Consider the following 44,624-nt stretch of genomic DNA (forward strand, 5'->3'; position numbering starts at 1 on the left):
GGCGCCCCGCAACCCGAACAGGAAGAAGTGCTGCGCCGCCTGCTGGCCGCGCAGCAATTGCCCGACACGCTGGCCGCCCACATCATCGACATCATTGCCCTGGCGCAGCCGCCCGCCCTGGCGGCCGACGCGCCGTCCGGCACCAAGGGCCAGCCCGCCGCCACCCCCGACTCGCGCGCGCCGCTGCCGCGCGGCGTGGATGAAATTGCCGCCCAACTTGGGCTGGAACCCGCCGTGCGCAATGAAATGCGCCGCACGATGACGGTGCTGCCGGTGGCCACCAGCGTCAACGTCAACACCGCGCCCGCCGAGGTCATAGCCGCCCTGGTGCCCGGCCTGTCGCTGAGCCAGGCACGCGCCATGACGGGCGAACGCGATCGTGGCAACTGGTTCAACAACGCCGGCGACTTCAGCAACCGCCTCGCCGGCACTGGCGTCGAGGCGACCGCCCCCACCGTCACCACCGCCAGCGGCTGGTTCATGGCCAGCGGCACCGTCGTCTACGAACGCGCGCGAGTCGCCATGCAAGCCCTAGTGCGCAGCGCACCGCCCGCCGCGCCCGACACGATATGGACAAGAGAAATCCCTTGAAGAACGCCTTGCGCATCGCGCTTGCCCCCTTGGACGAATTCACAGCCGATTCGCCGTTGCCCTATGCCTGGTTCGACCGGCGCGGACGTTGCGTCCAGCAGGGCGAACTGAGCGTGCGCGCCCTGGGCAACGCCTACCCCCACGCCGCCTGCGAAGCGGTGCTGCACCCCGCCGACGTCATCGCCACCACGGTACGCATTCCAGCCGTGCCCCGCGCGCGCTTTGCCGCTGCCGTGCACAGCGCCTTGGAACCCCTGGTGCTAAGCGATCTGGAAGCGCTGGCGATCGGGTTCAGCGCGCGCGCCGCCGATGGCAGCGTGGCGCTGGCGTGGTCGCCCCGCGAACCGGTGCGGCGCGCCTGGGGACTGCTGAATGCCCACGGCCTGCGCGCCCATGCGCTGATCGCGCCGCAGACTCTGGCCCCCACGTCGTCCGAACCCCTGCGCGACCCCGCCGACCCGCGTTGGCAGGCTCCGTCGCCCAACTGGTCGCTGGCCATGCCGCAGTTGGCGCCGGCCCAGGTGTCGCGCTGGCGTCCGGTGTGGCGCTGGGGCGCGGCGGCGGCTGTCGTCTGGATTGCGGGATTGAACATACACGCCTCGCAGCTCAACGCCGAGGCGCAAGCCTTGACAGCAGGCATGCGCCAACAGGTGCTGGCCGCGTTTCCCGACCTGCCCGTCGTGTTGGACCCGCCGCGCCAGGCCCAGCAAGGGCTGGATGCGCTACAGGCCAATCGCGGCGCGGCCAACGCAGCGGACTTTCTTCCCTTGGCGCGCGCCACCGCGCAACTGCTGCCGTTCGCGGCTGACAAGGTGTCGCGACTGACTTACGCGGATCAGGCCCTGACCTTACAACTGGCCGAGTCTGGCGAACAAGCGCAACGCGTGGCCGAAACCCCCGCGCTGATCCAGCAAGCCGCCGCCTTGGGCCTGAAGCTGGAACGCGGCGATACAGACAACACTTGGCGCATCGTGCGCAAACAACCATGACCGCCCCGATTGAAAGCCGCCAGACGAATTTGCAAAAGAACCCGCAAGCGAATCCGCACACAAGTCCGCAGACGACTCCGCAAACCAATCTGCAAACCAATCTGCAAACCCGCCTGCAAGCCGGCTGGCAAACCGCCCACGCCCGTCTGCGCAAAGCCGTCGACCCCACCCTCGCCCGCGCCCGACTACGCTTTCAGGCGCTGGCGCCGCGCGAACGCCGCCTGGTCACGGGAGCCGGCGCGCTGCTCGGCCTGGCGGTGATCTTTGTCACGCTGATCGAACCGCCCCTGAACACGATGCGCAAGCTGCAAGCAGAGCTGCCCCTTTTGCGCGGTCAGGCTGCCGCCGTTGCCGACCTGACCACCCAGGCCCGCGCGTTGCGCCAACGATCCGCCGCGCCCGTGGCGTCCCTGCCCACGCAGGCGGAAGTGGGCGCCAGCCTGGAACGCGCCGGGCTGCCGGCGGCGATGTGGACCCTGGGCACGCCCGAGTCCGGCAAGGGTTTGCAATTGACCTTGAACCAGGCGCCGTCATCCGCCCTGCTGCCTTGGCTGGATGGCGCCGGACAAGACTGGGGACTGAGCACGCAGCAAGTGGAATTGACGCGGGCCACCAATCCCAATGGCCGGCCCCTGCCAGGGCTCGTCAACGGCCACGTCACGCTGACGCTGCCCGAACCGTCGGGAGCCCGCTGATGGCGTGGGTACGTTTGAACAAGCGGTCGGCCGCGCTCTGGTTGGCGAGTTGCGCCTGTGCGGTGGCGGCGGGCGCCAGCGTGCTGCCCGCGCGCTGGTTGCTGGCCATGCAGTCGGATGCTTCCCTTGTGTCACTGGCGGACGCCGGCGGCACGGTATGGCACGGCAGCGCCTGGGTGGCCTTGGGCCCGCAAGGCTCGCGGCGCGTATTGCCGCAGCCCGTGCAATGGCAATGGCGTTGGGACGCGATGGCGCTTGAGGTCACGCATCCCTGGCTGCAAGGCCCCTTGCGCGCGCGCCTGGGTTGGAACGGCATATCCTTACCGGCGCAATCGCTGCGCGTGCCGGCCACCGTGTTGCCCGCGCTGGGCGCGCCCTGGAACACGCTGGCGCCCGAAGGGATGCTGGAGATCAAGTGGCAGGCCTTGAGCCTGGGCGGCAGTTTGCCGGCCGGCCAGATCGCGGATGTGCGCTGGCGTAACGCGGGCACGGCGCTGACGTCGATTGCGCCGGTCGGCACGTATCTGCTGCAGGTACAGGGCCAAGGCAAGGCGGACGCCACGCTGACGCTCAGCACGGAAAGCGGGCTGCTGGCCGTCACGGGCCAGGGCACCGCCGGCCCACGCGGCGCGCGCTTCGAAGGCCAGGCCACCTTTGCGGAAGCTGCCACGCCCGCGCAGCGGGCCGCGCTAGACGGCTTGATGTCCACGCTGGGCCGCCGCTCGGGTGACAAGGTGGTGTTCCGCGCCGGCAAGTAGGCGGGCCTGTCGCCAGGCCGCGCCTGCGTGCCTGCGTGCCTGCCCGCAGTGCTAGGCGTCGCGCGTAACCCGCACGATTTCCTCGGGCGAGGTCTGCCCGCCTTCCACCCAGCGCTGGCCATCCTGCCGCATCGTGCGCATGCCGGCGGCCATGGCGGCCACGCGCAATTCGCGTTCGTCGCGGCCTTCATGGATCAGGCGGCGCGCGTCGTCGTCCACGGTAAACAGTTCATGGATACCCGACCGTCCGCTGTAGCCGGTGTGATTGCAGGCCGGGCACCCCACGGGATGGAACACGCGCATGCCATCCTGCATCGACGGCTTCTTGCATTCCGGGCACAGCTTGCGCACCAGCCGCTGCGCCAGCACGCCCAATAGCGACGAGGCCAACAGAAAGGGCTCCACGCCCATGTCCGTCAGCCGCGTCACGGCGGACACGGCGTCGTTGGTGTGCAGCGTGGCCAGCACCAAGTGGCCGGTCAGCGAGGCCTGCACCGCGATCTGCGCGGTTTCCAGGTCGCGGATTTCCCCGATCATGATGACGTCCGGGTCCTGTCGCAAGATGGCGCGCAGCGCCAGCGCGAAGCTCATGTCGATCTTCGCGTTGACTTGCGTCTGGCTGATGCCGGACAGGTCGTATTCGATGGGGTCTTCCACCGTCAGGATGTTGCTGGTGGCCGCGTCCAGGCGGCTTAGCGCGGCATACAGCGTGGTGGTCTTGCCGCTGCCGGTGGGCCCCGTCACCAGCACAATGCCGTGCGGCTGGCGGATCAGGCGATCCAGTTGCGTCAGCACCTCGGGGCACATGCCCAGGCGCTCCAATTGCAGCCGACCCGCTTCCTTGTCCAACAAGCGCAGCACGGCGCGTTCGCCATGGCCCGTGGGCAAGGTCGACACGCGCACGTCAATGGGCCGGCCGCCCACGCGCAGCGCAATGCGGCCATCTTGCGGCAGGCGCTTTTCGGCGATGTCCAGATGCGCCATGATCTTGATCCGCGAAATCAATGCCGCGTGCAAGGCCTTGCGCGGCGACACCACATCGCGCAGCGTGCCGTCGACGCGGTAGCGCACCACCGAATGCGTTTCGAAGGGCTCGATGTGGATGTCGCTGGCGCCGTCGCGCGCGGCCTGCGCGAACAGCGCGTTGATCATGCGGATCACGGGCGCATCGTCCTGCGCTTCCAGCAGGTCCGCCACCTCGGGCATGTCTTGCAGCAGGCGGTCCAGGTCAATCTCGTTTTCCGCCACGCCCATCACGGACGCGGCATCTTCGGAATGGCTGTATGCCGCCGTCAACAAGGTTTCCAGCGCCTCGTCGTCCACCTGCGCCAGCGCCACGTCGCCATGGCAGCGCCGAATTTCCCGCACCGCCCAATCGGGCGTGCGCGGGCTGACCGTCAACTGCACCTGGCCCGCGCGCAACGACAGCACGGCACGCTGCGCGCGCGCCCAGGCGTAGGGCAAGGGGTGCGCGCTCATAGCAGCGACTCGGGGTCCACCGCCACGCTGTGCATCAAGGTGCTGGACACGTGGATCGGCATGGCGGCAGTGCGCGCCGGCGGGCTGCCCGGGTACTGACGCACCGTGAACGACTGCACCGTGGCGGGCGGCGGCTGGCGCAGGGTGGCGGCCTGCTGGTCCGGGCGCAGGTCGTAGGCGTTGTTAGACACCGATGGCGCGGAACCGGGCAGCGGCAGCATCGGCGCCTGCATGTCGGGCAGCGCCCAGTGGTGACCCGGCTGCGCCGCGCCTTGCGCCCGGCGCATGTAGTCGTAGCGGTCCATGGTGACGCTGGCGCTGCGGTTGGCGTCGCGCACCACATAGGGCCGCAGGAACACCATCAGGTTGGTCTTGGTGCGCTTGCGGGTGTCGTAGCGGAACAGCGACCCGATCACCGGCAGCGAACCCAGGCCGGGTACGCTGTTGGTGGTCAAGGTGACGTTGTCTTCCAGCAGGCCGCCCAGCACGATGATCTGGCCGTCATCGATCAACACGCTGGTGTCGATGGCGCGCTTGTTGGTCACGATGCCGCTGGTGGAATTGGAACGGCTTTCGTCGATGCTGCTGACTTCCTGGTAGATGTCGAGCTTGACCGCGCCGCCTTCCGAAATTTGCGGGCGGATGTTCAGCTTCAGGCCCACGTCCTCGCGTTCAATCGTCTGGAACGGATTCGAGCTGCCGTTGCTGCCCGACGTGACGTATTGGCCCGTCACGAAAGGCACGGTCTTGCCCACCAGAATGCTGGCCGACTGGTTGTCCAGCGTCAGCAGGTTCGGCGTGGACAGGATGTTGGCTTCGCCCGTGTTTTCCATGGCGCGGGCCAACACGCCCAGGTTGATGACCTGGTTGCCCAGCACGTCCACGGTGCCCTTGACCACGCCCAGGCTCAGGCCGCCGCCGATGGCGTCGATGGACGTCGGGCCGTTGCCCGTGATGCCGCTGCCGCCCAGGTTGGTGCCGCCGATGAAGCTGGTGCCGTTGCTGTTGATGTTGCCCGCGCCCGTCATCCACTGGATGCCGAATTCCGCAGCCTTTTCTTCGCTGACTTCAACGATCAGGCTTTCCACCAGCACCTGCGCGCGGCGCTGGTCCAACTGGTCGATCACTTCACGCAGGCTGCGGTACAGCGGTTCGGGCGCGGAAATGATCAACGAGTTGGTGGCCGGATCGGCTTGAATGGTGGCGCCGCCGGCCGAATACGACACGGGTTGCGAGCTGTTGTCTTCCCGCGTGATGCGTTCTTGTTCGCCCGACAAACCACTCTTGGACGAACCCGACAAGCTGGCCATGCCCTGCCCCGTTTGCACGTTGCCGGCCGAGGTGTTCTGGCTGCGCGCACCCGTCTGCTGGCCGCCCGTGGCGCTGCTGGCGCCGCCCGACGCGCCGGGCGCGGAATTGGCCTGCCCGGTCAACAGGCCGCCCAACACTTCGGCTATGCGCGAGGCCTGCGCATTGCGCATGTAGACCACGTGCAAGTTGCCGGCGCGGTTCTGCTGCGCGTCCAGCTTCATGATCAGGTCGCGCGCCAGGCGCGTGCGCGCCGGGCTGCCCGAACGCACCAGCACGCTGTTGCTGCGGGGGTCGGCCACCACCGCGATGCGCTGCGTCGGGTCACTGCTTTGCGTGTCCAGCAACTGCGAGGCCAGGATGGCGATGTCGGTCGCGATGCCCGACTGCACCGGCACCACGTCGGTGTCGATGGAGCTGGGCACGTCGATACGGGCGATGACCTGCGCAATGCGTTCCAGGTTATCGGCGTAGTCCGTGACCACCAGCGTGTTGTTGCCGGGGTACGCGTTGATGGGGTTGTTGGGCGGCACCATCGGGCGCAGCACGGGCACCAGGTTCGCGGCGTTCTCGTACTTCAGCGGGAACACGCGCGTCAGCATCTCGCCGCTGCTGCGACCGCCTTTCGCGAAGTCCGCCACGGGTACCGGCCCGCGCGCGGCGTTGCCGGCGGCGGCGCTGGCCGGCACATTGGTCGACGCAGACCCGGCAGCCGGCCGCGTATTACCCACCACGGCGCTGCCTTGCAGCTTGGCGTCGGCTTCGGGCACCACGCGCGTCACGCCGTCCACGTCCACGATGGCAAAGCCTTGCAAGCGCAGCGCCCCCGTCAGCATGGCCAGCGCCTGCCCGCTATCCACGGGCCGGTCGGACACCAGCGTCAGTTTGCCCTTGACGCGCGGGTCCACCAGAAAGTTGCGCTGCGTGAACAACGACAGCGCGCGCAACACGGCGGGGATGTCGGTGTCGACAAAGTTCAAGCTGACACGGTTGTCCGTTTGTTGAGCGTGGGCCGTGCTGATCGCCGGTCCGATTTGGCTTGCGATGAGCAAGGCGGCAAGGCTGAATTGCGCGATGTGACGCATGACGAGAGTGGTGCCTTCAGACGTGAATGCAGAAGTGAAAAAACGTGAAATCGCGTCGGAGTATACGGGGTGACAGTGCAACACTACGGTCATATTTGACATGCAACATACAGCCTGCAAACCCTTTAAATTCGGGGCTCTTGCGCGTTTTTCATTTGCGCGTGGCCCCCTGCTTTCACCATGCCTTCCTTTCGATACGAAGCCACCGACGCGCTGGGCAAAATCGTGCGTGGCACGATCGACGCCGACACCGAGCGCGGCGCCCGCAACCAGTTGCGTGGCCGTGGCCTGCTGCCCTTGTCGACGGCATCGGCCGCGCGCACCGAAGGCCTGGGCGCCAGCCTGCGCACCCGCCTGTCGGATGCCGACCTGGCCTGGCTGACGCGCCAACTGGCCAGCCTGCTGGCGGCGCGCTTGCCGCTGGATGCCGCGCTTTCCGCCACGCTTGAACAAGCGGAGAAAAAACACATTGCGGCAACGCTCGGCGCCGTGCGCGACGACGTGCGCGCGGGCCACCGCCTGTCCACCGCGCTGGCCGCCCGGCCACGCGACTTTCCCGAGATCTATCGCGCCCTGATCGGCGCGGGTGAAGAGTCCGGCGACCTGGCGCAAGTGATGGAAAAGCTGGCGGACTACATCGAAGAACGCAACACCTTGCGCAGCAAGGTGATGACGGCCTTCATCTACCCAGCGGTGGTTGCCAGCGTGTCGGTCATCATCGTGATCTTCCTGCTGGGCTATGTGGTGCCGCAGGTGGTGTCGGCGTTCAGCCAGGCCAAGCAGCAATTGCCGATGCTGACCCGCGTGATGCTGGCCTTGTCGGACTATGTGCGCGAATGGGGCATGGTGACGGGCGTGGCCGTGGCCTTGGCCATTGTGCTGTGGCGCTACACGCTGCGCGCGCCCGCCGCGCGCCGTGCGTGGCATGCCCGCGTGTTGCGCCTGCCGCTGATGGGCCGCTTCGTGCTGGGGGTGAACGCCGCGCGCTTTGCCTCCACGCTGGCCATTCTGTGCGGCAGCGGCGTGGCGCTGCTGACCGCGCTGGACGCCGCGCGCCGCACCTTGGGCAACGACGTGCTGCGCCAGGCAGTGGACGAAGCCTCGGCGCGCGTGCGCGAAGGCGCGGCGCTATCGGCGTCGTTGGGCGCACAGAAGGTCTTTCCGTCGCTGTTGGTGCACCTGATCGCCAGCGGTGAAAAAACCGGACGGCTGCCCGAATTGCTGGACCGAGGCGCGCAGAACCTGTCGCGCGATCTGGAACGCCGCGCCATGGCGATGACGGCGCTGCTGGAACCGGCGCTGATCCTGCTGATGGGCGGGTTTGTGCTGCTGATCGTGCTGGCGGTGATGATGCCGATTCTGGAGATGAATCAACTCATCCGCTAGAAAGACAAAGGCGCCCGCCCCGGTGATGGGGCGAGCGCCTTGTACGTTCAAGCGATGGCGCTCAACAGGCGGCGCGGATCACAGCGCTTCTTCGTCGGATTCGCCGGTGCGGATGCGGATGGCTTGTTCGACCGGGGACACGAAGATCTTGCCGTCGCCGATCTTGCCGGTGCGCGCGGCCTTGACCACGGCTTCGATGGCGGCTTCGACCTGGCTGTCGGGCAGCACGACTTCAACGCGAATCTTGGGCAGGAAGTCCACCACGTATTCCGCGCCCCGATAGAGTTCGGTGTGGCCTTTCTGGCGGCCGAAACCCTTGACCTCGGTCACGGTCAGGCCGCTGACGCCGACTTCGGCCAGCGCTTCGCGGACTTCGTCAAGCTTGAAGGGTTTGATGATGGCGGTGACTTGTTTCACGTTGGTCGTCCTGGGTTTTTGATGTGTTGCGGCGCCCTGCCCGCGCTGGCGCGGCCGGCAAAGCGCAATGGATAAGAGAATACCACCGGGGCCCGCGCCGCAAGCGAGGCGATTGCGGCATTGCGGGACAACCCCGATCAGCCCGGCGGCGCGGCGTCGGGAATGCGCTCGGCGTCGCGCATCCACACCACCGATTCCGAATCGCTGGGCGCGCGCCAGTCGCCGCGCGGCGACAGCGAACCGCCCGAGCCCACCTTGGGCGAGTTCGGCACGCAAGTGCGCTTGAACTGGGTCGTGCGGAAGAACCGGTCCAGGAATATCTTCAGGTTGCGCTTGATGGCGGCCAGGTCGTACTGGTTGCGCACCACGTGCCCGGCGTCGGGCCAGGCGCCGGCCTCGCGGTCGCGCCAGGCGGTAAACGCCAGGAACGCCACCTTGGTCGGGGCAAAGCCGTAGCGCAGCGTGTAGTACAGGTTGAAGTCCTGAAGTTCGTAGGGGCCGATGGAATCTTCGCTTTTCTGGACGGGCTTTTCGTCGCTGCCCGGCACCAATTCCGGGCTGACGTCCGTGCCCAGCACGTCCAGCAGCACCGCCGCGCCGTCCTCGCCCAGCCGGCCGGATTCGGCCACCCAGCGCACCAGGTGCGTGATCAGGGTCTTGGGCACGCTGGCGTTCACGCTGTAGTGCGACATGTGGTCGCCCACGCCATACGTGCACCATCCCAGTGCAAGTTCGCTGAGGTCGCCCGTGCCGATGACGATGGCGTTGCTGAAGTTGGCGATGCGGAACAGGTGGTTGGTGCGTTCGCCGGCCTGCACGTTTTCGAACGTGATGTCATAGACCGGCTTGCCATCCGCATAGGGGTGGCCCAGGTCTTTCAGCATCTGCAAGCAACTGGGGCGGATGTCGACTTCGGACGCCGTGCAGCCCACCACCGACATCAGCCGGCGCGCCTGTTGCAGCGTACGAGAACTGGTGGCGAAGCCGGGCATGGTCACGGCCAGGATGTTGGACCGGGGCAGCCCCAGCGTATCCATGGCCTGCGCGCAGACCAGCAGCGCGTGGGTGGAATCCAGCCCGCCGGAAATGCCGATGACCACTTTCGACATCTTGCTGGCCGACAGGCGCTGGGCCAGGGCCTGCACCTGGATGCTGTAGACCTCTTTGCAGCGGGCGTCGCGCCGTTGCGGGTCGGCCGGCACATAGGGAAACCGCGCTACCCGCCGCTCAAGCGCCAGCTCGGCATCGTCCAGTGGCGGGTTCACCGGCACCGCCACGGGGCGGAACTTGCGCACTTCGTCCTGATGACGGCGGACGGATTGGCCGAAGGTGGTCTGGCGCATGCGCTCGCGCGACAAACGTTCCAGGTCCACGTCCGAGAACAACAGGTGCGAATGGTTCAAGAAGCGCTCGGACTCGCCGAGCAGTTCGCCGTTTTCATAGATAAGCGCCTGGCCGTCCCACGCCAGGTCGGTGGACGATTCGCCCCGGCCGGCCGACGTGTACATATAGGCGGACAGGCAGCGCGCCGATTGCTGCGCCACAAGCTGGTGTCGGTATTCCGACTTGCCCACGACGATGTTCGACGCGGACAAATTCACCAGCACGGTGGCGCCGGCCAGCGCCGCGAACGACGACGGCGGGATCGGCACCCAGACGTCTTCGCAGATTTCCACATGGAACTGGAACAGCGGCAGCTTTTCCATCTGGAACAGCAGTTCGGCGCCAAAGGGCACGGTCTGGTCCAGCAGGCGGATGTCGGTGACAGGCGCGCAATCGGCGGCGCTGAATTGGCGCGCTTCGTAGAACTCGCCGTAGTTGGGCAGGTAGCTCTTGGGCACCACGCCCAGCACGCGCCCGCCGGCGGCGACCACGGCGCAGTTGAACAATTGGTGCGACACGCGCAGCGGCGCGCCCACGATGACGGCGATATCCAGTTCGGCCGTGGCCGCCACCACCCGCGCCAGCGCTTCCTCGCATTCGTCCAGCAAGGCTTTCTGGTGGAAGAGATCGTCGCAGGTGTAGGCCGACAGGCCCAGTTCGGGAAACGCCACCAGCACGGCGCCGCCCTGGGCGGCCTGCTGGGCCAGTTCAATGGTTTGCGTGGCGTTGAAGGCCGGATCGGCGATGCGGCATTCGGGTACGCCGACCGCCACCCGGGCGAAGCCGTGGGAATACAGGTTGAAGAACGGGTTCGACATCGGGGGTTCGCCTGGGGTCAATGAAGACTAAGTTCCAACCGGCGGATTATCTCACGGCGCCTGGCGCGCTTTCGTCTAGGTCGGCATCTTGCCATCGGTCAGGCCGCGCTCGGACACGGCGCCCGAGCCATCCGGCAACGCCGGCGCCGAGCGATCGCGATCCCGGTCCGCCGCCAACGCGGCCTGGATGGCGCTTTCGCGCAGATGGCTGCCCATGGCGCCGATGTCGGCCCCGGACGGCTGCTGGTACAGGCGCAGCCCAAGCTCGGGCAGGATGGCCAGCAGATGGTCGAAGATGTCGCCCTGGATACGTTCATATTCCACCCAGGCAGTCACGGCCGTAAAGCAATAGACCTCGACCGGAATGCCGTCGGACGAAGGCTCCATCATGCGCACCATCATCGCCATGTCCTGGCGCACTTCCGGATTCTGCTTCAGAAAGGCCAGGCCGTAGGCGCGGAAGGTGCCGATGTTGGTCAGCCGGCGGCGGTTGGCGGGCACGCTGGCCAATTCCCCCATGGTCTGGTTGGCTTGGGCGATGTCCTGCGTCTTGGCCTGCAGGTAGTCGTGCAGCAGGCGAAAGCGCATCAGGCGCTGGGATTCTTCGTCGGTCAGGAAGCGCACGCTGGTTGCATCGATGCGCAGCGTGCGCTTGATGCGCCGGCCGCCGGATTCGAACATATGGCGGTAGTTGCGATAGCTTTCCGAGAACAGCTTGTAGGTCGGCACCGTGGTGACGGTGTTGTCCCAGTTCTGCACCTTGACGGGGTGCAGGGCGATGTCCTTCACGAATCCATCGGCGTTGGATTGCGGCATTTCGATCCAATCGCCAATGCGCAGCATGTCGTTGCTGGTCAATTGCGTGCTGGCCACCAGCGACAGCAGCGTGTCCTTGAACACCAGCAACAGCACCGCCGACAGCGCGCCCAGGCCGGAAATCATCCACAACGGCGAACGGTCGATCAGGATGGACAGCACCAACACGGTGCACACCGCCGCCAGAATCAGCTTGCCGATCTGGATGTAGCCCTTGATGGAGCGCGTTTGCGCCCGCGTGGTGGCGGAATAGGTGTCCTGCCAGGCGCTCAGCACGCCGGAGAACGCCACGAACACGCAGATCCAGGCGCCCGCATGGGCCAGCCGCCCGACGATGCTCACTGCTTTTTCCGCGTGCGGCACCAGGCCGATGCCCATCGACACCACGGCGAACGGCACCGCGTACCACAGGTTCTGGTACGCCCGGCGGCGTTGCAGCGCCTGGTCCCAGTCACCCCGCCCGCTCAGCACCAGCACGCGGTGCGCCAGCAGCAGCACCACGCGCGCCACCACCCACTGCACGAACAGCGCGGTCAGGACCAGCACGCCCACCCCCACCAGCGTCTGCGCCCAGGTCTCGTGCGGCATGTGCGCATCGAGTTGGGTGACCAGTTCTTCCCATTCCACGGGCATATCTCTTTGACTCGCTCTAAGTTCTTGAAACGACGACTTGAAACCAAGGCTGGATTATCCGACATGTCGGGCGTTGGCGCGCTGTCGCGCCCGTGAAATCGGGGCCGGGCCGGCCGCCGCGTGCGCCGCCCGGCCGGCAGGCCCTATAATTCCGCCCATCATGGCAAACACTCCCTCCCCCGATCAAAACCAGTTCGCCAACAAGGCGCAGGCCTGGTCCGCCCGGTTCTCGGAACCGGTATCCGAACTCGTCAAACGCTATACGGCGTCCGTGGATTTCGACAAGCGCCTGGCGCGCCACGACATCCAGGGCTCGCTCGCGCACGCTGACATGCTGGCCGCCCAAGGCATCATCGGCGCGCAAGACCTGGCCGACATCCAGCGTGGCATGACCCAGATCCTGTCTGAAATCGACGCCGGCAGCTTCCAATGGCTGCTGGATCTGGAAGACGTGCACCTGAACATCGAAAAGCGCCTGGTGGAACTGGTGGGCGACGCGGGCAAGCGCCTGCACACCGGCCGTTCGCGTAACGACCAGGTGGCCACCGACATCCGTCTGTGGCTGCGCGACGAAATCGACAACCTGCAAGACCTGCTGCGCCAATTGCGCCACGCCCTGGCCGCCGTCGCCCTGGAAAACGCCGGCACCATCATGCCGGGCTTCACCCATCTGCAAGTTGCCCAACCCGTCACTTTCGGCCACCACCTGCTGGCCTACGCCGAAATGTTCGGCCGCGACGCCGAGCGCCTGGCCGACTGCCGCCGCCGCGTGAACCGCCTGCCGCTGGGCGCCGCCGCGCTGGCCGGCACCTCGTTCCCCATCGACCGCGAGCGCGTCGCCAAGACGCTGGGCTTTGACGGCGTGTGCCGCAATTCGCTGGACGCCGTGTCCGACCGCGACTTCGCCATCGAATTCTGCGCCGCCGGCGCGCTGATCATGACGCACGTGTCGCGCCTGTCCGAAGAGCTGGTGCTGTGGATGAGCCCGCGCGTGGGCTTCATCGACCTGGCCGACCGCTTCTGCACCGGCAGCTCGATCATGCCGCAAAAGAAAAACCCCGACGTGCCCGAGCTTGCCCGCGGCAAGACCGGCCGCGTCAACGGCAACCTGGTCGCCCTGCTGACCCTGATGAAAGGCCAACCCCTGGCCTACAACAAGGACAACCAGGAAGACAAGGAAGGCCTGTTCGACACCGTGGACACCGTGCGCGACACGCTGACCATCTTTGCGGACATGGCTGCCGGCATCAAGGTCAAGGCCGACAACATGCGCGCCGCCGCCCTGCAAGGCTTCGCCACCGCCACCGACCTGGCCGACTACCTGGTCAAGCGCGGCGTGCCCTTCCGCGACGCCCACGAAGTGGTGGCCCACGCCGTGCGCGACTGCGAACAACGCGGCTGCGACCTGGCTGACCTGTCCACCGACGAACTCAAGGCCTACCACGCCCAGATCGGCGACGACGTCCACCAGGTGCTGACGCTGGAAGGCTCGGTTGCCGCCCGCAAGCACGTCGGCGGCACCGCCCCCGAACGCGTAGCCGAAGAAGCCCAGCGCGTACTGGCGGAAACGGCCGAAGGCTGATTCCGGCTCAGGCTGGCTTGGTGAACCAAGTAAAACAAGGCCCCCGACAGGGGGCCTTGTTGCGTCGGATGCAATGAACCCATAGAGGGTCTGGTACGGAATATCCGGGGGTAGTTGCTAGGCGATCGATACGTCCAAACGGCGGCCAAGCTTCTCTAGTGCCGCCTCCACCTGCTCGATCCGTGACGAATGACGCAAGTTCAACAGACGATCGACCTGCGGCATATGAACCCCCAGGCGACGGGCCATCTCTGCTTTACGCACACCTTGCCGGATCATCTCGTTGGACAGGAACACTTTGCTCGTCACGACGGCAGGCAACGTCACGGAGTACCGTGTTGCCCGGTCAAGACTGGGCAGCGGGATGGGTCGGCGCTCGTCGAAGTAAATTTCCAGCGCGGCCTCAAGCGCCTCCAAGGCGTTACCGGCAGCGTCTTGCTCGTCATCCCCAACACTTGCCGCCTCCGGGAAGTCCGGGAACAACACCAACAACGTACCGTTAGTGTCGGGAGTGAGGGTATAGGGATAAGTCAGCACAATGGCCTCCTGATTGTCGAGAATCCCGGTAAAGGGTAGTGCGCCACCTTAGAGGACCTTCTCAAAAATCTCGCCACCGCCAGTTGAAAATCAGACCGGGCGACGGCAGCCCTCACGTCTCCGACGCAATTCCTTAGCCCAAAAAAAACAGGGGCAGCTTTCGCTCCCCCTGCATGAAAGGCCCTACGAGACCCCCCCCGTCCGCGCGTGCGAAAACGGGTTGGCGCTCGCGCCGCCGGCGCGGCTGATTGCCGAGACTGGATTACACGGGAATCGTCGTTGGGCGCGTATCACTGGAATTGGGTATTTTCGATGGCCCCTTTCAGCCTCGCATGGGTCACGCATGACTCGCCACATCTGGAAACACTCGTCTACAGGCCAGGGCGGGCGCTCCGATATCATCGCAACACCTTGCGACCCGCCCCCCATTTCATGCCGCTATCGCCTGCCCTACGCCGTGTTCGCCCGCCGCGCCACCTGCGTGTTTGCCCGATCATTCTGAGCGCGTTCGGCCTGCTGCTTGCCGTGGGCAGTAGCTCCGACGCCCTGGCGCAAACCGCCCGCAAGCCTTCGCCCTACGAGAACGCCCGCCCCTTGCGCCCGGACGAACGCGCGACGCAATCGCAGGAAGGCGCGAAGCGTAGTGGCCCGGCGTATCTGAGTCAGATCCACACGCAGGCCGAATTCCAGCAACTGGCTCGCGTCTACAACGCCGGCACGCCGCTTGAGATTCCGCATGTGCTGTTCGTGATTGATCGCCAACGCGGCGACCGCATCTATTACGTCGACACGCCGCGCTATTCCCTGCACGAGAACTTTGCGCGCGCACACCGGCTGCTGCCGGGCACGGACCGGGCCACGCTGATCGCGCAGTACAAGGATCCCAAGCGGCGGCTCTTGTTCGGCACCCTGAGCTGGCAGCGCGACCTGCCCGGCTACACCTACGAATTCTGGGAAGGCGACCAAGTCACGCCCGCGCTGCTGCGCCTGACCGACGACAAGCTACGCGCCACGTTCTACGAACCGGTGCGCTTCAAGGCGAACTCCACGGCGCAAGAGCAGACGGCGCAAACCGCCGGGCTGGCCTTGGTGACGCAAGAGGCGTTGCTGCGCGAACAGACGTTCTTGCCGCTGAACACCGGCCGTGCGCAGGGCCGCTTGCGTATCGTGAAGTCGGTGGATGACACGCCGGATCTGGCGCTCACCGATATCGTGGTGCTGGACGAAGTGCCCGTCGCCATCTCGCCGGTCGCGGGCCTGGTCACGCAGCGGCCATCCACCTTGTTGTCGCATGTGAACCTGCTGGCCAAGGGCTGGCGCATTCCCAACGCTTACGTGCGCGATGCCGTCGCGGCGTTGCGCAAGTATGACGGCCAGTGGGTGGAACTGACGGTCGCGAGTAATGGCTATCAGGTGCAGCCCATTGCCAAGCCGGAGGCCAAACCCGAGGAGAACCCCGAAGGCAAGCCCAACGACCCGCCCAAAGCCGCCGCCCTGCCGCTGCCCAAGCCCGACCTGTCGGTTCGGACGCTGATGCCGCTGACGGGCATGGCCACGCGCGACAGCCGGTACTGCGGGGTCAAGGCAGCCAACTTGGGCGCGCTTAAATCGGCGCTGCCGCCGCTGGCCAGCGTGCCGGACGGCTTCTGCATTCCGTTTGCCCAGTACGCGGCATTCATGAAGCAGTTGGGCATCCCGCAACGTATCGCCGCGCTGGAACAACGGCCCGACTTCGCCCGTGACGCCAAGGTGCGCCGCGCCGAACTGGCCGCCTTGCGCCAGGACATCATCAACGCCCCGCCCGACGCCGCGCTGGCCACCGCCTGGCGCGAACGCTGGCAACAGCAGTTGAAGGGACGCGGCGTGTTCGTGCGCAGTTCATCGAATTCCGAAGACCTGCCCGGCTTCAGTGGCGCGGGGCTGTACACCACCGTGCCCAACGTGACGCAGGCCAATGCCTTGGCGCAAGCCGTGCAGACGGTGTGGGCATCGGTCTATAACTTCGAAGCCTACGAGGCCCGGCGCGCGGCCGGCATCGGCCAGGATGCCGTGGTGATGGCGGTGTTGGTGCAGCAGGCGGCGGCGTCGGACAGTTCAGGCGTGATGATCACGCGCGATCCGTTTGATGCGTCGCGCCGCTACGTCACGTACCTTTCCGCCAAGCGCGGGCTGGGCATCAAGGTAGTGGAAGGCAAGCGCCAGGCAGAGCAACTGATGTATTCGACGTGGTCCAAGGCGGTGCAGGTGCTGAGTCGTTCCGCCGAGGACACGCAGTTGGTGGCGGACGCCGCGGGTGGCGTGCGCGAAGTGCCGATCGAAGGATCACGACAAGTGCTGAACGATGCGCTGGTGGCGCGGCTGGCCGCCGTGGGCAACCAGATCAAGCTGCGGTTGGGCAACGTGGATCAGGATATCGAATGGGCCGTGCAGGGCGACAACATCATCGTCTTGCAGGCCCGGCCGTATATCGACGGCAGCCGGTAGCAGCACTTGCCGCCACCGGCTGATCATCGATCAGCATTGATCAAGGCGCGACGAATCAAATGTGCAGCGCGTGGCCCAGCGCCTTGAGCGCCGCTTCCTGCACCGCTTCGCCCAAGGTCGGATGCGCATGAATGGTGCCAGCCACGTCTTCCAGCGTGGCGCCCATTTCCAGCGATTGGCCAAACGCCGTCGATAGCTCCGACACCCCGCGCCCCACCGCCTGCCAGCCCACGATCAGGTGGTTGTCGCGCCGGGCCACCACGCGGACAAAGCCGTCGGTGGATTCCAGCGTCATGGCGCGGCCGTTCGCTGCAAACGGGAAGGACGCCGCCAGGCAATCCAGCCCCGCAGCCTCCGCGTCCGCCGGCGACAAGCCCGCCACCACCACTTCGGGGTCGGTAAAGCACACGGCGGGAATGGCCGCGGGCTGGAAGTGACGGCGTTTGCCCGCCACCAGTTCCGCCACCATCTCGCCTTGCGCCATGGCGCGGTGCGCCAGCATCGGTTCACCGGCAATGTCGCCAATGGCCCAGACGTCGCGCATCGACGTGCGGCATTGGTCGTCGATACGCAGCGCATTGCCCTTGCGATCCAGTTGCAGGCTTTCCAGCCCCCAGCCCTGCGTGCGCGGACGGCGGCCCACGGCGATCAGCACGCGGTCGGCCGGCAACAGGGTTTCGGCGCCGGATGCGTCCTGGATACGCACCGCGTTGCCCGCCGCGTTCAAGCCCAGCACTTTGCGGTTCAGGTGCAGGGCCACGCCCATCTTCGCCAGCGCGGCGGCCACGGGCTTGGTCAGTTCGGCGTCGTAGGTTGGCAGGATGCGGTCCTGCGCTTCCACCACGGCGACTTCCGCGCCCAGCTTGCGGTACACGGTGCCCAGTTCCAGCCCGATGTAGCCGCCGCCCACCACCACCAACTGCTTGGGGATGGACGTAGGCGACAAGGCCTCGGTGGATGACTCCACGATGCCGCCGAACGGCATCGACACCAGCGGCGTGGGTTCGGACCCGGCCGCCAGCAACAGGTGTTCGCATTGAATGCGCATGGTGCCGCCATCGGCGGTGGTGACCTCGGCGGTCTTGCCATCCAGCAGATGCGCCCAGCCCTGCACCACTTGCACGCCGTTCTTCTTCAACAACGCGCCGACGCCGCCCGTCAGCTTGCCGACGATGCCGTCTTTCCACGACACGGTCCGCGCGATGTCGATGGCCGGGGCGGACACTGAAATACCAATGCCGGACTGACCCGGTGATTCCCCCGCATAGTGCCGCGCCTTGTCGAATTCCTCGGCCGCGTGGATCAGGGCCTTGGACGGAATGCAGCCGATGTTCAGGCAGGTGCCGCCCAGTTGCGCGCCTTCAACCAGCAGGGTCGGCACGCCCAATTGCCCGGCGCGGATGGCGGCCACGTAGCCGCCGGGGCCGCCGCCGATCACCAGCAAGGTTGTTGTCTTTGTGATCTGGCTCATGCTTACTCCACGAAAAGCAGCGCGGGTTGTTCCAGCAGCGCGCGCACCGCCTGGATGAAGCGCGCCGCGTCCATGCCGTCCACCACGCGGTGGTCAAACGACGACGACAGGTTCATCAGCTTGCGCGCCACCACGGCGCCGTTGCGGAAAGCGGGCCGCTCAACGATGCGGTTCACGCCCACGATGCCCACCTCGGGGTGATTGATCACCGGCGTGGTAACGATGCCGCCCAAGGGCCCCAGGCTGGTGATGGTGATGGTGGAGCCGGACAGCTCGTCGCGCCCGGCCGTGCCACTGCGCACCGCTTGCGCCAGGCGCCCGATCTCGGCCGCCATGGACCAGAGATCGCGCGCTTCGGCGTGGCGCATGACGGGCACCATCAGGCCGCCCTCGCTTTGCGTGGCGATGCCGATGTGTACGGCGCCAAAGCGCGTCACCACGCCGCCTTCGTCGTCATAACGCGCATTGATCTGCGGAAAGTCCCGCAGCGCCACCACCATGGCGCGCGCCAAGAGCGGCAGCAAGGTCAGCTTGCCGCGCGACTCACCCCATTTCTGGTTCAGTTGCACGCGCAGGTCTTCCAGTTCGGTCACGTCGATTTCCTCGACGTAGCTGAAGTGCGGAATGCGGCGCTTGGACTCGGCCATCTTCTGCGCGATCTTGCGGCGCAACCCGATGACGGGCACCACGTCCTGATCGTGACGTTCCACATACGCCGACCCGCCGCGCGCGGCCTGGCCCGCGCCTTGCGATTGCAGATAGGCGTCCAGGTCTTCGTGCATGACGCGGCCGGCCGGACCGCTGCCGGCTACAAAGCGCAGTTCGATGCCCAGATCCCAGGCGCGTTTGCGCACGGCGGGCGAGGCCAAGGGCTTGTCGCCCGGTTGGCGTGGCACGGCGGGGGTGGTGGAGGACGCGGATGAGGACCGCGCGGGTTGTTGCCTCGGTGGTTGATCGGCCTGTTGATTGCTTTTTTGCTGGGTCGGTGCGGAGGCCGACGCAGCCGTCGGCGACATCGACGCCGCGATCTGGCCGGCGATGCCGCCCGCCTTCGCGCCCGCTTCGCCTTGCGCGGAGGCAGACGTCGACGCCGACGCGTCGCCGCCTGCCGGCTTGCCCGCTTCGGATGCGGCTTTCTGCGGTGCGGCGCTACCCGCGCGCACATTGCCCTCACCCTCCACTTCCAGGCGGATCAATTCCCCGCCCACGGCCATGACCTGGCCCACGTCGCCGCCCAGCGCAATCACCTTGCCGACCACCGGCGACGGAATTTCCACCGTGGCCTTGTCGGTCATCACATCGGCCAGCGGCTGGTCTTCCGCAACCGTGTCGCCGACCTTGACATGCCAGCCCACCAGTTCAACCTCGGCAATGCCTTCGCCGATGTCGGGCATCTTGATGATATGGATCCCCATGTCACACCTCCATCGCGCGTTTGAACGCTTCGCCAACCCGGCGCGGGCCGGGGAAGTACGCCCATTCCTGCGCGTGCGGGTAGGGAGTGTCCCAACCGGTCACGCGCTCGACAGGCGCCTCCAGGTGATGGAAGCAATGCTCTTGCACCAACGCAATCAGTTCCGCGCCATACCCGCAAGTGCGCGTGGCTTCGTGCACCACCACGCAGCGGCCAGTCTTCTTCACGGAATTCACGATGGTTTCCAGATCCAGCGGCCACAGGCTGCGCAGGTCAATCACTTCGGCGTCAATGCCGGTCTCTTCGGCGGCCGTCAAGGACACATACACGGTCGTGCCGTAGGTCAGCACCGTCAGCGCATTGCCCGGCCGCACGATGGCGGCGGAGTCCAGCGGCACGGTGTAATAGCCGGTGGGCACCACGCTGCCGGGGCGGCCGGTCCACGGCGTGACGGGGCGATCATGGTGGCCGTCAAACGGGCCGTTATACAGCCGCTTGGGCTCCAGGAAGATCACCGGATCATCGTTTTCGATGGACGCAATCAAGAGCCCCTTGGCGTCGTAGGGGTTGGACGGCATCACCGTGCGCAACCCGCAGACCTGCGTGAACATGGCTTCGGGGCTTTGGCTGTGCGTCTGCCCGCCGTAGATGCCGCCGCCGCAAGGCATGCGGATCGTCATCGGGGCAATGAATTCGCCCACCGAGCGATAGCGCAGGCGCGCGGCCTCGGACACGATCTGGTCCGACGCGGGATAGAAATAATCCGCGAACTGAATTTCGCAAACGGGCCGCAGGCCATAGGCGCCCATACCCACCGCCACGCCCACGATGCCGCCTTCGGAGATCGGCGTGTCGAACACGCGCGAGCTGCCGTACTTGGTTTGCAGGCCTTCCGTGCACCGGAACACGCCGCCGAAATAGCCGACGTCCTGTCCGAACACCACCACATTGTTGTCACGCTCCAGCATCACATCCATGGCCGAGCGCAAAGCCTGGATCATGGTCATCGGCGCGGTGGCCGGACCAGCGTTGTTATCAATTGCCATGGTCAGACTCCGAGCTGCTGGCGCTGCCGGCGCAGATGCTCCGGCATGTCCTTGTAGACGTCTTCAAAGATGCTGGCGGCGCTGGGAACGTGGCCGTCCACCAGGGTGCCGTAGCTTTCCGCTTCCTTCTGGGCGGCGACGATCTCGGCGTCGAGTTCGGCGCGCACGGCGTCGTGCTCGGCGTCGGACCAGATGCTTAGGCCGATCAGGTGCTTCTTGAAGCGCTCGATCGGGTCGCCCAGCGGAAAGTGCGCCCAGTCATCGCCAGGCCGGTATTTGGAAGGGTCGTCGGACGTGGAGTGCGGACCTGCTCGGTACGTGACCCATTCGATCAGGGTCGGACCCAGGTTGCGGCGGGCGCGCTCGGCGGCCCAGAGCGAGGCGGAATATACCGCCAGGAAATCGTTGCCATCCACGCGCAGCGACGCAATGCCGCAGCCCACGCCACGGCCCGCGAAGGTAGCGCCTTCGCCGCCGGCAATCGCCTGGAAGGTGGAGATGGCCCACTGGTTGTTGACCACGTTCAGGATGACCGGCGCGCGGTAGACGTGCGCGAAGGTCAGCGCGGTGTGGAAGTCGGCCTCGGCGGTGGCGCCGTCGCCGATCCAGGCCGATGCGATGCGGGTGTCGCCCTTGATGGCCGAGGCCATCGCCCAGCCCACCGCCTGGATGAACTGCGTGGCCAGGTTGCCCGAAATCGTGAAGAAGCCGTTGGGGCGGTCGGAATACATGACCGGCAACTGGCGGCCCTTGAGCGGGTCGCGCTCGTTGGACATAAGCTGGCACATCATCGTCACCAGCGACACATCGCGCGACAGCAGAAGGCTTTGCTGGCGATAGGTCGGGAAACACATGTCGCCCTGTTCCAGCGCCAGCGCGTGGGCGGAGCCGATGGCTTCCTCGCCCAGGCTTTGCATGTAGAACGAGATCTTTTTCTTGCGCTGCGCGGTCAACATGCGCCCGTCGAAAATGCGCGTCTTCAGCATGGCACGCATGCCGGCGCGCAGCAGATCGTTGCTGATCTCGGGCGCCCATGGCCCCACCGCGCGGCCGTCATCGTCGATCACCCGGACCAGGCTGTACGCCAAGGCGCCGGTATCAACCGCGGCAACATCAATGGGGGGTTTGGGCACCTCGCCGGGCGGCGATAGATGCAGATAGGAAAAGTCGGTCTTGCAACCCGGACGCCCCGTGGGCTCGGGGACGTGCAACTTCAACGGCCCATACTGGCTCATATATTGTCTCCACGCTTGATCGTGTCACGCGTTTTCTTCCTACCAAGACATTGCCAAGGGCGTGTGACCCGGGGCGCTGCCATCGTCGGCCCGCGCATAGGGATAAACATGCGTGGCCGTCGACGAGATTAGCACAGGGGACAGGGGCGTTGAGAGGGCCAAAGCAGCATGCCGGCCCGCGTTGCACTAGGGGTTTTCCACGGTTTACCAGCGATAGCTCAGGGTGGCATACAGCGTGCGCGGCTCACCATAACGGCACCCCGTCGCGCCGGCGCACGCCAGATAACCCCGGTTGAAAAGGTTGCGTGCGTTCACCGTCAGCGACAAGCCCGACATGGCTGGATCCAGGGCGCCGAAGTCATAAGCAGTCATCGCGTCGACCAGGAATTGCCCGGGCACGTTGGCGGGATAGCCGGGCAGGTTCGTCGAACTGGCGTAGCGCACGCCCGCACCGACAGTCAGGCCGGCTACACCGACGGCGCTCAGGTTGTAGTCGGCCCAGACAGAAGCGCTGTGCAGCGGCACCAGCGCAATACGCTTATCCACAAGCGAGGGCAAGGTGCTGCGCGTGGTGCGCGCATCGGTGTAGGCGTAGCTGGCGGTGAGGTTCATGGCGCCCAGGCGCGCCTTGGCTTCCAGTTCCAGGCCGCGTGATCGGGCACGACCGCTTTGCACGGAGTACGTGGCGTCGGTCGGATCGCTGGTCAGTGCGTTCGTCTGCGTCAGGTCGTAGACGGCGGCGCTATAGAGCATGTTGCCGCCAAGCGGTTCATAGCGCAGGCCCAGTTCAAATTGCGTGCCTTTGGTGGGTTTGAAGGCGTTGCCCGCCCGGTCCACCCCCACGGTGGGCGCGAACGACTGGCTGGCGCTTGCATAGGGCGCCAAGCCGTTGTCGGCCAGGTAGACCAGGCCGACGCGCCCCGTCGTCGCGGTATCGCGCAAGCGCGTGGTGGCGCCGGTGGTGTAGCTCTTCTGGTCGGTATCGGCCCAATCCTGGCGGCCGCCCAGCACAAGCACCCATTTGTCCTGGATCTTGATCTGGTCCTGCAGGTACAGCCCCAGCGAACTGCTGCGCGTATTGATCCCGTAATCGGCAGCGGTATTCACGATGGGAACCGCGCCGTAGACGGGGTTGTAGATGTTCGCCAACGGCGCCACCGTGCCCGAATGACGGTGCGAATCGTAGCCGCTGCGGTAGTAGTCCAGCCCAGCCAGCACCGTGTGCTGGAAGGCGCCCCCGTCCAGCTTCAGTTCCAGCGATGTATCGGTGGCAACGCCGTAGGAATGTTCGTCGCGGCTGACGACGCCACGGCGCAAGGTCTGGCCGTTGGCCTGCAAGGCGCCGAAGCTCAGGTAGTCCCACTGGCCATCCGCGGTGAAATAGCGGGCGCTTTGGCGCAACTTCACGCGGTCGTTGAAGGCGTGTTCGAACTGGTAGCCGACCGTGTAGGTGTCGGTGTCGTAGCGGTCGAAATCGGGCTCGCCGATGAACAGGTCGCGCGGCACCTGGCCGTTCAAGGTATTGGCCGCGGGCATCGGCGCGGAAAAGCGCGTGCGAATGCGCTGATAGCTGGCCAGTAGAGTCAGCGACGTGGCCGCCGACGGTTGCCACGTCAGGGCGGGCGCCAGATACGTCCGGTCGTCCGGCACATGGTCAACCCAGTTGTCGGCATTGCGGACAAGGCCGGTCAGGCGGTAGGTCCATGCACCATCTTGAGACAGCTCGCCGGCGAAATCGCCCGACACCTGGCGGCGGCCATAGCTGCCGCCCTCCACGTTCAGTTCGCGCAGCGTGTCGGCCGTTGGCCGCTTGCTGACGGTATTGACCACGCCACCCGGGCTCAACTGCCCATACAGCACCGATGAGGCGCCGCGCAGCACTTCAACACGCTCAAGCCCATAGGGCTCCTGGCCGCCATCGTAGACACTGGATTGCAGCTTCAAGCCGTCGCGCAGTTGGCCCGAGTTGCCGGCGGCCACATTGAAGCCGCGCAGCATCAGGTCGTCCACCATGCGGCTGAACGCGGGCGATTGCGCCGACACGCCAGGCGTGTAGCCCAAGGCGTCCGCCACTGAACCCGCCTTGATGATACGGATCTGATCACTGGTGACGACCGACACCGATTGCGGTGTTTCGATCAGCGCGGTGTCGGTCTTGGTGCCGGACATGGCGCGCTGCGCCACGTAGCCGTCGACGTGCGCGGTGGGAGACTCCAGCGACCCGGTGACGCGGACGGGCTCAAGCACGGTGGTGCCTTCCACCACGCGGCGGGCGCTCAAGGTGCCGTTGGCCGTTACGGCCAACTCCAATCCACTGCCGGCAAGCGCGCGCCGCACGGCGTCTTCGGCCGTGTAATCCCCCACGATAGCCGGCGCATTGCGGCCCGCGCCCAAGGCCCCCCCCCCCCCCCCCCCCCGGCCGGTCTGGCGCGCAATGCGGGTCAGCGTGTCGCCCAGCGCGGCCGCCGGCAAATCAAAATGCTGGACGGCCCCGGCCGACACGGCAGCCGGCGTTGTCTGGGCAAACGCCGAAGGAAGGCTCAGGGCAATGAACAGCGCGGCAGCCAGCGGCCGCAGCGGGGGACGATGAAACATGGATTCTCCTGCAACAGTGTGGTGTTCAGGAGGGATGTCCCACGACGGGGGCAAAAGTGATCATTTATTTTCAGGAAGCGCGAGACACCAGGTCGATGCTGACGAACCAGCCGCCCAGCGAACTGACATCGATCGGCAAGGTCTGGCGCAGCGACTCCAGCGCGCGGCTGGTGTCGTCCAGCGGAAACGCGCCCAATACACGCAGCCGCGCGGCCGCTGGCGTAATCCGGATGATGCCGCGCCGGTACGGCCGCAGCGCATCGACCACTTCGCCCAAGGACTGATCATGAACGACCAGCATGCCCGCGTGCCAGGCGGCGGCGTCCCGCAGTGCGGGGTCCGGGGAACCCCGGCCATGCGAATCAAACCGCAGGCCCTCCCCCGCTTGCAGAATCCGGCGCTGGCCCGCCGCGCGCACCTCGACACTGTGTTCGACCACGCTGGCGATGCATGCCTCGTGCTCGCGCGCCACGCTGAAGACGGTGCCCAGCGCCTGCACTTCGCCATCGGGGGTGGCGACGATGAATGGACGCGCCGCATCCGGCGCCACCCGCGCATAGACCGCGCCAGCCCGCAAGCGCACCCGACGCACGCCCGCGCTGAAATCCACGTCCACGGCCGAACGCGCGTTCAATGTCAGCTCACTGCCATCCGGCAAGGTATAGGTACGGCGTTCGCGGGTGCCCGTGCGCAAGTCGGCGGTCAGCGTGCGCAGGGGAATCTGGCGGTCCACCAGCGCCGCCATGCCGCCCGCGGCCAGCGCCACGCCCAACGCATTGCGCAACGCCCGGCGCCGGGCGGGCGCGGTCAGCAAGGCCGCGCCGGCAGCATGGCGCTGCTCAACGTCGGTCAACGCGGCAAAGGGGTCCTTGACGGCGGCGTTGACGGTTTCCCAGGCCGCCTCGTGCCGGGGGTCGGACTTTTTCCATTGTTCGAAACGCGCCCGGTCTGCGGTGGGCACGCTACCGGAAGACAGCAGCACCATCCAGTCCACGGCCGATTGCAGGGCGGCGGGCAACACCGGCATGGGGGCCGTCATGCCGACAAGCGCGCGGTCACGCACAGCGTGATGGCCTGCTTCATATAGCGGCGCACCGTAATCACCGATGTGCCGATGCGCGCGGCAATCTCGCTGTAGCTGAGCTCATCAAGCTGGCTATACAAAAAGGCCTGACGCGCTTTGGGCGGCAGGCGTTGCAAGGCGCGGTCAATGTGCATCAACGCGTCGATCACCAGGGCGCGGGACTCTTCGCTGGGTGCGCTGGCTTGCGGCAAGGCGGCCAGGCTATCGAGATACGCGCGTTCCAGTTCGCGGCGGCGCCAAAAGCTGAACAACGTGCGCTGCGCCAGCGTGGTCAGGAAGGCGCGCGGTTCGCGGATGGCCTCGGTGTGCCGGCCAGCCAGGACTCGCACGAACGTATCGTGCGCCAGATCGGCGGCATCATGACGGCACCCCAACCTGCGCCGCAGCCACTCCTGCAACCAGGAGTGATGCGCTTGATACAACTCGGCAGTGGAATGCTCCGAGGGCTGCGCGGATGAGGACATGGAAAAACGCCAGGCTAATTAACAATAAGAATTATTGTTATTTATTGCCTGGCGCGCAAGCGCCCCGTGGTGACGCCTTGCCGAATGGACGCGCCCTTGAACGCTTAGACGGGACCGGTCCACTCCGTGACGAACTCGCGGAAGTCGGGGCGCTTGGCGGGCGGAACGGCACAACCCGGCGTGCCGATGGCCAGATAACCCAGGAAGCGGTAGTCCAGCGAGTCCAGCCCCAAGGCATTCTGCACGTCTTCCACGTAGGTGCCGACGCCGGTGCTCCAGAACGCGCCGTAGCCAAGCATGTGGGTGGCGTTCAGGATGTTCATGACGGCGCAGCCGGTGGCCAGCAGCTGTTCATGCTCGGGGATCTTGGTGTTGTCGTGCGCGATTTTCTGCGCCACGCCAATGAACAGCGGCACGCCGGCCATCCATTCGCGTACCGATTTTTCTTTTTCGGGCGTCATGCGAGGGTCGCCGCTGCGCTTGACCGCTTCCAGCGCCACGTCCGCCAGCTTGGCGATGGCCTCGCCCTGGATCACGACAAAGCGCCACGGGCGCAACGCGCCGTGGTCAGGGGCCGACATGGCGGCTTGCAGGATCTGTTCAAGTTCTTGGGGCTTGGGCGCGGGGCCGCGCAGGAATTTGGTGGAACGGCGAGTGGTCAGCGCGTGCAACGGGGTGGCGGTGGTGGAGTCGGTCATTGATTCAGGCGCAAAGGTAAAAGAGACAGATTCTCATAGTAAGCGATGGCCAGGGGCCGGGGCGGGTATCCCCCGGCCCCTGGCAAGGGCATCGCGGGACGGGCTCAGCCCAGGTGCGTGTGCCGCTCCTGGCGCTCTTCGACCTGCATTTCAGACAGGCCATGCAAGATGCCGCAATTTTCCGCATCGGGCTGCGCCGACAGGCAGCGTTGCCGCAAATCGGTCAGTTGGGTCTTCAACTGCATCAGTTCGGCGATGCGCTCATCAACGTGCGAGATGTGTTCGTCGAACAGTTCATTAATGGGGCCGCAGCCGGTGTGATGGTTGTCGGCCAAGGACAGGATGGCGCGGATCTCGTCTTGCGTCATGTCCAGCGCCCGGCAGTTGCGGATCAGGCGCAGCCGTTCCAGATGGGCTTGCCCGTAGCTGCGGTAGTTGTTCAGGCCCCGGTCCGGGGCGGGCAGCAGCCCTTCTTTCTCGTAGTACCGCACGGTTTCGACCGTGGTGCCGGCCGCCGTGGCCAATTCGCCAATTCGCATCACGCCTCCTGGGATCGCATCCGAATGAGTGTTTTTGGGGGTTGACCCTATAGTAACTCCAAGGTGTGGAATGGCGACATCCGTTTCAACAAGGCTCAGAACCATGTCTTTCCCGCCGGTCAAATCCCACGATCGTCCCTCTGCCGAGCATGCCCACGCCGGCTGCGGTGGCCATGGCCATGCGCATGACACGAAGGGGCACGGCCACGATCATGATCACAACCACGATCACGATCACAGCCACAGCCACAAACACGATCACGGCCACGATCACGCGGCATCCACCTGCTGCGGGCACGACCACGGCACGCCCGCCTACGCGGCCGCCGCCGATGCATCCACGCTTAGCGCCGGCCCCGGCCAGTTGCTGGCGCGGCTGCGTATCGGGCAAATGGACTGCCCGACCGAAGAAACGCTGATCCGTAAAAAGCTGGACGGCCTGGACGGCGTGCATGCGCTGGACTTCAACCTGATGCAGCGCGTGCTGACCGTGGTGCACGCCGAAGGCGCGCTGGACCGCATCATGGCCGCCATCAAGTCCCTGGACATGGTGCCGGAACCGCTGGCCGAAGGCGCCGCGGGCACGCCCGCCCCCGCTTCCACGCCGGTGAACTGGTGGTTGATCGGCGGCGCCGGCGTGCTGGCAGCGCTGTCCGAGTTTTCGCACTTTGCGGGCTGGCATTGGGGCGCGACCGCGGCGTTGGCGCTGGCCGCCATCCTGGCTTGCGGCCTGGGCACCTACCGCAAGGGCTGGATCGCCGTGCGCAACGGCAACCTGAACATCAACGCATTGATGAGCATCGCCGTCACCGGCGCCGTGCTGATCGGCCAATGGCCCGAAGCCGCCATGGTGATGTTCCTGTTCAACGTAGCCGAGCTGATCGAGGCCCGCTCGCTGGACCGCGCGCGCAACGCCGTGCGCGGCCTGCTGGACCTGGCCCCCGAAACGGCCACCGTGCGGCAAGCCGACGGCGCCTGGCTGCAAGTACCGGCCGCGCAATTGAACGTGGGCGACGTGGTGCGCGTGCGCCCGGGTGAACGCATCGCCGCCGATGGCATCGTCGTCAGCGGTAGCTCCACGGTGGACCAGTCCCCCATCACCGGCGAAAGCCTGCCCGTGGAAAAAGCGCAGGACGACCCGGTCTACGCCGCGACCGTGAACGCGGCGGGCTCCTTCGAATACCGCGTCACGGCCGCCGCCGGCAACACCACGCTGGCGCGCATCATCCACGCGGTCGAGCAGGCGCAAGGCGCGCGCGCCCCCACGCAACGTTTCATCGACCGCTTCTCGCGCATCTACACGCCCGCCGTGGTGGCGGTGGCACTGCTGGTGGCCACGGTGCCGCCGCTGCTCTGGGGCCAGCCCTGGTTCGACGCCATCTACCGCGCCCTGGCGCTGTTGATCATCGCCTGCCCGTGCGCGCTGGTTATTTCCACGCCGGTCAGCATCGTCAGCGGCCTGACCGCCGCGTCGCGCCGAGGCATCCTGATCAAGGGCGGCGTCTATCTGGAAGAAGGCCGCAACCTGAAGTGGCTGGCGCTGGACAAGACCGGCACGCTGACCCAGGGCAAGCCGGTGCAGACCGACCTGGAAGCCTGGGATGTGGCCGACTTCACCCCCCATCCCGCCACGCTGATCGCGGCCAGCCTGGCCGCCCGCTCGGACCACCCCGTGTCGCTGGCCATCGCCAACGCCGCGCGCGAGGCCGGCAGCACCTTGCTGGAAGTAGACGCCTTCACCGCCCTGCCCGGTCGGGGAGTCAGCGGGCGCATAGACGGCGTGACGTTCCAGTTAGGCAACCGCCGCCTGATGCGCGATGCGGGCGTGTCGAATCCGACACTGGAAGCGCGCATGGATGAATTGGAACGCCAAGGCAAAAGCGCCATCGCACTGACCGACGGCACGCACGTATTGGCGCTGGCCGCCGTGGCCGATACGGTCAAGCCCACCAGCGCCGCCGCCATCGCCGACCTGCACGCCTTGGGCGTGCGCACGCTAATGCTGACGGGCGACAACACGCCCACCGCCGAAGCCATTGCGCGGCAGGTGGGCATCGATGAAGCTCGGGGGGATCAGTTGCCGGAAGACAAGCTGGCCGCCATTGAAAGCAAGCTGGCGGGCAACGCGGCAAGCGACGGCAAGGTGGGCATGGTGGGCGATGGCATCAACGATGCGCCTGCGCTGGCGCGCGCCGACATCGGTTTCGCGATGGGCGCGGCCGGCACCGGCACGGCGATCGAAACAGCGGACGTTGCGCTGATGGACGACGACCTGCGCAAGATTGGCACGTTCCTGCGCTTGTCGCGCGCCACCCACCGCGTGCTGATCCAGAACATTGTGCTGGCGCTGGGCATCAAGGTGGTGTTCCTGGCGCTTGCCATGACCGGCAATGCGACCTTGTGGATGGCGGTATTCGCCGATGTGGGCGCCAGCCTGCTGGTGGTGGCGAACGGCCTGCGGCTGCTGCGCCCGGCGGATTAAGCCGCGCGGAAGTTCAAGCCAGGGAGCGGTTCAAACCACGCAGCGGTTCAAGCTCCGCAGCCGTTCCGCCCCGGGCCTTAGCCCGTCTGTTCTTCTTGCGGCCAGTCGCGCAGCACGGGCGCGTCCGGTGCGCCGGGGCCGACGTCGCGCAAGTGCTCGTGCTGCAACAAGGCCATGCGGTAGGCATCGCGATAGGCGCCGTTGGAGAAGAATTCTTCCTTCATCAGCCCTTCGATCTGGAAGCCGCAGCGTTCGTACACGTGCACGGCGGCGGTGTTGTCCTTGTCCACCACCAGGTAGACCTTGTGCATGTTCAGCACGCGAAATGCATAGCCGACGGCAATGCGGGTGGCGGCCTTGGCGTAGCCCCGGCCTTGGTAGCTGGGGGCAATGATGATCTGGAATTCGGCACGGCGGTGGATGTAGTCGATTTCAACCAGTTCCACCAGGCCGGCGGGTTGGCCGGTATCGTGCTCGATGATGAAGCGCCGTTCGTTTTGATCATGCAAGTGGCGATCATAAAGAGCGACCAGTTCGTCGTAGGCCTCGTAAGGCTCTTCGAACCAATAACGCATGATGACGTCGTTGTTGTTGATCTTGTGCACGAAGTGCAGGTCGCCGCGCTCCAGGGGGCGAATTTTGATATCGGATATGACCGACATAGAAACCTCCGAAAGTGCGGCCATTGTATTCCTATTGGCCCCGAAACGCCCGTTTCATGGGAATTTCAGAAATTTCTTGTTTGTTCATGCGGCTTTCAAGACGTTTATGCCTTGAAAGCATTGTCATTGCTGGCTTTGAATATCAAGAATTTCTCAAAACCGTAGTAAAAAAACAGCCCGGCCACCGCCAAAATGTCGTCGTCGGCCCACCGGAATTCCCAAGCGTTACGGGTCCCCGCTGCCGGCCCAGGTATCTCTAGGAAATACTTCCGAATCTTTATACAATTCCTGGATTCCGTCTGACGCCGACCTATCCGCGAGCCATCATGAGCCGTCCCGACCCCCTATTCGTGCAATCCCTGGCCAAGGGTTTCGAGCTGCTTGAGGCCTTTGCCCAGCGGCCGTCCACGCTCAGCATGAACGAGCTCATGGAGATCACCGGATTTGACCGCAGCACCACCCAGCGCATGACGCATACGCTGGTGACGCTGGGCTACCTGGAACGCGGCGCGGGCGGCAAGGGCTACACGCCCGGCAAGAAAATCCTGCAACGCAGTTTCGACTACATGCGCAGCGTACCGCTCTTGGAACGCGCCACGCCGCTGATCGCGGAAATGCAGCGCGAGACCAGCGAAAGGGTTGAACTGAGCCTGTTCAACGACCTTTACATCATCTTCGCGCTGCGCCGCCAGACCAAGCGCCAGACCTTCAGCAGCACGCTTGCCGGACGCGCCCTGCCCATGGTGCAGACCGCCGGCGGCCGCGCCATCATGTCGCATCTGCCCGATGAAGAAGTCGAAGACATCCTCACGCGGTCCATCGACATGCCGCGCGCCACCATCCCCACCACGCCCAAGACCAACAACGACCCGGACCGCATCCGCGCCTTGGTGATCCAGGCGCGTCAGGACGGCTACGCCACCGCCATCGAAGAGAGCCTGCTGGGTGAACTGAACCTGGCCACCGCCATCCTGGACCACCGCCACCGCCCGGTCGCGGCCATCCAGATTGCGGGGCTGGTGTCCGAATGGGCATCGCCGGAAGAATTCGCGCGGCGCTATTCCCCGCTGCTGATGACGGCCGCCCGCGCGCTGAGCGGCAAGGTCGGCATGTCCTGATTGGTGGGGCCGGTATGTCCTGACCGGCGGGGCCGGCCAGCGCCAGCGCCAGCGCCACGGGGCAGGCGGGAATCGCGGAGGCTCCCGCCGCTGTCTCCAGGCCCGGCTCCAGCAGCCGACGGGCTGCCGTCCAGACGCGTTGTGTGTAGATCGGGGCGGTCGGCCGTTCGTACTGGCCGGCGGTGCGTTCGCATACCGCCTCGGACGGAAACACAAGCGGCACGCCGGCCGCCTGCGCCTTGACCTGCGCCTGGCAGGCGCGTTCCAGGTAATAGATATTGACGAAGGCCTCGGCCACCGACGAACCCGCGGCCAGCAGGCCGTGGTTGCGCAGGATCATGGCCTTGTGCTGGCCCAGGCTGGCGACCAGGCTTTCGCGTTCTTCCAGGTCCAGCGCAATGCCCTGGTAGTCGTGGTAGCCCAGCCGCTTGTAGAAGCGCAACGCATGTTGGGTAATCGGCAGCAGCCCGTCGCGTTGGCAGGCCACGGCGATGCCGTCGGCGGTGTGCGTGTGCACCACGCAAGCCAGGTCGTGGCGGGCGGCGTGCACCGCCGAATGGATGGTGAACCCAGCGGCGTTGACCACCTGGCTTTCGGCGTCGCCCGGGTCCACCGGGTTGCCGTCCAGGTCGATCTTGACCAGATCTTGCGGACGCATTTCGTGAAACAGCACGCCGTAGCGGTTGATCAGGAAATGGTGTTTATCGCCGGGCACCCGTGCGCTGATGTGGGTGTCGATCAAGTCCGTCATGCGGAAATGCGCGACCAGGCGGTACAGCGCCGCCAATTCTTCCCGCACTTGTGCTTCGCTTGCTTCTTGCATCATGAGTAAGGCTCCGGTTGCGATCAGGGTTCACGCATCCGCCTGGCCGGCCAGATCAAGCTGGGCACGGATCAAGCGCGCGATGGCCAAGCCGCCAGTGTCGCCCAAACGCTCCAGTTCGCGTACTACCCCCAGGCGGTCCTGCACCGATTTATCCTGATTCAGCTTCATCTTTCCTTCCAGCGTGGCAATCGGGATCTCCAGCGCGGCAATGGCCTTCAGGCGCGGGGCGGTCAGGGTTTCGGGCATGGCGGAAAACGTCCACTCGCCGCCCAAGGGCGTGTCGTAATGCGCGACGGTTGCCGACAGCACGGCGCGGATGGACTCGGGTTCCTGGATCAGGCGCGGGGTGCCGCGCGCGTGCACCGCCGTGTAGTTCCAGGTGGGAAAGGTCTGCTGGTTCACGTACCAGCTAGGCGAGATGAAGGCATGCGGCCCCTGGAACAGCACCAGCGCCCGCGCGCCCGCCTCCAGGTCGCGCCATTGCGGATTGGCGCGCGCCAGATGCGTGACCAGCATGCCAAGCCCGCCGTCTTCGCGCAGCAGGAACGGCAGGTGCGTGGCCTGGGCGCCGTCCGCGCCCACGGTCACCAGCGTGGCGAAACCATGCGCCCGCATGAAGGCATGCAGTACGCGGGTGTCGTTTTCGGCGTAGGCCGGCGGGGTGTACATGGCGGTCGGCCTCCGGTTACGCGGCCTTGGCGTGCAACCAGCGCGCCGTGTCGTCGAAGGCCTCGCCCGCCACCGCCGCGATCGACACGGCTTCCAGGAAACTGTGCGCCGTGCCGGGATAGACCTTGGCGGCCACGTCCACGCCGGCCTCGCGCAGCTTGCGTTCCAGCTCGATGCTGTCGTCGTGCAGCGGATCGCATTCGGTCACGACCAGCCAGGCGGGTGGCAGGCCCGTCACGTCGGCGCGCAGGATGTCCACGCGCGGGTCGAAAAAGTCTTTGCCATGGCGGATGTGCATGCCACGGAACCAGATCATCATGTGCAGCGACAGGCCGTAGTCGCCCGCGCCGTAGCGCACCACCGAGTTGCGGAACAGGTTGCTGCCGAAGCCGCCGTAATTCAGCACCAGGCCCTTGAGCAGCGGCTGGTTCTCGTCGCGCAAGGTCAGCGCCGTGCCCATGGACAGGTTGGCGCCGGCGGAGTCGCCACCCAGGAAGAGCTGGCTGGCGTCGATGTCCAGCGCCTGGCCCGACGCCGCCACCCAGCGCACCACGTCCACGCATTCTTCCAGCGGCTGCGGGAACTTGGCTTCGGGCGCGCGGGTGTAATCCACGCCGATCACCACCACGCCGGCGCGTTCGGCGTATTCGCGCATGACGCGGTCATGGGTATCGATGCTGAACAGCACAAAGCCGCCGCCGTGGATGTAGATGAAGGCGCCGGGCAAGCGGCGTTCGGCCGGGTAATAGACGCGCACGCGCACATCGCCGTGGCGGGTGGCAACCTGGTGTTCCACGGTGCGGGCCATTTCCGGGCCGCCTTGCGCCCAGGGCAGGCGCACTTTTTCGGCATTGGCGCGGCCTTGCTCAATCGACAAGGTGTCGCGGCGCGGGTACTGCGATGCATCGGCCGCCATGCGGCGCAGGAATTCGGCAATCTGCGGATCCAGGGGCGCGGGAGTGCCGGTGGGAATGGTGAACGCGGGGTCGTCGAAATACATGGTGTGTCTCGTTGAAGGGGTTCAGATGGCAATCAGGTTGAAATCGGGATGGCGAAATAGCAGGGAAATAGCAGGGAAATAGCAGCCAAAGACGCCGGGTCAATAGCCGCGCGCGGCGTCCACGGCGTTGGCCAGCGCCGCGCCCTGGCCCAGGCGCCGGATGTTGGCCACCACCTGTTCGGCCACGGTGCCGGGTGCCGGCATGGTGGCCATGTGCGGGGTCACGATCACGCCGGGCGTACGCCACAAGGGGTCGGCGGGGTCCAGCGGTTCATGCGCGAACACATCCAGCACCGCGCCGCGCAACTGCCCGCGCGCCAAGGCATCGATCAGGTCGGCCGGCACCAGATGTTCGCCGCGCCCGCAATTGACCACCGCCGCGCCGACCGGCAAGGCGTCGAAAGTACGGCGGTTGAGAATGCCGCGCGTGGCGGGCGTGAGCGGCACCAGGCAGATCAGCACATCGGTATGGGCCAGGAAGGCATCGAATTCGGCTTCGCCCGCATAGCCGCGCACGCCGTCAATCCGGCGCGGCGTGCGCGACCAGCCGTTCACGGGGTAGCCCAGCCCCGGCAGCACCGAAGCAATGGCGCGGCCCAGTTCGCCCAGGCCCATCAGCCCCACGCGGCATTGCGACGCGGGGGTCTGCACCGGCCGCTGCCATTGCGCGCTGCGCTGGTTGGCCAGCGCCACGTCCAGCTTGCGGTGAAACGTCAGCACGCACCACAGCACGTACTGCAACATGCCCTGTGCCAACTGCGGATCCACCACGCGGCACACGGGCAGGCCGCGCGTGCGCTGCCCGTCCAGCAGGTTGTCGACGCCGGCGGCAATGCTATGGATCAGCTTCAGGTTGGGCATGTCGTCATACACGCCCACGGGCGGGTTCCAGCACACCGCCACGTCGGCGGACAAGCTGCGCGGGTCGGGCCAGACGGCCACGTCCAACTCGGGCGCCAGCCCTTGCAGCAAGGGTTGGAAATACGAAAGATTGGCCGAACGGCTCAATAAGGCAACGCGTGTCATCGTCAGGTTTCCTTGGATGCCTTGATGTTCTTGGATTCCGCTACGCACCGGCCAGCGCCAGGCCGGCAACGGGGCGGCTGCCCAGCCCGTCCTTGCCGGGAATGGCGGCCAGCAATTCCTGCGTGTAGCCGCTGCCGGGGCGCGTGAAGATCTGTTCGGCCGGGCCGATCTCCATCACGCGGCCGCGCTGCATCACCGCGATGCGGTGGCACAGCCGAGCCGCCACGCGCAGGTCGTGGGTGATGAAGATCATGCTCAGGTTCAGTTGTTCGCGGATGCGTTCCAGCAAGTCCAGGATCTGCGCCTGCACCGACACGTCCAGCGCCGATACCGCCTCATCGGCGATCAGAATCTCGGGTTCCATCATCAAGGCCCGCGCAATGGAAATGCGCTGGCGCTGCCCGCCCGAGAACTCGTGCGGATAGCGCTTGAGCGCGCTGGCGTCGATGCTGACCAGTTCCAGCATGTCGCGCATGCGAGCCTGGACGCGGGCGCGGTCTTCGCCGTAGTTCATTGGCCCTTCGGCCAGCGTGGCTTCAATGGTCAGGCGCGGGTTGAATGAGCGGTACGGGTCCTGGAACACCATCTGGATGCGCTTGCACCATTGCCGCCAGGCGGCGCGCGACAGGCGCGATACGTCTTCGCCGTTCATCACGATGCGCCCCGACGTGGGCCGCGCAAAATGCGCCAGGCAGCGGCCCAGCGTGGTCTTGCCCGAGCCGGATTCGCCCACGATGCCCAGCGTTTCGCCGCGCGCCAAGGACAGCGACACCCCATCCAGCGCCAGCACCTCGCGGCGCTTGGCCTTGAACAGGCTGGACGTCACAAAGCGCATGCCCAGGTTTTCCACGCTGATGACCGGGTCGCCCTCGGCCAGCGGCGCACCCGCGCCAAACTGCCCCTTGGGCACGGCATCGATCAGCTTGCGGGTGTAAGGGTGTTGGGGGTTGGCCAGGACCTCGGCCGCCGTGCCGGCTTCAACAATGCGGCCTTGCTGCATCACGATGACGCGGTCGGCAATTTCGGCCACCACATCGAAGTCATGCGTGATGAACAAAATGCCCGTGTCGTGCCGTTCGCGCAGGCCGTGCAGCAAGCGCAGCACCTGGGCTTGCGACGTGACGTCCAGCGCGGTGGTGGGCTCGTCGGCGATGATCAGCGCGGGCTCCATCGCCAGCGCCATCGCAATCATCACCCGCTGGCGCTGGCCGCCTGACAACTGATGCGGATACGCATGGCGCAGCGTTTCGGGCGACGGCAGCCGCATATCCGTCAGCAAGGCCAGCACGCGGGCGTCAACCTCGCGTCGTGACAGCGACGGGCCATGAAATTGGAAGATCTCGGCCACCTGGTCGCCCACTTGCATCAGCGGGTTCAGCGCCGTCATGGGTTCCTGGAAGATCATGGCCATGCGGTCGCCGCGCAGCTCGCGCAACTCGGTGTTCGTGGCGTGTGTGATGTCGCGGCCAGACAGCAGGATCTGCCCGCTTTCCAGGCGCAGCACGTTCTTGGGCAGCAAGCCCATGACGGCGCTGGCCGTGACCGATTTGCCCGACCCGGACTCGCCCACGATGCAGACGATTTCGCGCGCGCTTACGGTCAGGCTGATGCCTTCGGCGGCGTAGCGGCGGTCGCCCGCGCCGGGCAGGCTGACGTTCAGGTCGCGGATTTCAAGAATGGGAGTGGATGACATGGCGTTCAGCCCTTGCGTAGACGCGCCATGCGCGGGTCGAGGCGGTCGCGCAGCGCGTCGCCGAACAGGTTCACGGACAGGATCAGCAGCGCCAGGAAAATGCCGGGGAACAAAATGATCCACGGCGCGCGCTGGAAGAAGGGTCGACCTTCGGAAATGATGCTGCCCAGGCTGGGAATCTCGGGCGGAAAGCCCAGGCCCAGAAAGCCCAGCACTGCTTCGATCAGGATGGCGGACGCGCAGATGAACGTGGCCTGCACCACCAGCGGGTTGATGGTGCTGGGCAGCACGTGGCGCCACAGCACGCGCCAGGTGGCGGTGCCCATGCCCAGCGACGCTTCGACATAAGGCTCTTCGCGCACCGACAGCACCACGCTGCGCACCAAGCGCGCCACGCGTGGAATTTCCGGAATGGCGATGGCCGTGACCATGGTGGGTATGGACGCCCCGCCCAGCGCCACCATGGCAATCGCCAGCAGCAGGCCGGGTATGGCCATGATGCCGTCGATGATGCGCATGACCACGGCGTCCAGCCGGCGGAAGTAACCGGCCAGCAAGCCCAGCAGCAAGCCGGCGCACACCGAGATCACGCTGACCAGCACGGCCAGCGTGATCGACAGCCTGCCGCCGTAGAGCACGCGGGAAAACAGGTCGCGGCCCAGAGAATCAGTGCCCAGCCAGTACTCGGCGCTGACGGGCTTGAGACGCAGCCGGGGCGTCAGGCTGGCCGGATCATGCCAGGTGATGACGGGCGCCAGCAGAGACAGGCCAATCAACACCACCAGCAGCACCAGCCCGGTCAGCATCATGGGATCGCGCGTCAGCGCGGGCCACCAGGCGCGCGCCCGGGGAAAAGTGATCGCGTTTGAAGTCATGGGGATCCGGCCTCAGTAGCGGATGCGCGGATCGAGCACCACATACAGCAGGTCGATCGCCAGGTTGATGAAGACATACACGAACGAGAAGAACAGGATCGTGCCCTGCACCACCGGATAGTCGCGCGCCAGCACGGCGTCGACGATCAGGCGCCCCACGCCCGGAATGTTGAAGATGGTTTCGGTGACCACCACGCCGCTGATCAGCGTGGTCAGCGCCAGTCCGATCACCGTCACGATGGGCACCGCCGCGTTGCGCAGCGCGTGGCGGTACAGCACGTAGCGTTCGGGCACGCCCTTGGCGCGCGCGGTGCGCACGAAGTCTTCGCCCAGCACTTCAAGCATGCTGCCGCGCGTGATGCGGGTGATCAGCGCGACGAACACGGTGGCCAGCGTCACCGTGGGCAAGACCATGTGATACAGGAAGGTGCCGAAGCCGGAGGCCAGGCCGGCGTAGCCCTGCACCGGCAGCCAGTTCAGCTTGACCGAGAACACCAGGATCAGCAGATACCCGACCACGAAGGCCGGCACCGAAAACGCCAGTACGGTCACAGCCAAGGTAATGCGGTCGATCAGGCGCTTGTGCCACCAGGCTGAAAACACCCCCAACGGAATGGCCGCGAAGATCGTCAGCAGAATCGCGCACAGGGCAAGCGCGAGGGGCGGCCCCAGCCGCTGGCCGATCAGCGTGGACACCGGGTCCTTCGAAATGATGGACTCGCCCAGGTCGCCCTTGAGCAGCGCGCCCATGGCCAGCAGGTACTGCGTGGGCAGCGGCTGGTCCAGGCCCATTTGCGCCCGGACCTCGGCCACGGCCTCTTCGCTGGCCATGTCGCCGGCGATGACCCGGGCGGGGTCGCCCGGGGCCATACGCAACAGCAGGAACACCACGGTGGCCACCACCAGCATCACGGGAATGGCCGCCAGCAGGCGTTTAAGGATCAGATTCAACATGATGGCCCTTCCCCGCTACTTGGCCGAGGTCCAGAACAGCGGAATCGGCGCGTCCACCAGATCGGCGAACTTGGCGTCATAGCCCTTGAACTTCGAATACCCGCCCAGCGGCACATACATGACCTGTTCGTAGTTGCGGCGCTGGATGGCGGTGGCGATGTCGCGCCGTTCGGCTTCAGTACGAGCGGCGGCGAAGCGGGTGCGCAGCGCGTCCATCGCGTCGTCGTGCGTCCAGCCGGGGTAGGTGGAACCGGCGCGTCCGTCCAGGTTGGGATTGCCCACGGGCGAGATCAGATCCAGGCTGGACATGTTCGACTGGAAGATGCTCCAGCCGCCCTGCTCCACGCCGTCCTTCTTGCTGCGGCGGCTGAGCAAGGTGGCCCAGTCCATCGACTGGATCTCGGCATTCATGCCGATGCTGCGCAGCGCCTGCGCGGTCACGGGCGCAATGTTGGCGAAGATGGGCAGATCCGTCGGGTGCAGCACCACCACCTTTTCGCCCTTGTAGCCGCTGTCTTTCAGCAGCTGGCGCGCATGCGCCAGGTCTGGCGCCTTGATCTGCGTGGCGTCGGCTTCAGACGCATATGGCGACACGCAGGTCAGCACCGCGCCGCACACTTGATAGACCTCGGGGTGGCCGATCTGCGCGTCCAGGTAGTCCACCTGGCTCAAGGCCGCCAGCGCCGCGCGACGCACCTTCACGTTGTTGAACGGCGGTTGCAGCCAGTTCATGCGCAGCGTGAACATATTGGAGTTCTTGCCGTAGGACTTCAGCGTGATGCCCTTGGCGTCTTTCAATTGCGGCATCAGGTCGGGCGGCACGTCCTCCAGGAAGTCGATCTCGCCGTTGCGCAGCGCGTTGACGGCCGTCTGGCTGTCGGGGATATTCACCAGTTCCAGACGGTCTACCCGGGCGACCTTGCCGCCCGCGAAGGCGCTGGCCGGTTCCTTGCGCGGCACGTAGTCCGCGAACTTCAGGTAGGTGGCTTTGACCCCTGCCTGGAAGTCGGCCTGCACGAACTTGTAGGGGCCCGAACCGATCGTTTCGCTGATTGCCTGCGAGGCCGGCACGGACGCAATCCGCTTGGGCATGATGAAAGGCACCGGCGAGCTTTCCTTGGCCAGCGATTCCAGCACCAAGCCATAGGCGGTGCGCAGCTTCAGCGTGAAGGTGTCAGCGCCGGTCGCGGCCAGTTCCGCCGTGGCCTGCTTCAGGCGGTTGCCGATGGTGGGGTCGCCGTTTTCCCAGCGCTGCAACGACGCCACGACGTCGTCCGCCGTCACCGGCGCGCCGTCATGGAATTTCAGGCCGGGCCGTAGCTTGAAGGTGTAGGTCAGCCGGTCTTCCGACACGGTCCAGGAATCCACCATCTGCGGCTTGGGCTGGCCCTGGGCGTCCATCGAGAACAGCGTGTCGTAGACCAGATAGCCATGATTGCGCGTGACGTAGGCCGACGTCAGGATCGGGTCCAGCACGCGCAGCGGCGCATGCATCACAAACTTGGCGGTGGTCTCGGCCTGGCTGGCCGTGGGCACGGCGGCAAGCGGGCCTGCCGAGGCCAGGAACAATGTGGCGGAAAACAGAAAAGCGCGTTTCATTTCTTCCCCTTGTATGGTTTTGAACGGCGCCCCCGGCATGGCGGCGGACCGTGGCGTGGTTCAGGGCAGCAGGATTTGCCGCGTGCCCCAAGGCGCGGCGCGTTCCAACTCCGCCGCCAGGCGCAGGATCTGGTCCTCGCGCCCGAAGTGCCCGATCAGCTGGCTGGCCACGGGCACCCCTGTTTCAGTCCAGTCCAGCGGCAGGCTGGCCGCCGGTTGGCCCGATGCATTGATCACCGCAAGAAAGGTGGCGTAGCGCGACACCTTCTCGCGAAACGCCCAGAACTCGCCCTCTAGCGCCAGCTCGCCCAGCTTGGCGGGCAACTGCGCCAAGGTGGGCGTCAGCACCAGGTCAAAGCCCGTCATCGCCGATTCGATGGCGCGGCCGATGGCATGAAAGCGGTTGATCGAATCTACGTATTGCGTGGCGGACAGGCCCCGGCCCACGGACAGGCCATCGCGGATGACCGGTTCCAGATCGTCGTCGCGCAGGTCGCGGCCGCGCAGCGTCAGGCGGGCCTGCACGGCCAGCACGATGTTGGTGGCCAGCACCGTGCCGTGCGCGCGGACGAAACCGGCGTAATCCAGGTCGGGCAAAGGGGCCTCGACCACCTCGTGCCCCAGTTCGCGGCACAGGCGCGCCGTGCGTTCGACGGCGGCCAGGCATTCCGGCGCAATCGCGATGCCGTTCCACGCCCGGCGCCACAGCGCAATGCGCAGCGGTTCGCGGCGCTGCTCACGCACCGAATCCAGGTACGAGCCCGGCTGCGGCGGCGCGGCATACGGCGCGCCAGCGGCATAGCCACCGATACCGTCCAAGGCGGCGGCGGTATCGCGCACGCTGCGCGACAGCACGCCTTCGCAGGCCATGCCGCCCCACCCTTCGCCGCGCGCCGGGCCCATCGGGACGCGGCCCCGGCTGGGCTTCAAGCCGAACACGCCGCAGCAAGCCGCCGGAATCCGGATCGACCCGCCGCCGTCGCTACCGTGCGCCACCGGCACGATGCCCGCCGCCACGGCCACGGCCGCGCCGCCGCTGGAGCCGCCGACCGACCGGTCCAGCGCACGCGGGTTCAGCGTTGCGCCGCCGTTGCGGCGCGCTTCGGTGGACGGCCCCATGCACAGTTCCGACACCGTGCTGCGCGCAAACGGAATCAGGCCCGAGGCCTCGAAACGTTCGGCCAAGGTGGCGTCAATGTCATAAGCCGTGTCGTCGAACAGATGCGAACCCAGGCTGGACGGAAAGCGCCGGCTGGGCAGGCCCGAGTCTTTCAAGATAAAGGGGATGCCGCGAAAGACGCCGCGTTGGCGCCATTCGGCGGCAAGATCGCGGCCCGTATCGGGCTGCACATAAGTCAGCGCGTTCAGGGGCTTGCCGCGCGTGTCGGCAAGTTCCAGCGCGCATGCCATCAGTTCGGCCGGGGTGGTTTCGTTGTGGGCCAACAGTTGGGCCAAGCCCAAACCATCCCGCCCTTCGTATTCATCTGTCCGCATGAAGTCCTGCAACCTTGATGCGCCTGGGTGTGACGGAACTCGGCTCGGAAGCGGCCGGCGCGCTTGCCCCGTTCCGATAAATGCCGCGTTCGTCTTGCTCGCTTTAAAGTATTGTTTAGCAATACCTACGTAGCTCATAAAAATATTCTAAGCGAGCCCATCGGGCACACGCAACGCGAGTTTGATCAGGGATTTCCCGCGAAAGCGGGGCTTGGCAAAGGGAATGAGCCCGCGCGCGGACAACGCTATTGCTGAAAGCCCGCGCCCTCTCCAATAATTCGGCAGACCCGGAAATTCACGGACCTGAATCCAAGAGGAAACGACATGCACATCCTGGTGGCTGGCTTCCAGCACGAGACCAATACCTTTGCGCCCTCCAAGGCCGGGTACGACAACTTTGTCCGGGGCGAAGGCTTTCCCGCCATGGCGCGCGGCCAGGACGTGCTGGCGCTGCGCTCGGTCAACATTCCCGCAGGCGGTTTCATCAACGCCATCCAGGCGCAGGGGCATAGCGTGCATCCCGTGATCTGGGCCGGAGCAAGCCCCTCGGCCCACGTCACGCGCGACGCGTTTGAACGTATTGCCGGCGAAATCCTGGATGCCGCGCGGTCGGGCCGCTACGACGCTGTCTACCTGGACCTGCACGGCGCGATGGTCACCGAACACCTGGACGATGGCGAAGGCGAACTGCTGGCGCGGGTGCGCCAGATCGTGGGGCCGAACGTGCCGGTAGTGGCCAGCCTGGACCTGCACGCCAACGTCACCGCGCAGATGCTGCAAGAGGCCGATGCGTTGGTCGCCTTTCGCACCTATCCGCATGTGGACATGGCGGATACCGGCGAACAGGCGGCGCGCCTGCTGCTGGCCCGTATCGCGGCCGGCTCGCGCTGGACCCGGCATGTGCGCCGCCTGCCCTTCCTGATTCCCATCAACGGCATGTGCACGATGCTGCAACCGTCGCAAGGCGTGTACGAAACGCTGGCCCAGTTGGAGCAGACGCCAGGGGTCACGTCGATGTCGTTCGCGCCGGGTTTTCCGGCGGCTGATTTTCCGGAATGCGGCCCGGTGGTGTGGGCCTACGGCACCGATGCGGCGGCCGTCGAACACGTTACCGACACGCTCTACAAACAGGTGCTGGAGCATGAACCGGAATGGTCGCCCGACTTCCTGGAACCCGCCGATGCCGTGCGCCGCGCTCAGGCGCTGGCGGCAGGCGCATCGCGCCCCATCGTGATCGCGGACACTCAGGACAACCCCGGCGCGGGCGGCGACGCCAACACCACGGGCATGCTGCGCGCGCTGGTGGAGGCCGATGCGCAGAACGCCGCGCTGGGCTTGCTCTATGACCCCGACGCGGTGCGCGCCGCTACCGCTGCTGGTATCGGACAGACGGTGACGCTGAGTTTGGGTGGGCAGTCGGGCGTGGCGGGCGACGCCCCGTTCACGGGGGAATTCGTGGTGGAAACGCTATCGCCCGGCAAGCTGCGCTTTGACGGGCCGATGATGCACGGCATGGATGTGGATTTGGGCGCTGTGGCCGGCCTGCGCATCGGCGGCGTGCGCGTGGTGGTCAGCGCCAGCAAAGCGCAGATGCTGGACCGCAACCTGTTCCGCGTGGGCGGGGTGCAGCCCGAGGAAATGGGGATTCTGGTCGTGAAGAGTTCGGTGCATTTTCGCGCCGACTTCCAGCCCATCGCGCACGAGGTGCTGGTGGCCAAGGCGCCGGGGCCGATGCAGGCCGACCCTGCGGATCTGCCCTGGACCCGCTTGCAGCCGGGCATCCGCGTGCGGCCTCAGGGCCGGCCGTTCAATGGGTAGTACCCACGAGGCATAGAACCGAGGCTTAAACCCCGGGCTTGGCGCTCCGGGGCTGTCTCAGAACTCGGGTGCTATTTCAGCTTGCCCTGGGGGCTGATGAAGTCTTCCAGGGTCAAGCCCTTTTCCTTCAAGATGGCTTCCAGCAGCGGTTGCAGCTTGCCCAGGCTTTCCTGGACGGTTTCGCGCACGGTATCAACCATTACCTGCGTGCTGCGTTCGATTTCAATGTTCACGAAATCGCCCACCTGCTTGTCCTCGAACACCGTCATGCGGCGGGTTTCGGGGATGAGCCACACTTCAAACCAGCCTTCGGCGCGGTTCACCTCGGACACGGTCAGGCTGGCGCCGTTGATGGCGATGTAGCCTTTGGCGAAAACGTATTTGCGGAACGCTTCGGGGATGCTGAAACGCATCAGCCGGTTGGTGTCTGACGACTTCACCATGACGACTTCAGACGTGAAGTCCACATGGCCCGACAGCGGATGCCCGCCGATTTCGGCACCGTCTTTTGCCGCGCGTTCGACGTTGGCGCGGTCGCCCTCGGCGTAGCTGCCCAGCGTAGTGATCGCCAGGCTTTGCAGCATGACGTCGAACGTGGCCTGGTTGTCGGACAGCAGCTCAGTCACGGTCAGGCAGACGCCGTCCGTCGACACGCTGGCGCCGATGGCCAGGTCAACACAGAAACCAGGGGGGAAATCCAGCGTGAAGGTGCGCAGGCCTTCGCGATCCGCGATCTTCGCGATCGTCGCGGTGCCTTGAACAATACCGGTGAACATACGGATCCTGAATACGGGGCGGCGAGCCCCTGAAGCAAAACCTGAACGTTAACCGATATTTGCCGATATTTTGCCAGGCGCCGCCCCGAAGCAGGCGGGTGGGGAACGCCCCCCGCCCAGCCCTC

The 44,624-nt window shown here is 66.0% G+C and carries 35 protein-coding genes and 1 pseudogene; 10 read left to right on the top strand and 26 right to left on the bottom strand.

Going from position 1 to position 44,624, the window contains the following annotated elements:
• The 4 genes from ACE04A_RS19130 to ACE04A_RS19145 form a co-directional block, all read left to right on the top strand.
• The coding region (locus ACE04A_RS19130; RefSeq protein WP_485820404.1) for a type II secretion system protein GspK at positions 1-591 on the top strand (591 nt) is incomplete at its 5' end.
• Positions 570-1,580 carry a type II secretion system protein GspL gene (gspL, locus tag ACE04A_RS19135; RefSeq protein ID WP_448717125.1) on the top strand — a complete coding sequence of 337 codons (1,011 nt, stop codon included), beginning with the start codon at positions 570-572 and terminating at the stop codon, positions 1,578-1,580. The genes ACE04A_RS19130 and gspL, both read left to right, overlap by 22 nt.
• Positions 1,577-2,275 carry a type II secretion system protein M gene (locus tag ACE04A_RS19140; RefSeq protein WP_438858684.1) on the top strand — a complete coding sequence of 233 codons (699 nt, stop codon included), beginning with the start codon at positions 1,577-1,579 and terminating at the stop codon, positions 2,273-2,275. The genes gspL and ACE04A_RS19140 overlap by 4 nt, the downstream gene beginning before the upstream one ends.
• Entirely contained in the window at positions 2,275-3,033 is a 759-nt protein-coding gene (locus ACE04A_RS19145) for a type II secretion system protein N (RefSeq protein ID WP_448717127.1), read from the top strand. The genes ACE04A_RS19140 and ACE04A_RS19145 overlap by 1 nt, the downstream gene beginning before the upstream one ends.
• A gap of 51 nt (positions 3,034-3,084) precedes the next feature.
• Here ACE04A_RS19145 and gspE read toward each other — a convergent pair whose 3' ends face one another.
• The gene (gene gspE, locus ACE04A_RS19150) at positions 3,085-4,512 is read right to left on the bottom strand and encodes a type II secretion system ATPase GspE (protein WP_268078586.1); all 1,428 of its coding nucleotides are present in this window, start codon (positions 4,510-4,512) and stop codon (positions 3,085-3,087) included.
• Positions 4,509-6,905, bottom strand: a complete 2,397-nt coding sequence (gene gspD / locus ACE04A_RS19155) for a type II secretion system secretin GspD (protein WP_448717129.1) — start codon at positions 6,903-6,905, stop codon at positions 4,509-4,511. Before gspD ends, gspE begins: the two co-directional genes overlap by 4 nt.
• 180 nt (positions 6,906-7,085) lie before the next feature.
• On the opposite strand from gspD, the gene gspF reads away from it, so the two are divergent.
• On the top strand, positions 7,086-8,291 hold the full coding sequence (gspF, locus tag ACE04A_RS19160) for a type II secretion system inner membrane protein GspF (protein ID WP_259248835.1): 1,206 nt from the start codon (positions 7,086-7,088) through the stop codon (positions 8,289-8,291).
• Positions 8,292-8,369: 78 nt separating this feature from the next.
• Here gspF and ACE04A_RS19165 read toward each other — a convergent pair whose 3' ends face one another.
• The 3 genes from ACE04A_RS19165 to ACE04A_RS19175 form a co-directional block, all read right to left on the bottom strand.
• A complete protein-coding gene (locus ACE04A_RS19165) occupies positions 8,370-8,708 on the bottom strand; it encodes a P-II family nitrogen regulator (protein ID WP_050449738.1) in 339 nt (112 codons plus the stop codon).
• A gap of 137 nt (positions 8,709-8,845) precedes the next feature.
• On the bottom strand, positions 8,846-10,909 hold the full coding sequence (locus tag ACE04A_RS19170; RefSeq protein ID WP_438858680.1) for an NAD(+) synthase: 2,064 nt from the start codon (positions 10,907-10,909) through the stop codon (positions 8,846-8,848).
• Between the two features lie 75 nt (positions 10,910-10,984).
• The gene (locus tag ACE04A_RS19175; RefSeq protein WP_485820405.1) at positions 10,985-12,358 is read right to left on the bottom strand and encodes a mechanosensitive ion channel family protein; all 1,374 of its coding nucleotides are present in this window, start codon (positions 12,356-12,358) and stop codon (positions 10,985-10,987) included.
• A 160-nt stretch (positions 12,359-12,518) separates the two neighbouring features.
• Here ACE04A_RS19175 and argH point away from each other — a divergent pair, with 160 nt between their 5' ends.
• Positions 12,519-13,940: an argininosuccinate lyase gene (gene argH, locus ACE04A_RS19180; protein ID WP_100855308.1), complete on the top strand. Its 1,422-nt coding sequence runs from the start codon at positions 12,519-12,521 to the stop codon at positions 13,938-13,940.
• Positions 13,941-14,057: 117 nt separating this feature from the next.
• Here the strand turns inward: argH and ACE04A_RS19185 are convergent, their stop codons facing one another.
• Complete coding sequence (locus ACE04A_RS19185; protein WP_279994683.1) at positions 14,058-14,477, bottom strand: type II toxin-antitoxin system HicB family antitoxin; 420 nt, start codon at positions 14,475-14,477, stop codon at positions 14,058-14,060.
• A 432-nt stretch (positions 14,478-14,909) separates the two neighbouring features.
• On the opposite strand from ACE04A_RS19185, the gene ACE04A_RS19190 reads away from it, so the two are divergent.
• On the top strand, positions 14,910-16,961 hold the full coding sequence (locus ACE04A_RS19190; protein WP_485820406.1) for a PEP/pyruvate-binding domain-containing protein: 2,052 nt from the start codon (positions 14,910-14,912) through the stop codon (positions 16,959-16,961).
• Between the two features lie 55 nt (positions 16,962-17,016).
• On the opposite strand, the gene lpdA is transcribed toward ACE04A_RS19190, so the two are convergent.
• The 9 genes from lpdA to cadR form a co-directional block, all read right to left on the bottom strand.
• Positions 17,017-18,432: a dihydrolipoyl dehydrogenase gene (lpdA, locus tag ACE04A_RS19195; RefSeq protein ID WP_448717133.1), complete on the bottom strand. Its 1,416-nt coding sequence runs from the start codon at positions 18,430-18,432 to the stop codon at positions 17,017-17,019.
• Positions 18,433-18,434: 2 nt separating this feature from the next.
• On the bottom strand, positions 18,435-19,847 hold the full coding sequence (locus tag ACE04A_RS19200) for a dihydrolipoamide acetyltransferase family protein (RefSeq protein WP_448717134.1): 1,413 nt from the start codon (positions 19,845-19,847) through the stop codon (positions 18,435-18,437).
• 1 nt (position 19,848) lies between these two features.
• Positions 19,849-20,892: an alpha-ketoacid dehydrogenase subunit beta gene (locus ACE04A_RS19205; RefSeq protein ID WP_279994675.1), complete on the bottom strand. Its 1,044-nt coding sequence runs from the start codon at positions 20,890-20,892 to the stop codon at positions 19,849-19,851.
• A gap of 2 nt (positions 20,893-20,894) precedes the next feature.
• A complete protein-coding gene (locus ACE04A_RS19210; RefSeq protein WP_448717135.1) occupies positions 20,895-22,127 on the bottom strand; it encodes a 3-methyl-2-oxobutanoate dehydrogenase (2-methylpropanoyl-transferring) subunit alpha in 1,233 nt (410 codons plus the stop codon).
• A gap of 204 nt (positions 22,128-22,331) precedes the next feature.
• Positions 22,332-24,722, bottom strand: a complete 2,391-nt coding sequence (locus ACE04A_RS19215; protein WP_485820407.1) for a TonB-dependent siderophore receptor — start codon at positions 24,720-24,722, stop codon at positions 22,332-22,334.
• Positions 24,723-24,792: 70 nt separating this feature from the next.
• Positions 24,793-25,785 carry a FecR family protein gene (locus ACE04A_RS19220; protein WP_485820408.1) on the bottom strand — a complete coding sequence of 331 codons (993 nt, stop codon included), beginning with the start codon at positions 25,783-25,785 and terminating at the stop codon, positions 24,793-24,795.
• Positions 25,758-26,270: a sigma-70 family RNA polymerase sigma factor gene (locus tag ACE04A_RS19225; RefSeq protein ID WP_259248859.1), complete on the bottom strand. Its 513-nt coding sequence runs from the start codon at positions 26,268-26,270 to the stop codon at positions 25,758-25,760. The genes ACE04A_RS19220 and ACE04A_RS19225 overlap by 28 nt, the downstream gene beginning before the upstream one ends.
• A 104-nt stretch (positions 26,271-26,374) precedes the next feature.
• Positions 26,375-26,968 (bottom strand): nitroreductase family protein, encoded by a 594-nt coding sequence (locus tag ACE04A_RS19230; RefSeq protein ID WP_259248862.1) that lies wholly within the window; start codon positions 26,966-26,968, stop codon positions 26,375-26,377.
• Between the two features lie 104 nt (positions 26,969-27,072).
• Positions 27,073-27,507, bottom strand: coding sequence for a Cd(II)/Pb(II)-responsive transcriptional regulator (cadR, locus tag ACE04A_RS19235; protein ID WP_050449728.1), 435 nt, complete (start codon positions 27,505-27,507; stop codon positions 27,073-27,075).
• A gap of 103 nt (positions 27,508-27,610) precedes the next feature.
• On the opposite strand from cadR, the gene ACE04A_RS19240 reads away from it, so the two are divergent.
• Positions 27,611-29,989, top strand: a complete 2,379-nt coding sequence (locus tag ACE04A_RS19240) for a heavy metal translocating P-type ATPase (protein WP_448717138.1) — start codon at positions 27,611-27,613, stop codon at positions 29,987-29,989.
• Positions 29,990-30,066: 77 nt separating this feature from the next.
• Here ACE04A_RS19240 and speG read toward each other — a convergent pair whose 3' ends face one another.
• Positions 30,067-30,651: a spermidine N1-acetyltransferase gene (speG, locus tag ACE04A_RS19245; RefSeq protein WP_006218930.1), complete on the bottom strand. Its 585-nt coding sequence runs from the start codon at positions 30,649-30,651 to the stop codon at positions 30,067-30,069.
• A 326-nt stretch (positions 30,652-30,977) separates the two neighbouring features.
• Between speG and ACE04A_RS19250 the strand changes: the two genes are divergently transcribed.
• Positions 30,978-31,769 carry an IclR family transcriptional regulator gene (locus tag ACE04A_RS19250; RefSeq protein ID WP_279994664.1) on the top strand — a complete coding sequence of 264 codons (792 nt, stop codon included), beginning with the start codon at positions 30,978-30,980 and terminating at the stop codon, positions 31,767-31,769.
• 106 nt (positions 31,770-31,875) lie between these two features.
• On the opposite strand, the pseudogene ACE04A_RS19255 reads toward ACE04A_RS19250, so the two are convergent.
• The 9 genes and pseudogenes from ACE04A_RS19255 to ACE04A_RS19295 form a co-directional block, all read right to left on the bottom strand.
• A pseudogene (locus ACE04A_RS19255) lies at positions 31,876-32,595 on the bottom strand (class II aldolase/adducin family protein); the annotation flags it as partial.
• A 27-nt stretch (positions 32,596-32,622) separates the two neighbouring features.
• Positions 32,623-33,264, bottom strand: coding sequence for an FMN-binding negative transcriptional regulator (locus ACE04A_RS19260; RefSeq protein ID WP_448717139.1), 642 nt, complete (start codon positions 33,262-33,264; stop codon positions 32,623-32,625).
• Between the two features lie 16 nt (positions 33,265-33,280).
• Positions 33,281-34,264 carry an alpha/beta hydrolase fold domain-containing protein gene (locus tag ACE04A_RS19265; protein WP_259248877.1) on the bottom strand — a complete coding sequence of 328 codons (984 nt, stop codon included), beginning with the start codon at positions 34,262-34,264 and terminating at the stop codon, positions 33,281-33,283.
• 99 nt (positions 34,265-34,363) lie between these two features.
• Positions 34,364-35,290, bottom strand: a complete 927-nt coding sequence (locus ACE04A_RS19270) for a 2-hydroxyacid dehydrogenase (protein WP_447988533.1) — start codon at positions 35,288-35,290, stop codon at positions 34,364-34,366.
• 40 nt (positions 35,291-35,330) lie between these two features.
• The gene (locus ACE04A_RS19275; RefSeq protein WP_279994654.1) at positions 35,331-36,983 is read right to left on the bottom strand and encodes an ABC transporter ATP-binding protein; all 1,653 of its coding nucleotides are present in this window, start codon (positions 36,981-36,983) and stop codon (positions 35,331-35,333) included.
• A gap of 5 nt (positions 36,984-36,988) precedes the next feature.
• Positions 36,989-37,858 (bottom strand): ABC transporter permease, encoded by an 870-nt coding sequence (locus tag ACE04A_RS19280; protein ID WP_279994651.1) that lies wholly within the window; start codon positions 37,856-37,858, stop codon positions 36,989-36,991.
• Positions 37,859-37,870: 12 nt separating this feature from the next.
• Positions 37,871-38,812 (bottom strand): ABC transporter permease, encoded by a 942-nt coding sequence (locus tag ACE04A_RS19285; protein WP_485820409.1) that lies wholly within the window; start codon positions 38,810-38,812, stop codon positions 37,871-37,873.
• Positions 38,813-38,827: 15 nt separating this feature from the next.
• Positions 38,828-40,411, bottom strand: coding sequence for an ABC transporter substrate-binding protein (locus tag ACE04A_RS19290; RefSeq protein WP_448717143.1), 1,584 nt, complete (start codon positions 40,409-40,411; stop codon positions 38,828-38,830).
• Positions 40,412-40,471: 60 nt separating this feature from the next.
• Positions 40,472-41,905 carry an amidase gene (locus ACE04A_RS19295; RefSeq protein WP_485820410.1) on the bottom strand — a complete coding sequence of 478 codons (1,434 nt, stop codon included), beginning with the start codon at positions 41,903-41,905 and terminating at the stop codon, positions 40,472-40,474.
• A gap of 324 nt (positions 41,906-42,229) precedes the next feature.
• Here ACE04A_RS19295 and ACE04A_RS19300 point away from each other — a divergent pair, with 324 nt between their 5' ends.
• Positions 42,230-43,723 (top strand): M81 family metallopeptidase, encoded by a 1,494-nt coding sequence (locus ACE04A_RS19300; protein WP_448717148.1) that lies wholly within the window; start codon positions 42,230-42,232, stop codon positions 43,721-43,723.
• 71 nt (positions 43,724-43,794) lie between these two features.
• Here ACE04A_RS19300 and ACE04A_RS19305 read toward each other — a convergent pair whose 3' ends face one another.
• Positions 43,795-44,499 carry a riboflavin synthase subunit alpha gene (locus tag ACE04A_RS19305; RefSeq protein ID WP_259248892.1) on the bottom strand — a complete coding sequence of 235 codons (705 nt, stop codon included), beginning with the start codon at positions 44,497-44,499 and terminating at the stop codon, positions 43,795-43,797.
• Between the last annotated feature and the right edge of the window lie 125 nt (positions 44,500-44,624).

Source organism: Achromobacter colocynthidis (genome assembly GCF_057334535.1).

What these genes read in the sequence shown, in the direction of transcription:
- gspL (WP_448717125.1), top strand. Translation starts at nt 570, where the DNA reads ATGGACAAGAGAAATCCCTTGAAGAACGCCTTGCGCATCGCGCTTGCC.
- ACE04A_RS19140 (WP_438858684.1), top strand. Translation starts at nt 1,577, where the DNA reads ATGACCGCCCCGATTGAAAGCCGCCAGACGAATTTGCAAAAGAACCCG.
- ACE04A_RS19145 (WP_448717127.1), top strand. Translation starts at nt 2,275, where the DNA reads ATGGCGTGGGTACGTTTGAACAAGCGGTCGGCCGCGCTCTGGTTGGCG.
- gspE (WP_268078586.1), bottom strand. Translation starts at nt 4,512, where the DNA reads ATGAGCGCGCACCCCTTGCCCTACGCCTGGGCGCGCGCGCAGCGTGCC.
- gspD (WP_448717129.1), bottom strand. Translation starts at nt 6,905, where the DNA reads ATGCGTCACATCGCGCAATTCAGCCTTGCCGCCTTGCTCATCGCAAGC.
- gspF (WP_259248835.1), top strand. Translation starts at nt 7,086, where the DNA reads ATGCCTTCCTTTCGATACGAAGCCACCGACGCGCTGGGCAAAATCGTG.
- ACE04A_RS19170 (WP_438858680.1), bottom strand. Translation starts at nt 10,909, where the DNA reads ATGTCGAACCCGTTCTTCAACCTGTATTCCCACGGCTTCGCCCGGGTG.
- ACE04A_RS19175 (WP_485820405.1), bottom strand. Translation starts at nt 12,358, where the DNA reads ATGCCCGTGGAATGGGAAGAACTGGTCACCCAACTCGATGCGCACATG.
- argH (WP_100855308.1), top strand. Translation starts at nt 12,519, where the DNA reads ATGGCAAACACTCCCTCCCCCGATCAAAACCAGTTCGCCAACAAGGCG.
- ACE04A_RS19190 (WP_485820406.1), top strand. Translation starts at nt 14,910, where the DNA reads ATGCCGCTATCGCCTGCCCTACGCCGTGTTCGCCCGCCGCGCCACCTG.
- lpdA (WP_448717133.1), bottom strand. Translation starts at nt 18,432, where the DNA reads ATGAGCCAGATCACAAAGACAACAACCTTGCTGGTGATCGGCGGCGGC.
- ACE04A_RS19200 (WP_448717134.1), bottom strand. Translation starts at nt 19,847, where the DNA reads ATGGGGATCCATATCATCAAGATGCCCGACATCGGCGAAGGCATTGCC.
- ACE04A_RS19205 (WP_279994675.1), bottom strand. Translation starts at nt 20,892, where the DNA reads ATGGCAATTGATAACAACGCTGGTCCGGCCACCGCGCCGATGACCATG.
- ACE04A_RS19210 (WP_448717135.1), bottom strand. Translation starts at nt 22,127, where the DNA reads ATGAGCCAGTATGGGCCGTTGAAGTTGCACGTCCCCGAGCCCACGGGG.
- ACE04A_RS19215 (WP_485820407.1), bottom strand. Translation starts at nt 24,722, where the DNA reads ATGTTTCATCGTCCCCCGCTGCGGCCGCTGGCTGCCGCGCTGTTCATT.
- ACE04A_RS19225 (WP_259248859.1), bottom strand. Translation starts at nt 26,270, where the DNA reads ATGTCCTCATCCGCGCAGCCCTCGGAGCATTCCACTGCCGAGTTGTAT.
- ACE04A_RS19230 (WP_259248862.1), bottom strand. Translation starts at nt 26,968, where the DNA reads ATGACCGACTCCACCACCGCCACCCCGTTGCACGCGCTGACCACTCGC.
- cadR (WP_050449728.1), bottom strand. Translation starts at nt 27,507, where the DNA reads ATGCGAATTGGCGAATTGGCCACGGCGGCCGGCACCACGGTCGAAACC.
- ACE04A_RS19240 (WP_448717138.1), top strand. Translation starts at nt 27,611, where the DNA reads ATGTCTTTCCCGCCGGTCAAATCCCACGATCGTCCCTCTGCCGAGCAT.
- speG (WP_006218930.1), bottom strand. Translation starts at nt 30,651, where the DNA reads ATGTCGGTCATATCCGATATCAAAATTCGCCCCCTGGAGCGCGGCGAC.
- ACE04A_RS19250 (WP_279994664.1), top strand. Translation starts at nt 30,978, where the DNA reads ATGAGCCGTCCCGACCCCCTATTCGTGCAATCCCTGGCCAAGGGTTTC.
- ACE04A_RS19260 (WP_448717139.1), bottom strand. Translation starts at nt 33,264, where the DNA reads ATGTACACCCCGCCGGCCTACGCCGAAAACGACACCCGCGTACTGCAT.
- ACE04A_RS19265 (WP_259248877.1), bottom strand. Translation starts at nt 34,264, where the DNA reads ATGTATTTCGACGACCCCGCGTTCACCATTCCCACCGGCACTCCCGCG.
- ACE04A_RS19270 (WP_447988533.1), bottom strand. Translation starts at nt 35,290, where the DNA reads ATGACACGCGTTGCCTTATTGAGCCGTTCGGCCAATCTTTCGTATTTC.
- ACE04A_RS19275 (WP_279994654.1), bottom strand. Translation starts at nt 36,983, where the DNA reads ATGTCATCCACTCCCATTCTTGAAATCCGCGACCTGAACGTCAGCCTG.
- ACE04A_RS19280 (WP_279994651.1), bottom strand. Translation starts at nt 37,858, where the DNA reads ATGACTTCAAACGCGATCACTTTTCCCCGGGCGCGCGCCTGGTGGCCC.
- ACE04A_RS19285 (WP_485820409.1), bottom strand. Translation starts at nt 38,812, where the DNA reads ATGTTGAATCTGATCCTTAAACGCCTGCTGGCGGCCATTCCCGTGATG.
- ACE04A_RS19290 (WP_448717143.1), bottom strand. Translation starts at nt 40,411, where the DNA reads ATGAAACGCGCTTTTCTGTTTTCCGCCACATTGTTCCTGGCCTCGGCA.
- ACE04A_RS19295 (WP_485820410.1), bottom strand. Translation starts at nt 41,905, where the DNA reads ATGCGGACAGATGAATACGAAGGGCGGGATGGTTTGGGCTTGGCCCAA.
- ACE04A_RS19300 (WP_448717148.1), top strand. Translation starts at nt 42,230, where the DNA reads ATGCACATCCTGGTGGCTGGCTTCCAGCACGAGACCAATACCTTTGCG.
- ACE04A_RS19305 (WP_259248892.1), bottom strand. Translation starts at nt 44,499, where the DNA reads ATGTTCACCGGTATTGTTCAAGGCACCGCGACGATCGCGAAGATCGCG.